General features: G+C 43.5%; 59 protein-coding genes and 1 riboswitch (2 of these 60 only partly in view). Of the genes, 37 read left to right on the plus strand and 22 right to left on the minus strand.

Annotation, left to right across the window (positions count from 1 at the left end; all coding sequences use genetic code 11):
- Nucleotides 1-344, minus strand: the 5' portion of a protein-coding gene (locus AB4298_RS07135) for a 3-deoxy-D-manno-octulosonic acid kinase (protein WP_249000257.1). 388 nt of this gene lie to the left of the window's left edge; 344 of the gene's 732 nt are visible here — the first part of the coding sequence; its start codon is at nt 342-344; its stop codon lies off the left edge, out of view.
- An 85-nt stretch (nt 345-429) separates the two neighbouring features.
- Between AB4298_RS07135 and AB4298_RS07140 the strand changes: the two genes are divergently transcribed.
- From AB4298_RS07140 to gltS, 6 genes are all read left to right on the plus strand, one after another.
- Nucleotides 430-1,509: a glycosyltransferase family 9 protein gene (locus AB4298_RS07140; RefSeq protein WP_371986185.1), complete on the plus strand. Its 1,080-nt coding sequence runs from the start codon at nt 430-432 to the stop codon at nt 1,507-1,509.
- A 105-nt stretch (nt 1,510-1,614) separates the two neighbouring features.
- A complete protein-coding gene (locus tag AB4298_RS07145; RefSeq protein WP_249000259.1) occupies nt 1,615-2,682 on the plus strand; it encodes a glycosyltransferase family 9 protein in 1,068 nt (355 codons plus the stop codon).
- Nucleotides 2,683-3,786: a glycosyltransferase gene (locus AB4298_RS07150; protein WP_249000260.1), complete on the plus strand. Its 1,104-nt coding sequence runs from the start codon at nt 2,683-2,685 to the stop codon at nt 3,784-3,786.
- A 40-nt stretch (nt 3,787-3,826) separates the two neighbouring features.
- On the plus strand, nt 3,827-4,876 hold the full coding sequence (locus tag AB4298_RS07155; protein ID WP_371986186.1) for a hypothetical protein: 1,050 nt from the start codon (nt 3,827-3,829) through the stop codon (nt 4,874-4,876).
- A gap of 57 nt (nt 4,877-4,933) precedes the next feature.
- The gene (locus AB4298_RS07160) at nt 4,934-5,095 is read left to right on the plus strand and encodes a DUF2986 domain-containing protein (protein WP_249000262.1); all 162 of its coding nucleotides are present in this window, start codon (nt 4,934-4,936) and stop codon (nt 5,093-5,095) included.
- 151 nt (nt 5,096-5,246) lie between these two features.
- Complete coding sequence (gltS, locus tag AB4298_RS07165) at nt 5,247-6,470, plus strand: sodium/glutamate symporter (protein WP_249000263.1); 1,224 nt, start codon at nt 5,247-5,249, stop codon at nt 6,468-6,470.
- Nucleotides 6,471-6,530: 60 nt separating this feature from the next.
- On the opposite strand, the gene folM is transcribed toward gltS, so the two are convergent.
- Genes folM through folX form a run of 3 tightly spaced genes read right to left on the minus strand, consistent with a single transcriptional unit; the run spans nt 6,531 to nt 8,294 of the window.
- On the minus strand, nt 6,531-7,241 hold the full coding sequence (gene folM / locus AB4298_RS07170; RefSeq protein WP_249000264.1) for a dihydromonapterin reductase: 711 nt from the start codon (nt 7,239-7,241) through the stop codon (nt 6,531-6,533).
- A 3-nt stretch (nt 7,242-7,244) separates the two neighbouring features.
- Complete coding sequence (gene folE, locus AB4298_RS07175) at nt 7,245-7,892, minus strand: GTP cyclohydrolase I FolE (protein WP_249000265.1); 648 nt, start codon at nt 7,890-7,892, stop codon at nt 7,245-7,247.
- A gap of 36 nt (nt 7,893-7,928) precedes the next feature.
- Complete coding sequence (folX, locus tag AB4298_RS07180) at nt 7,929-8,294, minus strand: dihydroneopterin triphosphate 2'-epimerase (RefSeq protein ID WP_249000266.1); 366 nt, start codon at nt 8,292-8,294, stop codon at nt 7,929-7,931.
- Nucleotides 8,295-8,440: 146 nt separating this feature from the next.
- On the opposite strand from folX, the gene AB4298_RS07185 reads away from it, so the two are divergent.
- The 7 genes from AB4298_RS07185 to AB4298_RS07215 all read left to right on the plus strand — a co-directional run bounded on the left by AB4298_RS07185 (nt 8,441) and on the right by AB4298_RS07215 (nt 12,567).
- Nucleotides 8,441-8,887 carry a DUF3429 domain-containing protein gene (locus tag AB4298_RS07185; protein WP_371986187.1) on the plus strand — a complete coding sequence of 149 codons (447 nt, stop codon included), beginning with the start codon at nt 8,441-8,443 and terminating at the stop codon, nt 8,885-8,887.
- Nucleotides 8,888-8,889: 2 nt separating this feature from the next.
- Entirely contained in the window at nt 8,890-9,276 is a 387-nt protein-coding gene (locus AB4298_RS07190) for a thiol-disulfide oxidoreductase DCC family protein (RefSeq protein WP_371986188.1), read from the plus strand.
- A 101-nt stretch (nt 9,277-9,377) separates the two neighbouring features.
- Nucleotides 9,378-9,662, plus strand: coding sequence for a BufA1 family periplasmic bufferin-type metallophore (gene bufA1, locus AB4298_RS07195; protein ID WP_249000268.1), 285 nt, complete (start codon nt 9,378-9,380; stop codon nt 9,660-9,662).
- On the plus strand, nt 9,662-10,531 hold the full coding sequence (locus AB4298_RS07200) for an MbnB/TglH/ChrH family RiPP precursor modification enzyme (RefSeq protein ID WP_371986189.1): 870 nt from the start codon (nt 9,662-9,664) through the stop codon (nt 10,529-10,531). Before bufA1 ends, AB4298_RS07200 begins: the two co-directional genes overlap by 1 nt.
- Entirely contained in the window at nt 10,522-11,310 is a 789-nt protein-coding gene (locus AB4298_RS07205; protein WP_371986190.1) for an HvfC/BufC family peptide modification chaperone, read from the plus strand. Before AB4298_RS07200 ends, AB4298_RS07205 begins: the two co-directional genes overlap by 10 nt.
- Nucleotide 11,311: 1 nt before the next feature.
- Nucleotides 11,312-11,797, plus strand: a complete 486-nt coding sequence (locus AB4298_RS07210) for an RNA polymerase sigma factor (RefSeq protein ID WP_249000271.1) — start codon at nt 11,312-11,314, stop codon at nt 11,795-11,797.
- On the plus strand, nt 11,794-12,567 hold the full coding sequence (locus tag AB4298_RS07215) for a hypothetical protein (RefSeq protein WP_249000272.1): 774 nt from the start codon (nt 11,794-11,796) through the stop codon (nt 12,565-12,567). The genes AB4298_RS07210 and AB4298_RS07215 overlap by 4 nt, the downstream gene beginning before the upstream one ends.
- A 78-nt stretch (nt 12,568-12,645) precedes the next feature.
- Here AB4298_RS07215 and AB4298_RS07220 read toward each other — a convergent pair whose 3' ends face one another.
- Nucleotides 12,646-13,113: a putative hemolysin gene (locus tag AB4298_RS07220; protein ID WP_371986192.1), complete on the minus strand. Its 468-nt coding sequence runs from the start codon at nt 13,111-13,113 to the stop codon at nt 12,646-12,648.
- A 374-nt stretch (nt 13,114-13,487) separates the two neighbouring features.
- Here AB4298_RS07220 and katE1 point away from each other — a divergent pair, with 374 nt between their 5' ends.
- Both katE1 and AB4298_RS07230 read left to right on the plus strand, forming a co-directional pair.
- Complete coding sequence (gene katE1 / locus AB4298_RS07225; RefSeq protein ID WP_371986194.1) at nt 13,488-15,002, plus strand: catalase KatE1; 1,515 nt, start codon at nt 13,488-13,490, stop codon at nt 15,000-15,002.
- A 264-nt stretch (nt 15,003-15,266) separates the two neighbouring features.
- The gene (locus tag AB4298_RS07230; protein WP_371986195.1) at nt 15,267-15,785 is read left to right on the plus strand and encodes an ankyrin repeat domain-containing protein; all 519 of its coding nucleotides are present in this window, start codon (nt 15,267-15,269) and stop codon (nt 15,783-15,785) included.
- 70 nt (nt 15,786-15,855) lie between these two features.
- Here the strand turns inward: AB4298_RS07230 and moeB are convergent, their stop codons facing one another.
- A complete protein-coding gene (moeB, locus tag AB4298_RS07235) occupies nt 15,856-16,626 on the minus strand; it encodes a molybdopterin-synthase adenylyltransferase MoeB (RefSeq protein ID WP_371986197.1) in 771 nt (256 codons plus the stop codon).
- A 39-nt stretch (nt 16,627-16,665) separates the two neighbouring features.
- Complete coding sequence (moeA, locus tag AB4298_RS07240; protein ID WP_371986198.1) at nt 16,666-17,910, minus strand: molybdopterin molybdotransferase MoeA; 1,245 nt, start codon at nt 17,908-17,910, stop codon at nt 16,666-16,668.
- 347 nt (nt 17,911-18,257) lie between these two features.
- Here moeA and ftnA point away from each other — a divergent pair, with 347 nt between their 5' ends.
- Nucleotides 18,258-18,785, plus strand: a complete 528-nt coding sequence (ftnA, locus tag AB4298_RS07245) for a non-heme ferritin (RefSeq protein WP_249000278.1) — start codon at nt 18,258-18,260, stop codon at nt 18,783-18,785.
- A gap of 62 nt (nt 18,786-18,847) precedes the next feature.
- On the opposite strand, the gene AB4298_RS07250 is transcribed toward ftnA, so the two are convergent.
- A complete protein-coding gene (locus AB4298_RS07250; protein ID WP_371986200.1) occupies nt 18,848-22,072 on the minus strand; it encodes an EAL domain-containing protein in 3,225 nt (1,074 codons plus the stop codon).
- 298 nt (nt 22,073-22,370) lie between these two features.
- Nucleotides 22,371-23,009 carry a 3,4-dihydroxy-2-butanone-4-phosphate synthase gene (gene ribB / locus AB4298_RS07255; RefSeq protein WP_371986201.1) on the minus strand — a complete coding sequence of 213 codons (639 nt, stop codon included), beginning with the start codon at nt 23,007-23,009 and terminating at the stop codon, nt 22,371-22,373.
- Between the two features lie 159 nt (nt 23,010-23,168).
- A riboswitch (FMN riboswitch) is annotated at nt 23,169-23,419 on the minus strand.
- Between the two features lie 188 nt (nt 23,420-23,607).
- On the opposite strand from ribB, the gene AB4298_RS07260 reads away from it, so the two are divergent.
- Entirely contained in the window at nt 23,608-25,698 is a 2,091-nt protein-coding gene (locus AB4298_RS07260; RefSeq protein WP_371986202.1) for a S9 family peptidase, read from the plus strand.
- Nucleotides 25,699-25,790: 92 nt separating this feature from the next.
- Nucleotides 25,791-26,075 (plus strand): GIY-YIG nuclease family protein, encoded by a 285-nt coding sequence (locus AB4298_RS07265; protein ID WP_371986218.1) that lies wholly within the window; start codon nt 25,791-25,793, stop codon nt 26,073-26,075.
- Between the two features lie 93 nt (nt 26,076-26,168).
- On the opposite strand, the gene lepB is transcribed toward AB4298_RS07265, so the two are convergent.
- Together lepB and AB4298_RS07275 are read right to left on the minus strand one after the other, a co-directional pair.
- On the minus strand, nt 26,169-26,828 hold the full coding sequence (gene lepB, locus AB4298_RS07270; RefSeq protein ID WP_249000282.1) for a signal peptidase I: 660 nt from the start codon (nt 26,826-26,828) through the stop codon (nt 26,169-26,171).
- A gap of 122 nt (nt 26,829-26,950) precedes the next feature.
- Nucleotides 26,951-27,706: a DUF4097 family beta strand repeat-containing protein gene (locus tag AB4298_RS07275; protein WP_249000283.1), complete on the minus strand. Its 756-nt coding sequence runs from the start codon at nt 27,704-27,706 to the stop codon at nt 26,951-26,953.
- 279 nt (nt 27,707-27,985) lie between these two features.
- On the opposite strand from AB4298_RS07275, the gene AB4298_RS07280 reads away from it, so the two are divergent.
- Entirely contained in the window at nt 27,986-28,792 is an 807-nt protein-coding gene (locus AB4298_RS07280) for a class I SAM-dependent methyltransferase (RefSeq protein ID WP_249000284.1), read from the plus strand.
- 56 nt (nt 28,793-28,848) lie between these two features.
- Here the strand turns inward: AB4298_RS07280 and AB4298_RS07285 are convergent, their stop codons facing one another.
- The 6 genes from AB4298_RS07285 to hslR form a co-directional block, all read right to left on the minus strand.
- Nucleotides 28,849-30,696, minus strand: coding sequence for a M14 family metallopeptidase (locus AB4298_RS07285; RefSeq protein ID WP_371986203.1), 1,848 nt, complete (start codon nt 30,694-30,696; stop codon nt 28,849-28,851).
- 211 nt (nt 30,697-30,907) lie between these two features.
- Complete coding sequence (locus AB4298_RS07290; RefSeq protein WP_249000286.1) at nt 30,908-31,123, minus strand: helix-turn-helix transcriptional regulator; 216 nt, start codon at nt 31,121-31,123, stop codon at nt 30,908-30,910.
- Nucleotides 31,120-31,539, minus strand: a complete 420-nt coding sequence (locus AB4298_RS07295; RefSeq protein ID WP_249000287.1) for a hypothetical protein — start codon at nt 31,537-31,539, stop codon at nt 31,120-31,122. Before AB4298_RS07295 ends, AB4298_RS07290 begins: the two co-directional genes overlap by 4 nt.
- A 288-nt stretch (nt 31,540-31,827) precedes the next feature.
- On the minus strand, nt 31,828-33,369 hold the full coding sequence (locus AB4298_RS07300; protein ID WP_249000316.1) for a phosphoenolpyruvate carboxykinase: 1,542 nt from the start codon (nt 33,367-33,369) through the stop codon (nt 31,828-31,830).
- 239 nt (nt 33,370-33,608) lie between these two features.
- Nucleotides 33,609-34,469, minus strand: a complete 861-nt coding sequence (gene hslO / locus AB4298_RS07305; RefSeq protein WP_249000317.1) for an Hsp33 family molecular chaperone HslO — start codon at nt 34,467-34,469, stop codon at nt 33,609-33,611.
- 27 nt (nt 34,470-34,496) lie between these two features.
- On the minus strand, nt 34,497-34,895 hold the full coding sequence (hslR, locus tag AB4298_RS07310; protein ID WP_371986204.1) for a ribosome-associated heat shock protein Hsp15: 399 nt from the start codon (nt 34,893-34,895) through the stop codon (nt 34,497-34,499).
- 270 nt (nt 34,896-35,165) lie between these two features.
- Between hslR and gspC the strand changes: the two genes are divergently transcribed.
- The 12 genes from gspC (at nt 35,166) to gspN (ending at nt 46,734) form a co-directional block, all read left to right on the plus strand.
- A complete protein-coding gene (gene gspC / locus AB4298_RS07315; RefSeq protein WP_249000289.1) occupies nt 35,166-36,083 on the plus strand; it encodes a type II secretion system protein GspC in 918 nt (305 codons plus the stop codon).
- Nucleotides 36,084-36,164: 81 nt separating this feature from the next.
- Nucleotides 36,165-38,297: a type II secretion system secretin GspD gene (gspD, locus tag AB4298_RS07320; RefSeq protein ID WP_249000290.1), complete on the plus strand. Its 2,133-nt coding sequence runs from the start codon at nt 36,165-36,167 to the stop codon at nt 38,295-38,297.
- A complete protein-coding gene (gene gspE / locus AB4298_RS07325) occupies nt 38,290-39,861 on the plus strand; it encodes a type II secretion system ATPase GspE (RefSeq protein WP_371986205.1) in 1,572 nt (523 codons plus the stop codon). Before gspD ends, gspE begins: the two co-directional genes overlap by 8 nt.
- Before the next feature lie 3 nt (nt 39,862-39,864).
- Nucleotides 39,865-41,088 carry a type II secretion system inner membrane protein GspF gene (gene gspF, locus AB4298_RS07330; protein WP_371986207.1) on the plus strand — a complete coding sequence of 408 codons (1,224 nt, stop codon included), beginning with the start codon at nt 39,865-39,867 and terminating at the stop codon, nt 41,086-41,088.
- Nucleotides 41,089-41,155: 67 nt separating this feature from the next.
- On the plus strand, nt 41,156-41,590 hold the full coding sequence (gene gspG / locus AB4298_RS07335) for a type II secretion system major pseudopilin GspG (RefSeq protein ID WP_202723570.1): 435 nt from the start codon (nt 41,156-41,158) through the stop codon (nt 41,588-41,590).
- 1 nt (nt 41,591) lies between these two features.
- A complete protein-coding gene (gene gspH / locus AB4298_RS07340; RefSeq protein ID WP_249000293.1) occupies nt 41,592-42,185 on the plus strand; it encodes a type II secretion system minor pseudopilin GspH in 594 nt (197 codons plus the stop codon).
- Between the two features lie 2 nt (nt 42,186-42,187).
- The gene (gspI, locus tag AB4298_RS07345; RefSeq protein ID WP_249000294.1) at nt 42,188-42,559 is read left to right on the plus strand and encodes a type II secretion system minor pseudopilin GspI; all 372 of its coding nucleotides are present in this window, start codon (nt 42,188-42,190) and stop codon (nt 42,557-42,559) included.
- Nucleotides 42,540-43,271, plus strand: a complete 732-nt coding sequence (gene gspJ, locus AB4298_RS07350; protein ID WP_371986208.1) for a type II secretion system minor pseudopilin GspJ — start codon at nt 42,540-42,542, stop codon at nt 43,269-43,271. The genes gspI and gspJ overlap by 20 nt, the downstream gene beginning before the upstream one ends.
- A gap of 2 nt (nt 43,272-43,273) precedes the next feature.
- Complete coding sequence (gspK, locus tag AB4298_RS07355; protein WP_249000296.1) at nt 43,274-44,254, plus strand: type II secretion system minor pseudopilin GspK; 981 nt, start codon at nt 43,274-43,276, stop codon at nt 44,252-44,254.
- Nucleotides 44,255-44,300: 46 nt separating this feature from the next.
- Entirely contained in the window at nt 44,301-45,488 is a 1,188-nt protein-coding gene (gene gspL / locus AB4298_RS07360; RefSeq protein WP_249000297.1) for a type II secretion system protein GspL, read from the plus strand.
- Between the two features lies 1 nt (nt 45,489).
- Nucleotides 45,490-45,966: a type II secretion system protein M gene (locus AB4298_RS07365; RefSeq protein ID WP_371986210.1), complete on the plus strand. Its 477-nt coding sequence runs from the start codon at nt 45,490-45,492 to the stop codon at nt 45,964-45,966.
- A gap of 9 nt (nt 45,967-45,975) precedes the next feature.
- On the plus strand, nt 45,976-46,734 hold the full coding sequence (gene gspN / locus AB4298_RS07370) for a type II secretion system protein N (RefSeq protein ID WP_371986211.1): 759 nt from the start codon (nt 45,976-45,978) through the stop codon (nt 46,732-46,734).
- 64 nt (nt 46,735-46,798) lie between these two features.
- Here the strand turns inward: gspN and yrfG are convergent, their stop codons facing one another.
- Complete coding sequence (yrfG, locus tag AB4298_RS07375) at nt 46,799-47,467, minus strand: GMP/IMP nucleotidase (protein ID WP_249000300.1); 669 nt, start codon at nt 47,465-47,467, stop codon at nt 46,799-46,801.
- A 98-nt stretch (nt 47,468-47,565) separates the two neighbouring features.
- On the opposite strand from yrfG, the gene nudE reads away from it, so the two are divergent.
- The 4 genes from nudE to AB4298_RS07395 are packed head-to-tail and all read left to right on the plus strand — an operon-like array spanning nt 47,566 to nt 51,160.
- Nucleotides 47,566-48,120 (plus strand): ADP compounds hydrolase NudE, encoded by a 555-nt coding sequence (nudE, locus tag AB4298_RS07380; RefSeq protein ID WP_249000301.1) that lies wholly within the window; start codon nt 47,566-47,568, stop codon nt 48,118-48,120.
- Between the two features lie 43 nt (nt 48,121-48,163).
- Nucleotides 48,164-48,973, plus strand: coding sequence for a 3'(2'),5'-bisphosphate nucleotidase CysQ (cysQ, locus tag AB4298_RS07385; RefSeq protein ID WP_249000302.1), 810 nt, complete (start codon nt 48,164-48,166; stop codon nt 48,971-48,973).
- The gene (locus AB4298_RS07390) at nt 48,966-49,427 is read left to right on the plus strand and encodes a GNAT family N-acetyltransferase (protein ID WP_249000303.1); all 462 of its coding nucleotides are present in this window, start codon (nt 48,966-48,968) and stop codon (nt 49,425-49,427) included. The genes cysQ and AB4298_RS07390 overlap by 8 nt, the downstream gene beginning before the upstream one ends.
- Nucleotides 49,428-49,432: 5 nt before the next feature.
- On the plus strand, nt 49,433-51,160 hold the full coding sequence (locus AB4298_RS07395) for an MFS transporter (protein ID WP_371986212.1): 1,728 nt from the start codon (nt 49,433-49,435) through the stop codon (nt 51,158-51,160).
- A 40-nt stretch (nt 51,161-51,200) separates the two neighbouring features.
- On the opposite strand, the gene mnmH is transcribed toward AB4298_RS07395, so the two are convergent.
- The 3 genes from mnmH to AB4298_RS07410 form a co-directional block, all read right to left on the minus strand.
- Nucleotides 51,201-52,298, minus strand: a complete 1,098-nt coding sequence (gene mnmH / locus AB4298_RS07400; RefSeq protein ID WP_249000305.1) for a tRNA 2-selenouridine(34) synthase MnmH — start codon at nt 52,296-52,298, stop codon at nt 51,201-51,203.
- Nucleotides 52,298-53,338 (minus strand): selenide, water dikinase SelD, encoded by a 1,041-nt coding sequence (gene selD / locus AB4298_RS07405; protein WP_371986213.1) that lies wholly within the window; start codon nt 53,336-53,338, stop codon nt 52,298-52,300. The genes mnmH and selD overlap by 1 nt, the downstream gene beginning before the upstream one ends.
- 196 nt (nt 53,339-53,534) lie before the next feature.
- Nucleotides 53,535-54,641 carry an acyl-CoA desaturase gene (locus AB4298_RS07410; protein ID WP_249000307.1) on the minus strand — a complete coding sequence of 369 codons (1,107 nt, stop codon included), beginning with the start codon at nt 54,639-54,641 and terminating at the stop codon, nt 53,535-53,537.
- 138 nt (nt 54,642-54,779) lie between these two features.
- Here AB4298_RS07410 and fabR point away from each other — a divergent pair, with 138 nt between their 5' ends.
- Nucleotides 54,780-55,394 (plus strand): HTH-type transcriptional repressor FabR, encoded by a 615-nt coding sequence (fabR, locus tag AB4298_RS07415; protein WP_249000308.1) that lies wholly within the window; start codon nt 54,780-54,782, stop codon nt 55,392-55,394.
- 61 nt (nt 55,395-55,455) lie between these two features.
- On the opposite strand, the gene trmA is transcribed toward fabR, so the two are convergent.
- Nucleotides 55,456-56,553, minus strand: coding sequence for a tRNA (uridine(54)-C5)-methyltransferase TrmA (gene trmA, locus AB4298_RS07420; RefSeq protein ID WP_249000309.1), 1,098 nt, complete (start codon nt 56,551-56,553; stop codon nt 55,456-55,458).
- Between the two features lie 199 nt (nt 56,554-56,752).
- Here trmA and murI point away from each other — a divergent pair, with 199 nt between their 5' ends.
- Nucleotides 56,753-56,854 carry the beginning of a glutamate racemase gene (gene murI / locus AB4298_RS07425; protein WP_371986215.1) on the plus strand. The gene runs 702 nt beyond the window's last position, so 102 of the gene's 804 nt are visible here — the first part of the coding sequence; its start codon is at nt 56,753-56,755; the stop codon falls past the right edge of the window.

Consider the following 56,854-nt stretch of genomic DNA (forward strand, 5'->3'; position numbering starts at 1 on the left):
TTGGCCGCGATAGGTTTAGGGACTGCAAAACCTTGTTTATATAAAGTTTCCAGTAATGCTAATTCTGCTATCGCACGTGTTTTTTGTAAGTCAGTAAAAAAGTATTGATCACGACTTATTTTTGCAATCAGTCCACCACGGTAGTAATGACGCAGTACCCACTGGTTTTGTTCGGCTTCGATTTTGCTGGCATCTACAAACCAAGTGGTATAACGGCCTTTAGATGAGCCTGTTATCGCTGATTTTTCACGCCAAAACTCGGCACCGAACCAACTTGGCTCGATATCTGATGGCGTGTGCTGGCAATATGCGATGCTGCCTTGAGATGTTTTTTTAAACTTCATAGGTAGAATTGTAAGTTAAACCGTGGAACCTGCAGGCATTCTACATTAAGATCGGTAGATTGCGCCAAATAACCTTCGAGCACTAATGAGCTTATCAACTTCAAGTGACAACCAGAACCCTAAATCAACGAGCATAGACTTAAGTAATGCTGAGTCGCTATGCCTTTTAAGGCTGTCTGCTATTGGTGATGTGTGCCATGCGGTTGCTATGGTGCAGGCAATTCAGCGCCGTTACCCGCAACTCAAAATTACTTGGATTTTAGGCAAAGTTGAGTACCAGCTATTGCAACACCTTGAGGGAGTTGAGTTTGTTATTTTTGATAAGTCTCAAGGCTGGCGTAGTTATTTTAATCTTAAGCGAGCGCTTAAAGGGCGTAAGTTTGATGTATTGCTGCATATGCAAATTGCTTTGCGTGCAACCATCGCCTCTTTAGCTATCCGCGCCAAAATTCGTATTGGTTTTGATCGTTTCAGAGCCAAAGAAGGTCAATGGTTAGTAACTAATCATGCCATTGAACCACAAGCTACACCGCATGTGTTAGAGGGCTTTATGGGGTTTGCCAAGGCGGTGGGAGTGACAGATTTGGCTCCAAGCTGGAATATTCCGGTACCAGCTACAGACACTGAATTTGCCAAAGCACTCATCCCAGATGAAAGCCAAGTATTGGTGATCTGTGCCGCCGCAAGTAAAGCTGAGCGCAATTGGCTATCAGAGCGATATGCTGCAGTGGCTGATTATGCAGTGACTAAAGGCTACCGAGTAATGCTATGTGGTGGGCCGACAGCTCTTGAAAAAGAATTAGCAGAGAAAATCCAAGCTGCCACTAAGTCAGTCCTAGAAAATCAAGTCGGGAAGACATCCTTATTGCAATTGCTCGCCATCCTTAAACAGGCAAGCGTTGTGTTAGCGCCTGATACGGGGCCGGCGCACATGGCGGTAACCCAAGGTACGCCAGTGATAGGTTTATACGCCCACTCAAATCCAGGACGAACGGGCCCATATACCAGCCTTGACTCAGTTGTCAGTGTTTACGACAAAGTGATTCATGAGCAGAAACAAGGTGAAATCCCTTGGGGGACTCGTGCTAAAGGGGAACATTTAATGGCTCGGATTGATGTTAATAGCGTGATTGCTGTATTTGAAAAGAGCCGTACACGTCCATAAATGTGTTGGGATTTTAGTTTTCCGTTACAATAAGCAACGATTGTGCGAGTTTTTATTTGTTGAATGATTACGCCGTTACGGCTGAATTATAAGAGAGTTGATGATATGCCATCTGCGCCAGTTTTTCTTTTTATTCCTGTATCTTCTAAAGAAGGTATTGGCGAATATATGCGATCAATGATAATTGCCAATGGTGTTAAAAAGCATTGGCCGGATGCCGTTATTCATTTTGCGTTAAGCAAACATGCGCCGTATGCGCAGTCATGTCCTTTTAATACTTTTATCTTAGAAAATTCAGCGACTAAACAAGTTAAAGCTGTGAATGATATTGTTTCAGAACTAAAGCCTGACGTTGTTATTTTTGATGCATCGGGTCGTAAAGCACAGTTAAAGCATGCGCATGAATCAGGTGCCAAAGTTATTTTTATTAGCCAACATCAGAAAAAACGTAGCCGCGGGCTTAAGGTTGGTCGTAGCTTAGTGACTGATAGTCACTGGGTCGTGCAGCCGGAGTTTGCAATTGCGCCATTATCAGTATTCGAACGATTCAAGTTATGGCTAATTAACCGACCTCAGCCATTAGTTACGGGCCCTATATTTACTAACCCTGATGAAAGCCAAAGAGGTGCATTGTTAGCAGAATATGATTTGGCTGATAAGGCTTTTGTATTATTTAGTGCTGGATCCGGTGGGCATAAGTGTAACCAAGGTTATGCTGCAGATTTATTCCTAGATGTTGCTCTTTATGTGAGAGATCACCACAAGCTGAAGCCTGTAATTGTATTTGGGGATAATTATCCCAAGGAGTTACCTGAGATAGAAGGTGTGGTGTGTATACGATCACTCGCTAACGCGGACTTTATTAATTTGGTGAGCAGTGCCAAAGCCGCGGTATTAAGTGGTGGTGGCACTTTGTTACAGGCAGTTGCAATGCATGTTCCTACGCTTGGGATTGCCGTAGCAAAAGATCAACCTCCACGAGTAAAGGCCTGCTTGGACCGCGACGTTATCCTATCATCGAATTTAGATTTTTCGGAAATGTGTGGGGGGGTTGATCAATTATTAGCTCCAGCAGAGCTTGCGCGACTAATCAATAAAACGAAAGAAATTGACAGTGTGAATGGCTTAAAAGTCAGTATTGCCGATATTTCTCGTTTGTTAGAGGAAAAATAAATGGCTAATAAACGGATTGCTATCGTTATTGACAGCTTAGCTGGCGGTGGCGCAGAAAAAGTTATGCTTACGCTAGCAAACGAGTTGATAAAACAGGGACACGAGCCACATCTATTAGTGCTATTTGATCACTGTGAACATCATATTGAAAAGAATATTCCAATACACTTTTGTTTTGATAAAAAGCAAGATAAATACCTAGATAGCTTTTGGAACATCAAGAAATCAGCGCAGCGCTTAGATGAATGGATAGGAAAGGTAGAGATTAAAACTGGTAAGTTTGACCTATTTATCTCTAACTTAGATAAAACCAATTTATTGATGTCTCATTCTAAAGTGAGTCCTTTATATTTCGTGGTGCATTCTTCAATTGAAGAGCCGTTAAAGCGTAATAAAAAGCTAGGCCCCTTTGCCTACTTTAAAATGCTACGAGCTAAAAAAGCGCTAACAGGCAAACACCTGATAACGGTATCTGAAGGCATTAAGCAGGAAATTGAAAAGGTTGGTCGTATTGTTCCAGCCTCGATCACTACTATTTACAACCCTTTTGAAATAGAAAAGATTGAGCAACAAGCTCAAGAAGAGGTAACAGGTATACCCGAAGGTGATTTCCTTATCCATGTTGGGCGTTTCGCTAAGCCTAAACGGCATGATGTGCTTTTTGAAGCCATAAAATTAATGAAGCATGATATTCCTTTGGTTCTACTTTGTAATAACCCTAAAAAAGCGACAAGAGTAGCTAAGAAATTGGGCGTGCTCGATAGGGTGATTATCCCGGGGTTTCAGCAAAATCCATATCCTTGGATTAAGGCGGCCAAGTTAATGGTGCTGAGTTCAGATTACGAAGGTTTACCTACTGTTTTAATCGAGTCTTTAGTGTGTAAAACACCCGTCGTCAGTACTAACTGCGACCATGGCCCTAAAGAGATTCTTACAGGAGATTTAGCTCACTACCTTGTTCCTCGTCGCGATCCAGAATCTTTGGCATTAAAGATTGATGAGGCGCTAGAAAGTTATCCGCAAATTAGTAATATTGACCTACTGAAGCAAGTGGATGCACATCAAGTCTGTTTGTCTTATTTAGATTTAATTAACCTGAAATGATGATTCATTTTTGGCTTAGCTGTATTAAAAAGGTGTTTTAATGGATTTGTCTGCGCCTAAATTCTTATTTCTTCCAGTCTCCTCTGCAGAAGGTTGTGGAGAGTATATGCGCTCATTGATTATTGCTGATGGGATTATGGATAAGTGGCCGAATGCGACAATACAGTTTGCGATTAGCCAAGAAGCATCTTATGCGACGGAGTGCCCCTATTTCACTCATATTTTAAAAGATACGCCGACCAAATTGGTTGATGAAGTGAATGCTTTGGTGAGTGATTTTAAACCTGATGTCGTTGTTTTTGACGCCTCAGGGCGTAAAGCACAGATGCAACATGCTAAAACAATCGGTGCCAAGGTTGTTTTTATTAGCCAGCATAAGCGTAAACGAGCGCGAGGCATGAAGATTGGTCGAGCTAAGGTGACAGATAGTCATTGGGTTGCTCAACCTGAGTTTGTAATTGGGCCAATAAGTTGGCTGGATAAGCAAAAGCTACAATGGACTAAGTGCGCAGAGCCTATTGTAATTGGTAGTGTCTTTACTGCTCCTGATCTTATTAGAAAAAATGAATTACTAACAATGTATGGGTTGCAGAACCAAGATTATATTTTATTTAATGCAGGCTCGGGGGGCCACAAGGCTGCAACTGAGTTTGCTGCTGATGTTTTTTGGACTGAAGCAAATAAAGTAGCACAGCAAACCGGAATGAAATGTGTGATGGTATTTGGCTCTAATTACCCATATGCATTGCCGACATCTGATTCGGTTATTACTATCAAGAGTTTGGCTAATCAAGATTTTATTAGTTTACTTGAAGGAGCAAAAATAGCTGTTTTAAGTGGTGGAGATACATTATTACAAGCCATTAGCTTGGTTAAGCCCGTTGTAGCTGTTGCTGTTTCGAAAGACCAGCCTAAGCGGATTAAAATCTGCGTAAAGCACAATTTAGTCGTATCGTCTCAGCTTAATGAAAATATTTCCGAAAAAACGATGACGTTATTGAATGCTGATAACTTGCCTGCTTTACCGGCATTAGCACCGTCAAATGGTCTAGAATTAGCGTTGAAAGAATTATCCCGATTGCTAGCTTAATATTGAAGTTAGCAATTTATTTGAGGCGTTTGTTGATAAAAACAACGTAAGTAAAAAATGAATCGTACTAAAAAAATCACCCTAAAACACATGAGCAAGCTTAAGAAAGCCAATGCTAAACTGCAAAATAGTAATAAGCCTAAATACATTTCTAAGGCAGACAGAGCTAAGTTGGAGGCTTTAGAGGCTGAAAGTCCTGTGCAAATAGACAGCGAATAGGTTGTTTATTGCCCGAAAAGTCATTTTTCATGATCCAGATGCCATAATTCCGACACGGCTAATATTATTTACCCTAATGAATATGCCAGAATAGCCGGCTAATTTTGGTTTTGTAGGTTGTTTACTACAAAACCTAACGGATAGGAGTTTCATGAATACTGTATATTCAATCGGAGAACTAGAATCGTTTTTGGTCGCCATCTTGGTATTGTTTATCGGCCACACAGTCAATCGTCACGTTCCTTTTTTCAAAAAGTACAATATCCCAGAGCCCATTATCGGCGGCCTGGTTGTCGCAGCTGCTATCACAGTGCTTCATTTTCAGAATATTACCTTAGCGTTTTCACTGCCAATGCAAAATACGCTGATGCTGATGTTTTTCAGTACGGTTGGCCTTGCTGCTAGTTATAAACTGCTAGCCCGCGGTGGCAAAAAGGTCTTCATTTTTCTTGGTATTGCGTCAATTTACATCATTTTACAGAACGCGGTAGGTGTGAGCTTGGCAACTATGCTTGGCTTAGATCCCTTAATGGGTCTGGTTGCTGGCTCTATTACACTTTCAGGTGGGCATGGCACTGGCGCTGCGTGGTCGCAAACATTTGCAGACCACTACAATATGAACACCCTAGAGTTTGCTATGGCTGCTGCCACATTTGGACTAGTCATGGGCGGTATTATTGGTGGACCAGTAGCGCAAAAGTTAATTGATAAGAATAAGCTAGAGTCGTCATATGGTATTGGTGGCAACCACCATAAAGACCATCCAGATTTGGTGACCTATGATCAGCTTGAAGAAGATAACGTTACCGCTAAAAGTGTACTAGAAACCCTGTTTATAATTATGTTGTGTGTGGCGGGTGCCAGGTGGGTAGGGACTTTAGTTGCAAGCTTTGATATCAGCTGGTTAAAGATGCCTGATTTTGTCTATGCGTTATTTCTTGGGGTAATAATTACCAATCTAACAGAAATGACTCGTGGCTATAAGATGAATAACGAGTGCGTTGATATCTTAGGTACGGTGGCGTTGTCGTTGTTCTTAGCAATGGCGCTGATGAGCTTAAAGCTGTGGGAAATTTTTGATTTAGCCATTCCGCTATTGATTATTTTGATGGTACAAACTGTTGTTTTAGCTTGCTTTGCTTACTTTGTAACATTTAGAGTTATGGGCTCAAACTACGACGCAGCAGTTATGGCGGGCGGCCATTGTGGCTTTGGTATGGGGGCAACACCTACTGCAGTGATGAACATGGGGGCATTAGTTTCTCGTAATGGTCCGTCACCACAAGCGTTTATGGTTGTGCCTATCGTTGGTGCGTTCTTTATCGATATCGTTAACTTAATTGTGTTGCAGGGCTATATTGGTTTTATTCTATAAACCGTCAGTAGTCCAGAGAGAAGGCACGCTTAGCGTGCCTTTTTTGTTGTTCATTTTGGCTTAAACTAGATGGCGTCCGCCATCAATTTTCAAACTTTGTCCGGTCATATACTGACTATCAAGCAGGTACTTCACCGCTTTTAACGCTTCAGCTTCACCGCCTTCTTGCTGTATAAGCGCTTTTTTAAGTGCCTTTTGCTTATAGTGAACATCGTCATCGAGATTAAACATCAACATAGCAGGGGCTATGCTGTTGACCTTTATCTTAGGCGCCAGTTTGGCAGCAAAAGACAAAGTTAAGCTATGCAATGCTGCCTTACTCGCGGCATAGGCCGCGTGCTTCTTACTCCCTTTATCAACGACGTAATCGGTAATGTGAATGATATCGGCAAAAGGGGAAGCGTTATTGTGCAACAACGGCGTTAGCGCCTGATTAATGGCGTAGGGCGTGCTAGCGTGAATACGCATCATCTGTTCTATTGTGGCTAACGGATTGGCGTGATCAGTATCTGGTAGCCAGTCAGATGCATTATGGATAATGGCTCTGAGACTAGGGTATGACTGTTTGATGTTTGTTATCAGCTGCTCGGTTTGCTCTGGCTGATAAAAATCACAACTGTATAGTTGTACCCCCAGAGCTTCTAGTTGCTGCAACTCAGGGCGCAGGGTGCGATAGGTACCGATGACTTGATAGCCTTCATTAGTCAAATGAGTTGCTAAATAAAGCCCGACACGCTTACCAACACCGGTAATTAAAATTGTTTGCGCCATGTATTACCTATTTTGTCTGAGAAATTCACTACGGGTTGATGGATCGGATTTAAAACTTCCGCCTAGCGCAGTGGTTTGGGTTTGTGATTGGGTATCCATAACACCGCGAGATTTCACGCAGTAGTGAGTAGCATTAATGCTTACAGCCACATCATCAGTCCCAAGCAAAGTTTGCAAGGCCACCATAACCTGCTTAGTTAAGCGTTCTTGCACTTGGGGGCGCTGAGCAAAAAATCGCACGATACGATTGATTTTAGATAAGCCGATGATGTTATTTTTAGGGATATAGGCCACACTCGCTAAACCATCGATGGTAATAAAGTGATGTTCACAGGTGCTGACAACGCTAATATCACTTATTTTGACCATTTCATCGACACCCATCTTATTTTCAATTTGGGCTATTTTCGGAAAGTTAGCGTAATCAAGCCCAGCAAAAATCTCATTTACGTACATTTTGGCTATTCGATGTGGGGTCTCGCAAAGGCTATCGTCTGTAAGATCCAACCCTAGAGTGGATACGACTTCCGTCATTAAGCCTTTAATACGTTCATATTTTTGTTGGTTATCCATATCGGATGGAGTCAATGGTGTTTCCAACCCTTGAGAGATCAGGGCATTTCGTACTTGATCTGCTTGTGATAAATCCATAAGTACCTCCTAGCTTATGCTTGAATTTTTTGTGTGTTAGTCACGGTGATATTCAAGACTGAGCGATACTGAGTCGGCAAAACGTAAGGCGTGTGGCTTATCTACTGTTACGCGAGCAAACTGCACCCACGCATGATCACGGCTAATATCTAAAATGTCTGATACCAGCTTTTCTAGCAGTAGAAAACGACCTTCCTCCACATGTTGAATCACTGCTTTGGTGATTCTCTTATAGTTAAGTGCTTCTTCGACATTATCTTCGCGAATTGCGTTTTGAGCTGGGTAATGAATTTCTATATTTATCACCACATCCTGCATTTTTTGTCTTTCTTCTAAGTTGAATCCAATAAAGGTCCGCAGACGTAAATTGGTTATTTTGATGATCGCATTGCTGGTGGTCATAGGCAGTCCTTTTCATTTAACTATAGGCCAGAGTACGCAATATTCAGTAATTTAGATCATCTGTTACCGTTTATTGCTCAGTAGTAAAGATCTAAATCGCTTGTTGATGCGTACTTATTTTTACTATTTAGGCTGAGATAAATGCAATGAAAAGTGAGAAAACAATTTGGCTAGGTTTAGGATACGCAGGATTGTTGCCCTTTATTATCACCACAGTAATGAGTTGGGCTGGCTGGGTGGCACCTTGGCTGGATCCTAAATTTGCATTTATCAGTTACAGCGCCACCATTTTGAGTTTTTTGGCCGGTACGCTCTGGGGCCGAGTTCTGTCTTTGTACGCCAGCAATAACATCGGCAACTTGCTTATCTTAAGTAATCTTTATGCATTGCTGGCGTGGTTTTCATTATTGTTAGCGGTTCCTGCTGTGGGATTGGTAACTTTGTCTTTCGGTTACTTTAGTTTGCTTAGCATCGAAAAAAACTGTCAAAACTTACCTGTCGATCAAGAGTATCGCCGTATGCGAGTGAGGTTGACTAGCGTGGCACTGTTGACGCATTTTTTGATGTTGATAAATATTCTGTTTGGAGGGTAAAGATGAAATTAAGAATATTCTACGACTCATTGTGTCCGCTTTGTGATGCTGAAATGCAGCAGATAAAAGCACTCGACCATAATGATGATATTGAGCTACAAGATCTCAATCAAGATGACTTTTCTGAGAAATACCCCTATATCGATTTTATCCTCGCTAACCGTATTCTGCATGGTGAACTGGCTGATGGTACCTTAATCAAAGGCTTAGATGTGACTTACGAGGCGTGGGCTGCTGTAGGTAAGGAACGCTACGTAAAATTACTAAGGTGTCCACTGCTTAAGCCCGCAGCTGATCTCGGCTACCGTTTTTTTGCCAAACATAGATACCGCATTTCTTACCTTTTAACCGGAAAGCAGCGTTGTGAAGGGGGGACTTGCCCGCGTTAATTTTAGGTTCGACTAGAATTACTTTTGACTGTGATGCAATCAATAGCCCGGTTCATTCGTTATAGCTATTGAACATCTTACCAATCAAAAGGATTACTAACATGAAATCGACTAATACGGCAGTTGGTGCAACGGTGGCGGGTATTCTGGCGGCGAGTATTTCAATCGGCGCCCAAGCTGTGCCCGATCAGCCTAAAGAGTGGGAAAAGTGTGCAGGCATTGCAAAAGCTGGCGCTAATGATTGTGGTGCGTTAGATGGTAGCCATGGTTGTGCAGGGCAAGCCAAAGAAGACAATATGCCTACAGAGTGGGTTTACGTTCCAGCGGGCACCTGCGACAAAATAACCGGTGGTGAAGTTAAAGCGGTTAAACCGGCTAAAAGCTAGTGCTTAAGTCTGAGATATCGGGTGCAGGCATTGGCCTGCGCTTACCTCATGCGCAACAACTATTGGCCGATGAAAGTATAGAGGTACCGTGGCTTGAAGTGCTTGCTGACAATTGGCTGGTTGCTGGTGGGCTCAATCAACATTTATTACGGGCTGTAAGTGAACGATTCCCTATCGTATTGCACAGTGTGGGTTTATCTCTAGGCGGCCCAAACCCACTCGATGTTAATTACCTGCAACAAATCAAAACGCTTAAACAGCAAACCGGTGCTCACTGGTATTCTGAGCACGCCAGTTTTTCTGGTAACGAAACATATAAAGTGGCAGATCTATTACCATTGCCTTACACCCAAGAAGCTGTGATGCATATTAGCCAAAGGATTAGGCAAACCCAGGATTTTATGGGTGAAAGGATTTTATTAGAAAATGTGTCTACCTATATGAGTTGTCGTTACAACGAGCTTAGTGAAGGGGAGTTTATTGCTGCAATCGCAGCAGAGGCGGATTGTTATTTGTTGCTCGATATCAATAATGCCTTTGTCACTAGCGTTAACTTACAGCAGTCAATGTCGTCATTTTTGCAGACTATCCCAATCGAGCGAGTTAAGCAGATCCATCTTGCAGGATTTCACGATAAAGGGGATTACTTGCTGGACGCTCATAACCACCCTATTGACCCTAAAGTTTGGGCGGTATTTACGTCTTATATTAATCAACATGGGGCCATACCTAGCATGATTGAATGGGATAGTGATTTGCCAACGCTAGCGCGATTACTACAAGAGCAGCAAGTTGCTGCAGGCATCTTGCGAACTGCAATTACGTCCGGTATTAGAGATAACAACGCTGGTGATGAACAATGCGTCTAACAGATTGGCAGTCGGCATTTATCGATGCTCTGGAGTCGAAAGGAAACGCTAACAGGTTAAATCAGTTTATTAATGAGCGGGAGCTAAAGCGGGTAGATATCTATCGCAATAACACCTTCCAAGCGTTAGTGGGAGCCTTACAACTGGTGTTTCCCGTTTGTAAAGAGGTGGTAGGTGACATCTGTTTTACGCAGTTAGTTAAAGGTTATTGTCAACAATATCCGCTCAAGGATAGTAATTTAAATCGTTATGGTCGGGATTTTCCCCGCTGGCTAGCTGATGAAGTTAGCCTGCACTCAGCCTTTGTAGATTTGCCATATTTACCTGAACTGGCCGAGTTGGAGTGGCAAATAAATCAAAGTTATTACGCCATGGATTTGCCCACTTTTTTACAAGCCCCGCACTATCATTTAGATGCGTTGGCTGAGCTTAGCGAAAAAGTGCAGCAGCAAGCGATACTGTTGCTGCGGCCAGATCTGGCACTACTGAGCTGTCAGTACCCAGTGCAACAGGTATGGATTAGGCATAAAGAGTTACAAGGTATAGAAACTCCTGCAGGGGAGCCTTGTCATTATCTACTAGTCCATCGCGACCGATTTAAAGTTAGCTTGAGTGCTACAACTCAAGCAGAGATGCAACTGTTACAAGCAGTACAAGCAGGGCAAAACCTAGCGCAAATTACCCATTTCGAGCACGATATCAGCTTGTTGCCTAAGTTGATTGGGCGTCAGTGGATTTGTGGTTTCTATTTACCTACTCCTCAGAAGTCGGAACGTTAACATGGACAGAGAGTTGCTGCAGGCGCTGTATCGCTATTGTTACTGTCTAACGGCTCACTCCTCTCAAGCTGAAGACTTACTGCAAACCTCTATCGAGCGTTGGATCAAATGTCGAGCTAAACCAGCAAATCCACGAGCTTATATTAGAGCGATTATCCGTAATCAATTTATCGATGACTGCCGTAGGTTAAAGGTGGTGGACTTTGAATCATTAGATGAAAATGCGCCAGCATTGCTGGATGAAAGGTGTTTAGAAGAGATTTTTATTCAACATGACTTAATTGAGCATTTGTTTGACAGGCTAAATGCTGCAGAAAGAGAAGTGCTTTACCTATGGGCCGTTGAGGGGTTTAGCACCGCAGAGATTGCAGAAGATTTGGGACAACCTAGAGGCAGTATATTGTCGCGCTTACATCGTATTAAATTAAAGTCAGTTGCTTTAGAGCTAGATCAATCATCAAAGTTGGTAAGGGGGCAGACGAAATGACTAACAAACCTGATACCCCTGAAATCAATTTTAAAGCCAAGATAAAGCAGCATATAGAAAACCAATCATTAAGTGACAGCGGCATTGCAAGAGTGGAGGCGCTACTGACTGATATTGAGCAAAGTGAGCTTTTATCTGTAGGCATAAAAAACGGCGCTAAAAATTGCGATAATAAGAATACTCAAGCTGATACTGCTGCTGAGTTAGCAAATGAGCCCAGAAATAGAGGTTGGCATAGTTATCGATCAAAGCCGCTGCTGACAGTGGCAGCAAGTATTTTTTTATTGATAGTACTGGGTGCGCAGTTTTATTCGCATATTATTTGGCAATCGAAATTGGGGAATCCGTTTGGTAGCGCTAAGTCATCGTTGATACGGCAGACAATGGATTGGAAGATTGCCGAGGAAGTGGCAAAAAACCATATCAAGATGAAGCCATTAGAGGTGCAAACGCAAAGGCTATCCGATTTACGAGATTATTTTATCCAATTAGATTTTAAATTGGTTAGCTCAAGACTAATAACTAACAATAGTCAGATGTTGGGGGGGCGTTATTGCTCTATTCAAGGTTTGACAGCTGCGCAAATCCGCTTTGTCGAACAAGATAAAGCCATTACCTTATACGAGGTGCAATATGACCAAAGCTTATATGGCAAGCTGCCAATGATTGAAGCGGGTGATAAGCCCATTGAACATATTGTTAGGGGCGTCTTAGTGTCTATTTGGGTTGAAAAGGGCTTATTGATGGCCTCGGCTCGTTCAATTGAGTAACCGCTTTACTAGAACATTTAAACAGGGGCTGAGGCAATAGTGTTAAAGCCCCTGTTAAAATAAGACCTGTTCATTATTCTATTGTTGTGCAGCACCTGTATCTCTGCGGTATAGCTGCCACTGCTCGATTTGCTCTCCACTCGGTAAGGTACAAATGCTAGTGGTTAAGTCCACAGTACCACCTTGTTCGATACAGTTTTTAGTTGCCGGGTTCGGCAAACCGACCTGAGGCTTATGTTCTACGCTCGTTGTTGCTGCTTCTGTTCTTTGTGGATGATCTTTACGATACAAGGTCCACTCCTCTATACGTTCGCCACTTGGTAAGCTGCAATAGCCTACTTCACCCTGAGCTTGCTTCTCAATATCCACAGTTCCGCCTAGCGATACGCAGTAAGTTGAAGCGGGATTGGCAAGCTGAACTTGGCTTTTGACTTCTACTGAGTCTAGTGGTTCTTTAGGGACGGGATTACAGCCAGCTAGCAGTAGGATGGCTGTTGCGATAGCAGTGATTTTTACATATTGAGTTTGTAGTATACGAGTATTCATTAGCGACTCCGTGCGAGTTTTAGCAGGCTTGATATTAGGTTGATAGTGTTACTAACGTAATAACAGCCTAAAAGGGTTATTCCATTGAATATTAATTTACGGAAGCTTTTTCTCGAGTTCAAGTCAGTCGTTGTAACCCATTTGTCTTAACTGTAAGTATAAAAATTGAAGTTTATTATGTTTATTCGCTATAACGACTTCACCGTTCTCTTTGGATAATTATTCTTTTTTATAGCTGGTTAGTAATATTTGGTATTGACGTAATAGGTTTTTGCGATATATCCAATCGATAAAGACCGCTTCTTTTAACTGACAATATCGCTCAAACTGTTTTTGGGCAGAAAGAGCGTACGTTGTTAATTAAGAGAATACTCATGGAAATAGTAAAAAAAGCAGGCTTCGCCCTATCACTGGGTTTAGTTGCTGTTAATGCCCAGGCTGACACCTTAACTCGTGATAATGGTGCTCCAGTTGGAGATAACCAAAATTCAATTACGGCAGGTAGTCATGGCAGCGTATTGCTACAAGACGTCCAATTAATCCAGAAGCTACAAAGATTTGCGCGAGAAAGGATCCCTGAGCGAGTCGTGCATGCTAGAGGAACTGGTGTTCATGGCGAGTTCGTTTCTAGCAGTGACTTGAACGAGTTGACCCAAGCTGCACCATTTGCCAAAGAAGGCAAAATCACACCGGTTTTTGTTCGATTTTCTACAGTTATTCATTCAAAAGGCTCTCCTGAAACACTGCGTGACCCTCGTGGATTTGCTACGCGTTTTTACTCCGAACAAGGTAATTGGGACCTAGTGGGTAATAACCTGCCCGTTTTCTTTATTCGAGATGCGATAAAGTTTCCTGATATGGTGCATTCACTAAAGCCATCGCCAATTACTAACCTTCAAGATCCAAACCGTTTCTTTGACTTTTTTAGTCATGAATCGACGGCTACTAACATGCTAACGTGGGTTTATACCAACTTGGGTACCCCTTCTAGCTACCGAAAAATGGATGGCTGGGGAGTACACGCTTACAAGTTCATTAATGATGAACATCAAGTTAAATACGTTAAGTTTCATTGGAAAAGCCAGCAGGGGGTTGAAGGCTTACGCCCAGATGAAGTGGTTAAAATTCAGGGGCAAAACTTCAATCACCTAACAGAGGATCTGTATAGCGAGATCAATCAAGGCAACTACCCAAAGTGGGATCTTATGGTCAAGGTATTGCGCCCAGAGGATCTCAGCAAGTTTGATTACAACCCGCTTGATGCAACAAAGATGTGGCTAGATGTGCCTGAAACCAAAGTCGGAACTATGACGTTGAACCGCGTACCGACCAACTTCTTTCAAGAAACGGAACAAGCCGCTTTTGCACCTTCTAATTTAATTCCCGGAATTGAACCGTCAGAAGATAAGTTACTTCAGGGACGTATTTTCTCTTACGCCGATACACAGCTTTATCGACTAGGGGCTAATTTGTCTCAGCTACCTATTAACCAGCCTAAAGTGCTGGTGGCTAATCATAACCAAGAAGGGGCGGCTAACTATGGCTACACAAGCTCTGATGTGAATTACCAGCCAAGTAAGCAGTTAGCGTTAGTTGAAGAACCACGATACCGCGCAGTGCAGACACCGATTTCGGGCACTGTGCAGCAAGCTGTGATAGCTAAGCAAGATAACTTTACTCAAGCAGGTGTTTTGTATCGTAGTTTGAGCAAACAAGATAAGCAGGATCTGATCACTAATCTGTCGGGTGACTTAGGTAAGGTGCAAGACACCGATGTTAAGCATCAAATGCTGAGCTACTTCTATCTGGCCGATAAAGATTTTGGTAAACGTTTAACCCAAGCTGTATCGGGTGATTTAGGTGAAGTGAAAAGGCGGGCCAATATTTAACCGTCATTAATAGCTATAGGGCTGGTGTTAACTATTTTTAAAAAAGTCCCGTGAGGCGCGTGTTGCTCTGTTCTGCCCAGTTTAGAGTGCGTCTTGCGGGCAACCATAATACCGATAACTCAGTTGATAATGGTGATTCATCGGCAGTCTATTGGGTTTAGGTCTGGACTATGGAGATCTAGTTTATGTATCAGTATTTTTCAGTGAAACAAAATCTTGCTTTGGTTTGGCTGACGCTTGTAGCCATTTTTTAGCACCAGTGATGTGCTGGCCAAGTCTACAGTTACTGTTCAGCCTAGTTTGGCAGACAAGTATGTTGGCGTAGATAAGGCTGTTACGACAGAAGAACGCAGTGATTTAGAAGAGAAGTATCAACTTGGCTACACTCAGCTTTTAGTGAATTACTTTTTCGCGGCCGCAAGAACGGGCGACGTTGAAGTGCTAGCTCATTTTGTTGGCTCAGGGTTTCCAATTGATCAGCGTAATAGCGAGAGTTATACCGCTCTGATGGTTGCGGCTTATCATGGGCAACAACAAGCTACTGCAGTCTTATTAGAGCAAGGAGCCAATGCATGTTTGCAAGATAAGCGTGGCAATACTGCTATTATGGCAGCAGTTATTAAGGCTGAATTTGAAATTATAACGCAACTATACCGCCAAGAGTGCGAAGCTGGGCTGACCAATAAATCGGGAATGACGTTAGAAGAGTTTGCTAGATACTGGGGGCAAGGAGATAAGCTTAAGGATGCGAGCATCGCAGCAAAAAAACAAACGCAACCTTAAGGCTGCGTTTTTGATTTATCTCGTCGGTGGATATAGGAAGACCCCGACGGGTTAAAATAAAACTAAGTGGTTAGCCGCATACCTTACATTGTGGCATCTTCGGTAGTTTCATTTCGCGAAATTCCATGGTCATGGCATCGATCATTAAAATACGTCCCGCTAAGGTTTTCCCCATATTGGCGATCACTTTAATGGCTTCTACCGCTTGGAGACAACCAATCATACCCACCACAGGTGCCAATATGCCTGATTCAACACAGCTAAGCTGTTGCTCACCAAATAGTTTACTGAAACAATGATAGCAAGGTGTGCTGTCTTGATAGTCAAATACAGTGACCATGCCTTCCATACGAATTGCGGCTGCTGAAATCAACGGTTTTTTATGCTTAAAGCAACTCTGGTTGAGTTGTTCCCGCACTGCAACGTTATCGGTGCAATCCATAATGATGCTGTGCTGCTCTACAAGCGCTTCGATTTCATGATCATCGAGAACTGCGTTGATAGTATTAATTTCGATATGTGGATTTAGCGCCGTTAAGCTCTGTTGCGCTGAATCGACCTTTGCTTGGCCTACATTGGCATCTTGATGTAAAACTTGTCTCTGTAAGTTTGAGATCTCAACGGTGTCAAAATCCACTAAGGTCATTGAACCTGCACCAGCCACAGCTAGATACTGGCTCGCTGCACAACCTAAACCGCCAGCACCAATGATCAATACCTTGGCTTGCTTAAGCTTTTCTTGGCCGTCGAAATCCATCGATTTAATCGATATTTGGCGGCTGTAACGTAAAATCTCAGCGTCAGATAATATTTCATCCGTTGCCGGTTGTTCGGTAGACATCAATTTGGTCTCTTCAACTAAATCAGTACAGTGTTTGCGTTAGCAAAGCACACCATTAAAAGGTTCTACAGTGACTAGAGCACCATTACTTAGGCCATCACAATCTTGCGCTAAGATAATAAAGCAATTTGCCAAGGTCATTGAAGTCAGCATGCCTGAGCCTTGGCCACCGGTAATTGCGACTTCAGCTTCACCTGCTGCGTTATAACTTAAAATGGCACGTTGGTATTCTACACGACCTGCGTGTTTGCGGATCTCGCCTTTTAAGGTTGCCGTTAGAGTTACTGGTTTTGTTTGTGGTAAGCCCTGCATTTTGGTTAATAGTGGCCATACTAGTTTATAGAATGTCACCATTGAAGATACTGGATTCCCCGGCAGTCCGCAGAATACGGCGTTACCTAAGTGACCAAAAGCAAAAGGTTTGCCTGGCTTAATAGCCAGTTTCCAGAAAGTAATTTCACCCTCTTCGTCTAAAATCTGCTTAGTGTAATCAGCATCACCAACTGATACACCGCCAGATGTCAGCACCATATCGGCACACTCTGAGGCAGTCTTAAAGGCTTGGCGAATGGCTTCTTTGTCGTCTTCAATAACGCCCAAATCGATCCATTCAATATTGCCACGGCTCAGCAGACCTTGAATACTATAGCGATTAGAGTCGTAGATCTGGCCTGGGCCCAGTTCGCTGCCAACAGGGCGCAGTTCATCACCGGTTGAGAAAAATGCCACTTTAACAATACGTTTAACACGTAACTGGCTAGCGCCGATAGTTGCCAGTACGCCCATTTCTGCGGCACCAATTAAGGTGCCAGCGGTTAATACTTTGGTGCCACTTGTAAGTTCTTCACCACGGTAGCGTACATTGGCGCCCAGCTCTTTAGGGGCTTCAATACTGATTTGGTCGCCATCAGCACTGACTTTTTCTTGCATCTGCACAGTGTCATAGCCACTTGGTAGTGGTGCGCCAGTCATTATACGAACGCAGCCACCTGCAATGCACTTACCTGTAAAAGGATGACCCGCAAAAGACTGGCCAATAAGTTTTAGCGGAGAACCTGCATTAAGATCGGCAAAATTAAAGGCGTAGCCGTCCATCGCAGAGTTGTTAAATGGCGGGAGATCAATATGTGAGGCAAGATCTTCGGCGAGAACTCGGCCTAACGCTTGCGGTAATGTCACGACTTCAGAGTCTGTGATTGGCTTAACTTGTTCTAATAGTTTAACGATAGCCTGATCGGGATGCATGAGGCTAGGTTGAGAACATGGATCTGCATGAGTCTGCATCTATCTATCCTTGGGACGTTAATCGGAACGTTAAGTAAAAACGAATATAGTGCATTATGCCATGGTGATTACAGATGGCTATGATCTGCGCGGCAGTTTTTAAACACAGTTAAAATAGAATAGTCATTAATGGCAATCATTAAGTTAGGGCTATTTGAAGTCTAACAAGCGCCTTAAGTCTGATTTAACTGACTTTTTTGTTAAAAAAGATCGTAATCAAGGTAACTTGAAATGCTGTAAATGAAAACTATTATTATTTAATTAACAATCACTTAAGTAAATTTTATTGCAATTATTAACTAGCTTGATAACAATGTGCGATAAACCGAAAGCATTAAGGATTTGATATGTTGGCCCAGAAGATGATTGACCAGTTAAATGACCAGATCAATATGGAGTTCTTCTCCTCTAACCTTTACCTGCAAATGAGTGCATGGTGTGAAGATAAAGGGTTTGAAGGTGCAGCTAAGTTCATGCGCGCTCATGCTGACGAAGAGATGGGCCATATGCAGCGTTTATTTACTTACGTGAGTGAAACAGGTGGTATGCCATTACTAGGGACGATTGAAGCTCCGCAAGCTGAGTTTCCGTCATTGCTAGCGCTTTTTGAATACACTTACGAGCATGAACAATTAATCACTAAGAAGATTAATGAGCTTGCTCATGCAGCATTCACTAACCAAGATTACTCAACCTTTAACTTTTTACAGTGGTATGTGTCAGAGCAACACGAAGAAGAAAAGCTATTTAAGTCTATCGTAGATAAAATCCGCCTAGTGGGTGAAGATGGTAAGGCGCTATTCTTTGTTGATAAAGACTTGGCACAAATGGCTGTTGAAGAATCAGCAAGCGTAATGACTAGCGCTGCAGAGTAAGCGTTAGCTTTTGTAAAAAATAGCAGCCACTGGCTGCTATTTTTTTACCTATGGTTGTATTGCTACTGCACTACTGCTAATCCAGTTGGCAAGGTTAAGTAGTCAAACGGTTTTGCTTGTTGTAAGTGCGCTAATAGCTTAATGCTTGGTAATGGCTTGGACATTAAGTAGCCTTGGGCATAGTCACAGCCTAAAGCATTCAAGAATCTCCATTGTTCAATTGTTTCAATCCCTTCTGCGACTAGAGGCAAATCGAGATTTTGCGCCATCATTACAATTGCTCTAATCAGTTTTTCGTCCGACGGATCGATAAGTATTTTATCAATAAAGCTTTTATCTATTTTGATGACGGAAATCGGGCATTTAGTTAGATAGCTTAATGCTGAGTACCCCGTACCAAAATCATCAAGATAGATCTCTATGCCTAGTTCCTTGATCGCTTCTAAGACTTTTAGGCACATAGGTTTATCTTCAATGAGTATGCTCTCGGTAATTTCAATATGTACATATTGCGCGGCAATTGCGTGCTGCATTAATGCATCATTGAGTACATCGTAAAAACTAATACCTTTGGAGTTTATACATTGGCGGCCAGATACATTTATGGCCATATTAATCATTAACCCTTGGCTATGTAGCTGATTCAAGTCGGTTAGGGCTTGATGTAAGATCCATTCGCCCAAGGGCTCAATTAGTCCGGTTTCTTCTGCAATGGGAATAAAGTGTTCTGGTGAAATTAAGCCGTACTCAGGATCTTGCCAGCGAATTAACGCTTCAACACTGGTAACTGCGCCGCTACGCATATCGACGATAGGTTGATATTCAAGGTGAAACTCTGATTGCTTTACTGCTTTGCGGAGTCGTTGCTCAAGTTGCATTCTTGCGAGCATTTCAACGTTCATTTCTGGGGAGAAATACTGGTAATGCGCACGACCATCACGTTTAGCTTGGTACATGGCGGTTTCAGAGTTGTGCAATAGCATCTCAATGTCTTGACCATCCTCTGGGTAGAAGGCAATACCGAAGCTAGATGAAATATTGATTTCTTTGCCATCTAATATGAAGGGGCGAGATAGGGCGTCGCTGAGCTTTTGTGCTAAAGGCTCTGCACCTACACTTGTATTATTAAGTGGTGCGATGACAATGAATTCATCACCGCCAATGCGAGCAATAGAGTCTTGAATACCAAGTACGGCTTCCAGCCTGGTTGCTGATTGTTTTAGTATTTTATTGCCAGCAGTATGACCATGTAACTCGTTGACGTACTTAAATCTGTCTAAATCGATAAAGAAAATAGCGACTTGAGTATTTTGTTGAACAGCTGCATCTATTGCATGTTGTAAGCGCGAAGAAAATAAGTGTCGATTGGGTAACTTTGTGAGTGAATCGTAATTACTCTTATACCAAATATCTTGCTCATACTGCTTGTTATTACTGATATCTAAAAATAATCCAATATGTTGTATCGTTTCATTGTGGCTATTTTTGACCGCCGTTATTTTTAGGTATTCAGGATATATTTGCCCGTCTTTGCGTTGGTTCCAGATCTCACCTTCCCAGCTACTGTTATCTGACAGTGATTGCCATAGTTGTTGATAAAACTCTGGCGTGTGGTGCCCTGAGCTTAAAATACTAGGCTTTTTTCCTTTTACATCTTCAAGGTTGTAACCGGTGATCTTGGTAAAAGCTGGGTTAACTAGTTCAATGCAATTATTGGCATCAGTAACCATAATGCCTTCAGCTGAGTGGCTGAATACGGCTGAAGCTTGGTGCAGTGCGCGTTTGGACTTCATTCGCTCTGACATCATTTGGTTTATGGCCTTTGATATTTGAGTCAGTTCGTCGTTGCCATTTAGTGCGAGGTTGAGTTCCAAATCTGGATCTTTTGCTAGCTTTTCAACATCGTCAACTATGCAGGTCACAGAATCTATAAGGTTGTTAGCAATGCTTCTACCTAATAAAAATACTAAATAGAAAAATAGCATTCCAGTAAATAAGCTGATGTAGAGATAATAAATAATCTGCTGTTTTTCTATCTCATTCTGACGGGCAATTTTTTCAGTCAGTTGTAGGTTGAGCTGATGTAGCTTATCGATGGCCACACTAGCAGATTGCCACCAAACTTGGCTGTTAACGACAGGGACTTGTCGTTGCAGTCGATATAAACTGCTATGTAAGGCCATATCTAAGCCTAGGAACTTGAGAGTCACATCGGCTTTAGGTTGGCCAGTTTCTTCAGCATGAAGCACAAACTCCTGATAATTTTCAGCTGTTTGTCGTAGGGTATTAACTAAGAGCTGTTGGTTGGGGTTGAGTGTTTGATTGTGGCTTAAACTTTCTAAGGCAGCTTGCAGCGTAAAGTAGTTTTTCTTAAAACTTGCCAAATAGTCAGGGTTTAGAGTGGTCAAATAACCGTTTAAATTGTAATTAAGCCCGCCATAGCCAACTAAATCACTGATGAGTTCTGCTTGCTTTACTAAATGAATCTGTTGTTTTAGTTGAGCTCGGTAATCGGAAATTTGTTGTATTTGAGGGCTATTTAATAATTGACTGAAATTATCACGGTTATCGAGTGTCATCATAGTGAAAGCGTTTTCAGCAGCGTTATCGAGCTGAAGGCTGATTTGAGTCACTCGTTCGAAATACTCAGGTTCTAATATAGGTGCAGATAAAAGCTGATTAATTAATCCTCGCTCTTGGCCTGCTAACTCCTGCACCTTTAGCATATTAACTAAGTCAGATTGCACTAGTACTTGATAGGATTTATCGCTTTTAAAGCGCAGCTGCGACACAAAATTAATCAGGTTTAAAGTCTGTAGTGAATAGAAATCAAAAAATTCAGGGGTATTAAGTTTAATGATATCTTGCCGAGCAGCATCTAAATTCCGTCGCTCTGCGCTGGCTTTGCTGATGAGTTCTTGTAGAGCGTTAAACAGGTTTATATCGCTTTTAACGGTATTTATAGTTTCTTCAAGTGACGAGTTTACTAGTAACTGTTGAAATGCTTTATCAGTAGCAAGCCACTGCTGTTGAAGCTCCTGTTTATACAGAGTACCGCTGCTGCTATGGTAGCCCGCTGAGAGTCCACGCTCTTTTTGTAGTTCAAAAATCACCTTTTCTATACCCAAGGTAACTTGAGTTGTTAGCACGTTTGCCGATGCATCCTGATATTGCTTTAGTAAGGTCGCCGCGCTAACAATCGCAAGCAATACCAATATAAATACAGGTAAAGCTGCAGATAGAAGGAGTTTACTCCTTAAGCTTAATCGGCTTAATACGGATTGCATTCAGCGTTGACCCTCCACAGGGTATGGTTATGGCAGGGCTATGCCGTACTGATGAAATGTAAAAGAAAAGCGCGATGAATAATAACCATATAAAACCAAAGCTGTCCTACTTAATTAACTAAAGTCTAATCTAGGTCACGATTTTTAACGAATATATCAATTGTGTTTTTAATCAAGAGTTTGATTGATGTAGTTCTGGATTTTGTATGCAAGATTACCTTAATTAGTTGACGATTAACCTAAAAAAAACGGCAGTGATTACTATTAATCATTGCCGTTATTGCACAGGTGTTACGTATTACTGACTATTACGGTAAGCCACGATATCTTCAATCGTCAGTACTGGCATATCATGCTGCTGACCAAAGTCGATAATTTCTGGCAAGCGCGCCATAGTGCCATCTGGCAATGTCACTTCACATAACACCCCAAAAGGCTTTAATCCGGCAAGCTTCATTAAGTCTACCGTGCCTTCAGTGTGGCCGCGACGTTCTAATACTCCGCCTGGGCGAGCACGTAAAGGGTATACATGGCCTGGACGAGCTAAGTCATCAGGTTTAGCGTTATCTGCAATCGCTGCTTTAATTGTGGTAACACGATCTGCCGCTGAAACACCTGTAGTGACACCTTGTTTTGCTTCGATACTCACTGTAAATGCGGTGCCGTACTGGCTGTTGTTGTCGCTGACCATTGGCGGCAGTTGTAACTGCTCGATTCGTTCGTCAGTTAAACAAAGACACACAATACCGCTGCACTCACGAATAAGCAGCGCCATTTGTTGGTTGGTAAGCGTTTCGGCTGAATAGATAAGATCGCCTTCATTTTCTCGGTCTTCATCATCTACGACTAGTACACCTTTGCCTTGGCGTAGTGCAGTTAGTGCAGCGTTAACACGTTCGATTGGATTGCCATAAGCGGCAAGTAAAGACTGATTCATGGATAACATCCTTAAAATACGACATTGGGTTGACCAGAATCAGGGCGTACAGAAAATGGCACATACCTATAGCCAAAGGTGGCATTAAGGGATGCGCATAATAAGATCAACGCAGAGCCCCATAAAGCCAACCATAGCTTAAGGTTCTCTGGTTTTTTCTTATATTCTCTTTCATCCGGACTCAGTGTACTGACTTACATCAATACTCATTACCGTCGGCTCTGGAGTAGGTACAACCTTAGAAACGACGGGCGTCGTAGTTAAGGTCTGTTTACCAGATCTGCTGACCCTAGTTGATATTCAGCGCTACTTATATAGCGTAAACTAGGCGCTCGCGGGCTTTTATATGGTGATTTATCACTAAATAACTTACCGCCGGTGGGGAATTACACCCCGCCCTGAGAATTATCCCGGTTAATGCTCATTCAAGGGAAGAGTCATTAACCAAGTGGCGCTATGTTGCCCCTTATTGAATAAAATGACAAGCTGACGTGGCAAAATGGCGCGCTAGCGCAATAAACGAACAAAAATATCGATTAAAGTGTACTAACACTTCGCGCGTCAACTCCCCGCGATATGACTATTTGGATGTAATGATATGACCTCGAAACTCCCAGTAACGCCACCTCAAGCGGCTAAAGTACCTCACAGCATGACACTTCATGGCATCACGCGTGTTGACGATTATTACTGGATGCGGGATGACGAGCGTAAAGCTGACAAAGTTATCGCCCATTTAAATGCGGAAAACGCCTATACCCAACAAGAGTTCCAGCCGTTTGCTGTTCTTAAACAGCAGTTGTTTGATGAGCTGGTGGGACGTTTAGATAAAGATGAATCTAGTGTGCCTTATTTTTGGCATAAGCACTGGTATTACCGTTATTACAAACAAGGCCTTGAGTATCCGATTGTTGCCCGTAAAGCAGAGCTTGATAGTGATGACGAACAGATCATGCTTGATGTGAACGAACGCGCCGAAGGAGAAGACTTTTATGGCTTAGGCCAAGTGTCGGTCAGCCCTGATGAAACTAAGCTGATATTCGCTGAAGATCTACTGAGTCGCCGTATCTACACCTTGTATTTTAAAGATCTAACCAGCGGCGAACTATTACAAGATAAGCTCGAAGGCACTGATGGTGGTGTGGTTTGGGCTAACGATAACCAACATGTGTTTTATATCGCTAAAGATCCGCAGACCTTACTTGGCTACCAAGTGTTCCGTCATCAGTTAGGTACACCGCAGTCTGCCGATGTTTTAGTGTATGAAGAGCAAGACGATGCGTTTTACATTGGCTTAGGTAAGTCGCTAGATCAATCTAACATCGAGCTATATGCCGAAAGCACAGTGACCAGTGAAGTCAGTGTGCTTGATGCCAATCAACCTTTAGGTCAATTTGCGGCTATTTTGCCAAGAGAAGAAGACCATGAGTATTCAGTTTCTAAGCTAGGTAACAGTTACTACATACTGACTAACTGGCAAGCGACTAACTTTCGTTTAATGAAAGTGGATATCGCTCAAGCAGCAGACAAGAATGCTTGGCAGGACGTTATTGCCCACGATATCAATTCGCGCATTGAAGATGTGTTGCTGCTAAATGACTATATGGTGGTGCAAACTCGCGAGCGTGGTATTAGCCGCATTCGGGTTTATCCGTTTAATGGCCAAGCATCATTTGAGTTAGCCTTTAATGATCCCGCCTATGTGGTTGGCTTTGATGTTAACCCAAGCCAAAGTAGCGATAAATTACGCCTTTATTATTCGAGCCCAACCACACCAGAGTCGGTATTTGAATATGCTCTAGCGCAGCCTAATGAGCGTAAATTGCTAAAGCAAGAGCAAGTGCTGGGTGAGTTTAATGCCGATGACTATCAAGCGGAGCGACTTTTTATTGAGGCTCGTGATGGTAAACAAGTGCCAGTAACTTTGGTGTACCGCAAAGCCTTATTCAATAAGGATGGTAGCAATCCTTTGTATCAATACGGCTATGGCTCTTATGGTTATACTATAGAGCCTGACTTTAGTTCATCAGTATTGAGCTTACTCGATCGCGGCGTGGTGTATGCCATTTCTCATGTTCGGGGTTCAGAGATGCTTGGCCGCGCTTGGTATGACGACGGCCGCATGTTGAATAAGCAAAATAGCTTTAACGATTTTGTTGATGTAACCAAAGCCTTGGTCGCGCAAGGCTATGGCGCTCGAGATAAGGTCGTTGCTGCTGGTGGCAGTGCAGGTGGTTTGCTAATGGGTGGGGTGATTAATCAGGCACCAGAGTGTTACTTTGCGGTGGCTGCCCATGTACCGTTTGTGGATGTGGTCACCACCATGCTTGATGAGTCGATTCCATTAACCACCAATGAGTATGACGAGTGGGGTAATCCTAACGAAAAAGCTTATTTTGACTACATGCTTAGCTATGCACCTTATGACAATGTCAGCACTCAGGCTTATCCGCATTTGTTGGTGACAACAGGTTTGCATGACTCACAAGTACAGTACTTTGAGCCAGCTAAGTGGGTTGCCAAGCTACGTGAATATAAGACAGACAGCAACATGCTGTTGTTTGATACTGATATGGAATCGGGTCATGGCGGTAAGAGTGGTCGTTATCGCCAATATGATGATACCGCCAAAGAGTACGCTTTCTTTATCGGCTTGTTAGGCTTAGATGCTGAGATAATTAAACAATAGCGCTAAGGGGTAATGTGGCTAAAGTTATCGATGCTGCAGAGCAATGTACAGAGGTGTTAGCAGCTGCCAAGGTACAAGGTAAAGCTAGTGCAGTGAAACAAAGCACGACTAAAGTAAATACAGCATTGTGGTTCCTGTATATGGTGCGCTGCGCTAAAGGCCAGCTATATACCGGGATCACTACGGATGTGGCTCGGCGCTTTAGCGAACATCAAAGTGGTAGTGCTAAATCAGCCAAGTTTTTACGCGGCAAAGGGCCATTAACCTTGGTTTATTCTGAAACCGTAGGCAGCCATTCTGATGCACTAAAACGAGAAATCGCACTTAAGAAATGGCCCAGGGCGCAGAAGCTAGCCCTTATTGCTGCAGTCGAGTGAGCGATAGTTGTTGTATTGGCTTGAATAAGAATGGCGTAACTAGTTTGTTTAACCAAGCGAGCTTACGCCATTTGTTTAAGTGCTGTGATGAAGCTATTCAGCGTATAAACTGGTAAAAAACCGGTCTTTCCTCGGAAGATAGTAGTCATCATAATCTACCGAGAATGCAATGCTGGTTGCTTTGCCTTTTAGTTCGTCTCTAGGCACAAAACCATAAACCCGAGAATCGGCGCTATTACGGCGGTTATCACCCATCACCAGGTAGTGATTATCTGGCACAGTGACAGTATTAAACTGGCTCAGTTTATCGCTAGCCGCTTTTTCAATGCGAATATCGTGGATTAAGCCAAATAGGTTTTCTTTGGCGAGCAACTGCTGAGTGTCGTTCGATATCACGGCATAGTCTAAGGCTTGATCATTAATAAACAGTATTTCATTACGTAAGCTCACCGTATCACCAGGTAGGCCGATAACACGTTTAATTAAGCGTTTGTTGGCCGCAACCGATTCAAATACCACTATTTCGCCGTGATTAGGTTGACCAGTTGCTAGGATGGAAACATCAGTAAACGGCACTCTAAGATCATAAGCCATTTTATTTACGACGATGCGGTCGCCTTCTTTGATAGTCGGTTGCATAGAGCCTGTTGGTACCGAGTACCAATCAGCAACAGCGCTTCTGAAAACCGACATCAATAGAATGAATAGCACTAGCTGACGATTAGTTTTCCAAAGCTGTTTGAGTTTATTCATAAAGGCCTCGACTTAATGGGGTGGGCAGGGCACTACAGCAGGTAAATAGATAAAATGTTAGTTCGATCTGTCTTGCTGCTGTAGTGCTTGCGCCGGGAAGATGTTTGCTGTTATGTCAGTGTTTAATGCATGCTGACAGAGCCGTTGATGTTATCAACACTAAGGTCGCCAGAGCCAGACTCGATAATGCTTAGGCCAAGGGTGTTTTCAACGTCGATATCACCGGAACCATCATCAATTACAACTGTGCCATTTACATTCGCAACGCTTAAGTCACCAGAGCCGTCGTCAATATGGGTGTCGCCACCAATTCCCTGCAGACTAATTGAGCCAGAGCCATCTTCAAGGGTTAGCTTGCCTGTGGTGTTGCTAATATCAACTGAGCCTGAACCATCTTGGATATCGAGATTGTTACCGCCTTTAATCCACACATCACCTGAGCCATCATCGACTTTGATGTTAGCGGCAACGCCTTTGATTTCGATATCACCTGAGCCATCATCAATGTCTAACATCATGCTGCTAGGAACTTGAATGGTAAGGTCAATATAGGGGGAGCGCTTAAAGTTAATACTGCTGTCAAAATCAGCCACTAAGGTTGCGGTTGAACCATTCTGCTTGAGGCTGAGATTAGTGTCGATATCGCCATAGGTATAGATATCAGCAGTTACTTTAATTTGAGTTAAGCCATCAACACCTTGAATATTGAGATCTCCAGCACCAGTTTCGGCGACTAAAGTTTCAATTTGGTTAGCATCGACCTGTAATTGCTTTTTTTGATGATTTAGGGGGCCTGAACTGGTGCCGTTAACATTAATAATGCAGCCAGAAAGTGACATAGCGATAACGCCGGCAAGCAAGGTAGATGTTAGTTTCATCGGGTAACGTCCTTTTATTATTTTTGGTTGGCAGCATGGCAAGCTGCTTAGTTTTGATATTGATGAATAAGCAGAAAGCGTGCCAATAGGTTATCTGATTGTTTTAACTATGTTATCTTTGTTTTTTGTTAGGCAGTGATTGTCGATAGTGGTGAATTAGCTTATTAATTTACGCTGAACGTTTATTTATTAGTGAAATTACTCAATGACTTATATGTGGCTTAATCGTGGGTGCTAAACCGTAAACATATAAGGTAGAAATCTTAGGGACGACCAAATATGGATTATTTATCGGTTAACCAGCAAAGCTGGGATAAGCGGGTGCAAACCCATGTGACTTCTGAGTTTTATGACGTTGCAGGCTTCTTACAAGGTAAAAGCTCGCTGCAAGAGATCGAGATGGCGCAACTTAATGTCGTTGGCAAAAGCTTATTGCATCTGCAGTGTCATTTTGGTCTCGATAGCTTGTCTTGGGCAAGAATGGGAGCAGAGGTCACTGGTGTTGATTTGTCTCCCGCAGCTATCACTCAAGCCAAGTCGTTGGCTGAGCAAGCGGAGCTAACGGCTGACTTTATCTGTAGTGATGTTTATAGCGTGCCCGAGACGGTCAAAGGCGAATTTGATGTGGTTTTCACTTCATACGGCGCCATCGTTTGGTTACCGGACCTTGATAAGTGGGCACAGGTTATCGCCAGCAAGTTAGTGGCTGGTGGTCAGTTTTATATGGTGGAGTTCCACCCTGCTCAAGCCGTATTCGAGGGCTATAACTATTTTCATCAGGATGCGCCAGATGTTGAAGATGAAGCGACCTATACCGAAAATGCCAACGACGACACCCATACTTTTATAAGTTGGCCGCACTCGTTAGCAGACGTGATTAATGCATTGATTAAGGCTGGGCTCGAGATCAATCGTCTCGATGAATACTCTTTTAGCCCATACAAGTGTTTTGCGGACTTAACTGAAGAAACGGTAACAGTCGAGTTAGCTGGTGGACGGCAATCATGTAAGCGCTACTTCGTTGAGCATAAAGGCCAGCGACTACCGTTAACCTACTCAATATCGGCGACGAAGAAAGCTATATAAAGCTTAGAAATAAAAACAGCGCTTAAAGCGCTGTTTTTTTTATGAGTAGCTGAGGGTTATTGATTGCCCCTTAATACAGGGTACTTCAAATATTGATTGTCGTAGTAAGGGCAGCGCTCATAAAACCAACGCAGACGGGCTTTAGGGTCAGCAGCAAATGCTTCGTCACTCAGCGCTTTATCAAACTCGGCCTGTAAGCTTGGATCATTGGCTAACATTTGCTGGGCCAAAGGCTCTACCGCATAATTTTCAATGTACTCGGTGCGAGTAAAGATAGGATTGAAAAAGCCCCATTGAAATAGCGAGTCTGGCGATTGTGGCTCTAATAATAAGATGGCGAGATCGCCTAATGGCTGCTTGGTATCAATGCGCACAGTGCCAGCTGGCAAAGTCATATTGATCGATTCTTTTTGCACTGTTGCGTTGACGCGCTGACGACCTTCGTAATCTTTGGTGGCAAACTTCGGCTCGCTAAACTGATATTGCTGCAAAGTTTGTTGCTGCGGTTTAGTCAGTGTCGTCATGCGTACTCCATGTACGCTTAAGCGTTCTATCACCTCTTGCCATTGCGGTGGTATGTAATAAGCCGCTGGGCGGTTGATGGTTACATCCGCTTTAGTGCCACCAATAACCGGCAGGTTAGGGTAGAGTTTAGGCTCGCCATTCCAACGCACAATCTCATTCCCACTGATGGCACTTTGTTCTAGCGTATAACCTATGCCTTTAAAGTCCCAGCCTTGTGCTTGCTGCTCTTGTTGCCATGACAAAGTCACTCGAGGCGAATAGCGATATTTATCTTGTTGAATAGCTGAGGTGAGCTTTGTACTGTCATCTGCAATTGCTTTCAGACTCGACTCGAGCATTACATAGGTGCCAAGTACACGTTGCTTATAAGGCTTAAGGCTATGATTTTCAATTAAGATAGTCGGCAGGTGGCGGGCATCGCCGTAACCGTTAGAGAACCTAGGACTGGCATTCCACAATAACATACCTTTAGTCATATCAGTGTTATCAATGGCAAAAACTAATGGCCCCGGAACATGGCCTTGCTCAGTAAGCGCAGACTCGATGCTTGGGCGATAGCGATTTTCTAACCATTGGTAGATAGCGGGGCTTTGTCCCTCGGCAAGGTTATAGCCAAAGGTAACGTCATATTGATAGTCGATACCGTCGGTGACATGCACATCGATATACAGGTCTGGCTGCCAAATATTGATGGCGCGCAGCATATGCTGCATCTCAGGTGCATCGGCTTTGGCGTAGTCACGGTTTAAATTGAGGTTTTGCGCAGTGGTGCGCCAGCCCATTTTCACTGGCCCACGTTGATTAACACGGTTATATTCAGTTGAGCGTTCATGACCATCAACACTGAAAATCGGTACAAAAAGCAGGTTGGCGTTATCAAGTAACGAGGCTTTGCCGTTAAATACTATGTCACGCAGTAACATCATCCCGGCATCTTTGCCGTCGATTTCGCCAGAGTGAATACCGGCTTGTACTAACAAGGTAGGCTTGTCATTGCGGGATAAACTTGCTGCATCATCAGCGCCTTCTTTGGAGGCGACAATCATCCAAATATCTCTTCCTTGCGGGCTTTTGCCTATGCTCACTTTTTTAAGCATATCGCTCTGGGCAATCAACTTATCTAGCCAGATAAAGGTTTCCTCATAACTAGGGCTAGTTTTAAGGCCATTTTGCTCAAAAGGCGTTGCCCATTGTGCGTCTGCTGCAACGACAAGCGATTCGCTTTCACCTTGCCAAGGTTTGGTCAGCGGCAAAATTGCATCGTTCACAAAGGTGGTTGCTCGCTGAGGTGTGCTAGCGGGCATTGGTTCTGCGGCTAGGCTGAAGTTGCTTGTGCTGGCAGCCACTAAAGCAATAGCTGATAAGGGGATTAAGCGCATTGTAAGGTACCCAATTTAGAGATCAGATTTGAATTATTATGAGTCAGTTATATTTAATTAAAGCTGGGTCAAGTGCAATAGAGGAACTGTTTCTAAATATGCGCAAAATATCAGACTTGATGAGGTTACACAGAGGGTTTTAGTGACAGGTCTTGGTTGGTGCTTTTAAGTTTTAAATAGAATTGACGCGCACTGCACGCCAATTTATCACTTAGATTGGGCTCACTTCTACTTCTGTTTCATCTTCAAAAATCGCTTCAATGGGTATCGCAAATAATCGAGCGATTTTAAAAGCTAAAGGCAGGCTTGGGTCGTACTTGCCTTTTTCAATGGCATTGATGGTTTGGCGTGATACTTCTAGCTTTTCTGCTAAGTCTGCCTGGGTCCAGTCGCGCTCGGCTCTAAGCACTTTCAGACGGTTTTTCATCGGTAGTTAATCCTTCCTTTAATAATACCTACCATGTAGGTCAATGCCATCAATGCAATGAGATAAGCGGCATTGAGAGGAGGCACAATAGCGCCATTTTCTAAAATTGAATAGCTGGAAAAACTAATAATTGTTACACCTACGGATAAAGCCAAAGCATCTAACTGCACTTTTCGCTCCATTTCATCTAGTTGGATTAAAAAGTGACGATAACTAACCAACATGGCGATACCAATTAGTGTATGTAGGCTAAATGTGCCGATAATGAAGATACTATTAGGCTGTTCACCTTTAGTTAGATAAGTGCTGAGCATTAAAGTGCCCGCCCACAACAGAGCGAGTAAGTTTACGCGGTTAGCATTTTTTAAATCGCGCTTGGGTAATCCTTTAGCACATATCGCATCGAGTATCTTCATGTTGCTGTTCCTTGTATTTTGATTAGGTGTTTCATTCAATGTAAAGCAAGCTTGACTTAAAACTTAGTTTAGTATTTGAGCGGAGTCAAGCTTGCTTTACTTTAAGTTTATGAGACTTTACATGATGTGGGCAAGGAGTAGGGCTGGATAAATATCTAATTTTTATTATTTTCTCAGAGCATTTCTAGCCTCGAACTAAACAAAAAATCCCAGCCTAAGCTGGGATTTTTATGGGCAAAACGAGTCTCGTTCAATACAACAGGTTGGCTGTTGCCTGAGAATTATTGACTATGCGTTTGGGCCGGCGTCTTTAATTGAATCTGGTACCTGATACTTTTCAAAGTTTGCTTGGAAGCTTTCAGCAAGGTGCTGTGCAAACTCAGCATATTTAGCTTTATCTTCCCAAGTGTTAATCGGGTTAAGTAGTTGGCTATCTACGCCAGCTACGGCAACGGGTACGTGTAAGTTAAGTTTTTCTAGGTACTCAGTTTCAACATCTTTTAGCTCACCCGACACAATAGCATCGACAATGGCACGAGTGGTTGGGATATCGAAACGCTTACCAATACCGTGTGGGCCGCCAGTCCAGCCTGTATTAACTAGGTAAACTTGGCTACCGAAAGACTCGATACGTTTCATCAGTAGCTCAGCGTAAACACCTGCTGGGCGAGGGAAGAAAGGTGCGCCAAAGCAAGTCGAGAAGGTTGACTGAATTGCTGCTGTTGAGCCCATTTCAGTTGAACCCACTTTAGCTGTGTATCCCGACAAGAAATGATAAGCCGCTTGCTCTTTGGTTAGCTTAGATACTGGTGGTAAAACGCCAGACACGTCACAGGTTAAGAACACCACTGCATGCGGCTCTGCACCGCAGTTATCGAGTTTACGTTGGGCGATATGCTCAAGCGGATAAGCTGCACGAGTGTTTTCAGTCAAGCTAGAGTTGGTATAGTCAGGTACGCGATTGTCATCGGTAACTACGTTTTCAAGCACGGTACCAAAGCGAATTGCATCCCAGATAACAGGCTCGTTCTTCTGGCTTAGGTCGATACATTTGGCGTAGCAACCGCCTTCAATATTAAACACGCCGCCTGGTGCCCAGCCGTGTTCATCATCACCGATAAGGAAACGTTTAGGGTCAGCTGAAAGGGTTGTTTTACCTGTACCTGAAAGACCGAAGAACAATGTAGTGTCACCATCAGCACCGACGTTTGCCGAGCAATGCATCGGCAGTACGCCTTTAGCTGGCAGTAAGAAATTCTGTACAGAGAACATCGATTTTTTCATTTCACCAGCGTATTTAAGGCCTGCAAGTAGTACCTTACGTTCAGCAAAATTGATAATAACCGTAGCGTCAGAGTGAGTGCCATCACGCTCAGGTACACATTCAAAGCCTGGAGCGTTCATGATCTGCCAAACAGGCTTGTCTGCTTCATTAAACTCTTGTGGCACGATGAATAAGTTACGTGCAAACAGTTGGTGCCAAGCATATTGAGTGGTGACTTTAACTGGTTGGTAATGCTCTTGGCTTGCACCTACTTCGAGTTCAGATACGAAAGTATCCTTGTCGGCTAGGTAAGCTTCAACTCGCTCCCAAAGAGCGTTAAAAGCAGCGGCTTCAAAAGGCTTGTTAACCGGTCCCCATTCAATATCGGCTTCTGAGCTTGGCTCTTTGACGATAAAGCGGTCATTAGGAGAGCGACCAGAGCGTTCCCCTGTTTTAGCGACTAAAGCTCCGTTTGCAGTTAGCTCGCCTTCACCACGAGCTAATGCAAGCTCGACAAGTTGGCCAGTTGAAAGGTTTAGGTACTCGCGGTTTGATCCATCCGCCATAGGTAAGGTCTCCATCTTTGAGGTCATAGTCAGTTGCTGATCTTTAATGCCAGCTTAATTTATTAGCGATTGTAACTTATGCAGCCACGAATATGTGTTCTTGATCAAAAAAAACGCGAAAAAGTGATTTTTAGCCACAACTGCAGACATGATATTTTGTTAGATGCAGAGGAAAAACTGAAATTTGGTTATAAAAAAAGCGCCAACTAAGGCGCCTTTAAATTAACTAAGCGGTAAGCTTACTGAGTCACATCGTTGCTTGGTGCGTTCGCGTAGATAGCTTCGATATCGATAGAATCAAAAATATACTTACTATTGCAGTATTCACAGCCCATTTCGACTTTGCCTAGTTCAGCAATAATTGCGTCGACTTCTTCTTTTGAAACGGTACGGATAGCTTTAGCACTGCGTTCTTTCGAACAGGTACATTTGAAAGTAACGGCAACAGGTTCGTATAGACGCACTTCTTCTTCGTGATACAAGCGGTGCAATACTTCTTCAGCTTCAAGGGTAAATAGCTCTTCTTGTTTAACGGTTTCAGTCAGAATTGATAAGTGATCAAACTCTTCGTTGTGATTACCGTCAGTTGGCAATACTTGTAAGAACATACCTGCTGCTTGTTTAGTATCGGCAAATAGCTTGATCTTAGTGGGTAACTGCTCTGACTGATGGAAGTAATCTTCTAAACATTCGGCTAAGGTATCTTTTTCTAAACCGACTACACCTTGGTAACGCTCACCGTCATTTGGAGTTAGCGTGATAACCATGTAGCCCTTACCAAACATTTGCTGCAGGCTTGCATCGTCAGCGATTTCTCCTTCCCAGCGTGATACGCCGCGAAGTTGCTGCAGGTTATTACCGTTAATAACTGCAAGCGATACAGGACCATCACCTTGTAGCTGGATGCTAATGTCACCGCTAAACTTTAACGTTGCAGTTAATAGTGATGTTGATGCCATTAGCTCGCCCAATACTTTTTGAATAGCTAATGGGTATTCGTGAGCAGCAATCACTTCTTGGTAGCTACTTTCTAGTTGTACTAATTCGCCGCGAACGCTGGCATTTTCAAATAAGTAGCGGTATAGGTTGTCTTTATTCATGGTTTCGGTCATTACATTTTCCAATTTTTAGCTCGCTTTAAAGCGCATAATTTGACGACGTTGCTTCTTATCTGGCTTCTGTTCCGGAGCCGGATTATTAAGAATATTCAAACGTCGTTGCTCGGCATAGGTTGCTCGCTTCGCTATGCTTTGCGGTGTCTCTTCATAAAGGGTTTGTGCTATAGACCCTTTTTGGCGATATTCTGATAATTGTTTTATGACGATCTCTTTTTCGTCATGTCCTTGCCTTAGTCTAATAGTGGCACCGACTTCAGCAAATTTACTCGATTTGGTTCGTTGGCCGTTGTAGTGTACTTTACCACCATTAATCATCTCTTTTGAGATGGCACGGGTTTTATAAAAACGTGCGGCCCAGAGCCATTTATCAAGCCTTACTTTAATAGCTTGTTGCTCGTTGTCGTTCATGAGCGACTCCAATGGTAAATTAACTATTAGTAAAGTAGGGGTAACTTCACAAGCTCAGCAAGAATATACAAAACTTTACGCTCTAGCTGGCAAAATAGTGGCAAGCTTCACACCCTTTTTAGGCGCGTAAAGTTAGCATATTTGACCAAATATCGCCAACATTGCTGCTGTTATGGGCTTGTTGCAATAAGCTGTGTGGGTTAGCATGAACCAGGTTTTGCAAAATTACTATAATCAGAACAGAGACCTGTACAGAGGGTCCACATAAATATGGATTTATTAGATAAATTTTTAACTAAAGCGGCCGGAGTGCCTCAAAAGCCAGTGAGTACGGCTGCGTTCAGTATTGGGCTGCTTATCGCTCTGTATTTGCTCGCGCAGATCACCTGGAAACTTGTGCCCGATAACTCAGCTTCTACGCGCTGGGCACCTACCCCTGTCACCACTAATTCTAGCGGTCAAGTTAATGTGCTTGGTTTGCAGCAACTCTCTTTATTCGGTAAACCAGATGCTGAAGGTGCTAAACCTAAAGCGGCGCCGGTTGAAGAGATTATTACTGATGCGCCTAAAACCTCACTGTCGATTCAATTGACTGGTGTCGTAGCATCGACAACGGAAAAGAAAGGTTTAGCGGTCATTGCTTCAAGTGGCAGTCAAGACACCTATAGCTTGGGCGACAAAATAAAAGGGACTTCAGCTTCATTAAAAGAAGTCTATGCCGATCGCATTATTATCACTAATAGTGGCCGTTACGAGACCTTGATGCTTGATGGCCTTGAATACAACACTAATGGCGCGGCTAATCAACACCTGCAAAAAGCCAAGAGTGCATCGAAAGGTAAAACTATCGATAACCGCCAAAACCGTGCGGTGGCAGCTGAGCTGAGTCAGTCGCGGGAACAAATCTTGGCTGATCCAAGCAAAATTACTGATTACTTATCGATCTCACCAGTTAAAAGTGGCGGTGAACTTGCGGGTTATCGTCTCAATCCAGGGAAAGATCGTGAACTGTTCAAGCAAGCTGGGTTCAAAGCAAACGATTTAGCTAAATCAATTAATGGTTATGACCTAACGGACATGGGTCAAGCATTAGAAGTGATGGCTCAATTACCAGAGATGACAGAAGTTGCCTTAATGGTAGAGCGTGATGGCCAGCTAATAGAAATAATGTTTAGTCTGCCAGAGTAATTTGAGCAGAAATAACAATAAAATTTGCAGTGATACCCATTGGTATTTGCAGCAACGAAAGGGTTTAGGGGAAGTATAATAATGAATAATAAGCGAATTAGACGCAGACTAATCGCCGGTATGGTTATGGGGGCTTCTCTGTTAGCGCCTCAACTTGCTTGGTCTGAACAATATGCGGCTAACTTTAAGGGCACCGATATTCAAGAGTTTATCAATATTGTTGGTAAAAACCTGAATCGGACTATTATTGTCGACCCGACGGTTCGCGGTAAAATCAATGTACGTAGTTACGATCTACTTAACGACGAACAATATTACCAATTCTTCCTAAACGTACTGCAAGTTTATGGTTATGCCGTTGTCGAAATGGACAACAACATCATTAAAGTTATCAAGGATAAAGATGCTAAAACTGCTTCTATCCGTGTAGCGGATGATAACGCGCCAGGGCTTGGTGATGAGATGGTCACCCGTATTGTCGCACTTTATAACACTGAAGCTAAACAACTTGCGCCTTTATTACGTCAGTTAAATGATAATGCCGGTGGTGGTAATGTGGTTAACTACGATCCATCTAACGTATTGATGATTTCTGGCCGTGCCGCTGTGGTTAACAAGTTAGTTGAAATTGTTCGTCGTGTTGATAAACAAGGTGATACAGCGGTTGAAGTGGTTAAGCTTGAGTTTGCCTCTGCGGGCGAAATCGTGCGTATCGTTGATACTCTTTACCGCTCTACTGCTAATCAAGCACAAATGCCGGGTCAAGCACCTAAAGTGGTTGCCGATGAGCGTACCAATGCCGTTGTTGTTAGTGGTGATGAGAAAAGTCGCGAGCGCGTAGTTAAGCTGATTAAAAAGCTTGATGCTGAGCAAGCAAATACGGGTAACACCAAAGTTCGTTATTTACGTTACGCCAAAGCGGAAGATCTGGTTGAAGTATTAACCGGTTTTGCTGAGCAACTTGTTGATGATAAAGGCACCCCACAAGCGGGTAGTGGCAGCAAGCGTCGTAATGAAATTAATATTATGGCGCACACAGATACCAATGCCTTGGTGATCAGCGCTGAGCCAGATCAAATGCGCACAATCGAAAGTGTCATTAATCAATTAGATATCCGTCGTGCACAGGTGCTTGTTGAAGCGATTATCGTTGAAGTGTCTGAAGGAGATGACGTTGGTTTTGGTGTGCAGTGGGCAACTGAAGGTGGCGCCGGTACTCAGTTTAATAACTTAGGCCCAACCATTGGAGAAATTGGTGCCGGTATTTGGCAAGCACAGGGTGAAGAAGGTTCTACTGTTTGTAATGACGGTACCTGTACCGAAAACCCAGATACTCGTGGCGATATCACCTTGCTAGCGCAGGCCCTTGGTAAAGTTAATGGTATGGCTTGGGGCGTGGCAATGGGTGACTTTGGCGCGCTGATCCAAGCTGTTTCGAGCGACACTAAGTCAAACGTACTTGCTACACCATCTATCACTACCTTAGATAACCAAGAAGCGTCTTTTATTGTTGGTGACGAAGTTCCAATTCTTACCGGTAGTCAAAACTCAAGTAACGGTAATAGCAACCCTTTCCAAACCGTTGAGCGTAAAGAGGTGGGTGTTAAGTTAAAAGTAGTCCCTCAAGTGAATGAAGGTAATGCGGTTAAGTTAACCATTGAACAAGAAGTGTCAGGTATTAACGGTAAAACAGGCGTTGACGTAACCTTTGCAACTCGCCGTTTAACCACCACTGTAATGGCGGATTCAGGTCAAATCGTTGTGCTTGGTGGTTTGATTAATGAAGAAGTACAAGAGTCAGTACAGAAAGTGCCTTTCTTAGGCGATATTCCAATTATTGGTCACCTGTTTAAGTCTTCTTCAAGTGGTAAAAAGAAGAAAAACTTGATGGTATTTATTAAGCCAACGATTATCCGTGACGGTATCACTATGGAAGGCATTGCTGGTCGTAAGTACAACTACTTCCGAGCATTGCAGCTTGAGCAGCAAGATCGTGGCGTTAACTTGATGCCAAACACTGATGTACCAGTATTAGAAGAGTGGGATCAAGAAGCGTATCTGCCTGATGATGTTAACGAAGTACTTAATCGTTACAAAGATGGTAAAGGCTTAGATACTAAGATGCGTCAAACAGATCCAACGTTGAAGAGCATCTCAAATAGCAAAGATAGCGATGCTGAAGCAGCGACAGATAAAGATTCTGCCGATGAGTGAAAATCAAATACCAGCCGATGAAGAGCTAGCTAAAGTTTCAAATGAACTTGGGTTAGTATCTGAAGAAGAGGCCGATCAGGTCTTTCATTCAAGCAGCAAAGAACGTTTGCCGTTTGCTTTTGCTCATCGTTTTAAGGTGGCATTAGCACCTGATGAAAATGAAGAACTATCGTTATACCATGCGCAAAGTACGCCGCTAAGCGCGCTACTTGAAGTTCGTCGTTACTGCGGCAAAGAGCTGCCACTGATTAAGCTAGAAGACGCGGCATTTGAGTCTCGCTTAACTCAAGCTTATCAGGCTAATTCGTCAGAAGCGCAGCAGATGATGGAAGATATCGGTAACGAGATGGACTTGTTCACGCTTGCCGAAGAGCTGCCGCAGACAGAAGATCTGCTTGAAGGTGATGATGATGCACCGATTATTAAGTTAATCAACGCCTTGTTATCTGAAGCTATTAAAGAAGAAGCCTCTGATATCCATATTGAAACTTACGAAAAGCAATTAGTCGTACGTTTCCGTGTGGACGGTATTTTGAAAGAAGTACTGAAACCGAATCGTAAGTTATCATCGTTATTGGTATCACGTATTAAAGTGATGGCGCGCCTAGATATTGCTGAGAAGCGTGTGCCACAAGATGGCCGTATTTCACTGCGTATCGCGGGTCGTGCAGTTGATGTACGTGTATCAACTATGCCATCGAGTCATGGCGAGCGTGTAGTGCTGCGTCTATTAGACAAAAATGCCGGCAACTTGGATTTAGAACAGCTTGGTATGACCGAGTCAGTGCGCCATAAGTTCGATGAGCTTATCCGCCGCCCGCACGGTATTATTTTGGTGACCGGCCCAACAGGTTCGGGTAAGAGTACGACCTTGTATGCTGGCCTGACAGAGCTAAATTCAAAAGACACTAACATTCTAACGGTTGAAGACCCGATAGAGTATGAACTCGAAGGTATTGGTCAAACCCAAGTAAACACTAAGGTTGATATGACGTTTGCCCGTGGTCTGCGTGCAATTTTACGTCAAGATCCAGATGTAGTGATGATTGGTGAAATTCGAGATCTCGAAACCGCACAAATAGCGGTACAGGCATCGTTAACCGGTCATATGGTTATCTCAACCTTACACACCAATACTGCTTCGGGTGCGATTACTCGTTTGCAAGATATGGGTGTTGAACCTTTCCTTGTGTCTTCAAGTTTGCTTGGTGTACTCGCACAGCGACTTATTCGTACCTTATGTCCAAGCTGTAAAGAGGAGCACACGCCCGATGATCGTGAACGTGAGTTACTCGGCATTTCAGCTGACGACCCACGGGTGATTTTCCGTGCAAAAGGTTGTCAGGCTTGTGGCCACAATGGCTACCGTGGTCGTACTGGTATTCATGAATTATTGGTTGTTGACGATAACGTGCGCGAGCTGATCCACACTGGTCGCGGTGAGCTTGCGATTGAAAAGTATATTCGCCAGTCTGTGCCGAGTATTCGTCATGACGGTATGAGTAAAGTGCTTGCGGGTAAAACCACCCTTGAAGAAGTGCTGCGTGTCACTCGAGAGGAGTAAGCCATGCCAGCATTTGAATATAAAGCGTTAGATAAAACCGGTAAACAGCAAAAAGGTGTGGTTGAGGCTGATACTGCCCGTCACGCTCGAACTCAGCTCAGAGAGCAACGTTTAATGCCATTGGAAATTACACCAGTGGTAGAAAAAGAAAGTAAGGCCAAATCTTCGGGGTTGAGTTTTCTTAAGCGTGGAATTTCTACCGCTGAGTTAGCACTGATCACTCGTCAAATCGCTACCTTAGTCGCAGCAGGCTTACCTGTCGAAGAGGCACTAAAAGCGGTTGGACAACAGTGCGAGAAAGATCGTCTCGCCAGTATGGTTATGGCTGTACGTTCGCGTGTTGTTGAAGGTTATAGCCTTGCTGACTCTATGGCAGAATTTCCGCATATTTTTGATGAGTTGTACCGCGCGATGGTGGCATCGGGTGAAAAGTCAGGCCATTTAGAAGTTGTGCTTAATCGCCTTGCCGATTACACCGAGCGCCGTCAGCAACTTAAAAGCAAAATGACCCAAGCAATGATTTACCCAATCGTGCTTACCGTTGTAGCCATCGGTGTGATTGCTATCTTGCTTGCCGCAGTAGTGCCACAGGTAGTTGGTCAGTTTGAGCATATGGGACAAGAACTGCCTTGGACTACCGAGCTACTAATTGCATCGTCAGATTTTATCCGTGATTACGGTCTAATTGTATTAGGTGTGATTGTTGGATTGTTCTTTATTGCTAAGCGCTTGCTGGTTTCGCCGAAAAATCGCATGAAATACGACAGTATGTTGTTGCGTTTGCCTGTGATCAGCAAGGTCAGTAAAAGCCTTAATACCGCCCGTTTTGCTCGTACGTTAAGTATCCTAACTGCCAGCTCTGTGCCACTGCTTGATGCTATGCGTATTGCTAGCGACGTACTGGTCAATGTAAGAGTGAAAGCGGCTGTAGAAGATGCAACATTGCGAGTGCGCGAGGGCACAAGTTTGGGCGCTGCTTTGGCCAATACCAAACTTTTTCCGCCAATGATGCTCTATATGATTACCTCTGGTGAAAAAAGTGGTCAACTTGAGCAAATGCTTGAGCGCGCCGCCGATAACCAAGACCGGGAGTTTGAGTCTAATGTGACGATTGCTCTTGGGGTGTTTGAACCTATGCTGGTTGTTAGTATGGCCGCAGTGGTTCTATTTATTGTTCTAGCTATTCTTCAGCCAATTTTGGCGCTGAATAATATGATTAGTGGTTAATACTCACCGCTAGCGGCAACGCAGTTGTCACTTGGGGTATGAGATTTTTAGTTTAAGGAATTTGTTAATGCAAACACGTAATAAGCAAAAAGGTTTTACCCTTTTAGAAGTCATGGTGGTTATTGTTATTTTGGGGATCTTAGCTTCTATGGTGGTACCTAACTTAATGGGTAACAAAGATAAAGCTGACCAACAAAAAGCAGTTTCAGATATCGTTGCATTAGAAAATGCGTTGGACATGTATAAGCTAGATAACAGTGTATATCCAACAACAGAGCAGGGTCTTGAAGCATTAGTGCAAAAGCCAACTATCTCTCCTGAGCCACGTAACTACCGCGCTGACGGTTATGTTAAGCGTTTACCACAAGACCCATGGCGCAATGACTACCTGCTACTGAGCCCAGGTGAAAACGGTAAGTTAGACATCTTCAGTTCAGGCCCAGATGGTCAACCTGGTACTGAAGACGATATTGGTAACTGGAACCTCCAGAACTTCCAATAAGATGATCTTGCCGCGAACTAACTTAGCGCGCCAAACCGGCTTCACCTTAATGGAGGTGTTGCTGGTTGTTTTGCTTATGGGGCTAGCGGCAACGGCTGTCACCCTAGGTATGGGCGGTGCAGGTAAAGAAAAAGCACTTGAGCGCACTGCACAGCAGTTTATGCTCGCTACTGAAATGGTGCTCGACGAAACTGTTCTTAGTGGCCATTTTGTCGGTATTGTGGTTGAAGACACTAGCTACAAGTATGTGTATTACGACGAAGGTAAGTGGAAACCGCTAGAACAAGACCGTTTGCTGGTTGAGCGTGAAATGGAGCCAGGTGTTGAGCTTGTTCTAGTTCTTGACGGTTTACCTTTGGTGCAAGAAGACGAAGAGCAGGACTCTTGGTTCGATGAGCCTCTGATTGAAAAGTCAGCTGAAGATAAGAAGAAGTTTCCTGAACCACAGATTTTACTTTTCCCAAGTGGTGAAATGAGCGCATTTGAATTGTCATTTGTAAGCGAAGACGAGTTACAAAAAGATATCGAAGTGATGGTCGTTGGTGACGCACTTGGGCGCTTGCGCATGGGTTTTGAAGATGAAGAAGTCTTATAACCATGTCGATTAAGCAAAAAGGCATGACCTTGCTAGAGGTGATCGTGGCATTAGCTGTGTTCTCTATTGCAGCTGTGTCGATCACCAAAAGTCTCGGTGAGCAGATTGCCAATATGCCGATTTTAGAAGAGCGCACTATGGCGCAATGGGTGGCACATAACCAAATGGTTGATGCCCGTTTAGATCCTAAATTCCCTGAGATTGGTCGTAAAGACGGCCAAGTAGAACTGGCCAATCAAGAATGGTATTGGCGTAAAGAGGTCATTAAAACGACCGATGATAATTTTAGAATGATCCGCATTAGTATTAGCGACGATGAACGGTTTTCGCGAACTATTGCTGAAGTGAGTAGTTATGTACTTAAAGCGGATTAAGTCGGTGCGCGGCTTTACGCTGCTTGAAATGCTTATTGCGATAGCGATTTTTGCCATGTTAGGGCTAGCCGCAAATACAGTACTTAGCACTGTGATGAAAAACGATACCGCCACCCGAGAGTTTGCCGTTAAATTAAAAGCGATGCAGCAAGGTTTTGGGATTATTGAGCGTGATTTAAATCAGATGGTAGCGCGTACACCTAGATTGCTTGAGGGCGGTCGTGGCACCACCGTATTTCAAACTGGCAGTAATATGCTCGACTCGGAATCAGAGTCATTAGTGTTTTTTCGCTTAGGTTGGTTAAACCCAGACGGTTTATTGCCGCGAGGCAGTTTGCAGTCGGTGGCTTATGTGGTGATGGACGGCAAATTACAGCGTTGGTATTACCCATATCCTGAGTCTGAGTTTGGCGCAGAACCAATTAAAACTATGATTATGGATAAAGTCATTTCAGTTGAGTACGCGTTCTTTGCCGATGATAAATGGGAGCGTAAAACTGACGCGACTAAGCTACCTAAGGCCATCGCAATCGAAATTGAGTTTGAAGACATTGGTAAAGTACAACGTAAGTTTTTAGTACCACAAGGTGCGCTGGCTGGTAGCAATGATGACAGCAACAATGGCGGTAATAATAACGGCGGCAATAACAAGGATAATGACGACTCTAAGCCCGATGACGGCAATGCTAACGAACAAGGCGGAGGAAAGTAATTATGCCTTCTAAGCAGCGTGGTGTTGCCCTTATCGTAGTTTTGTTGATTGTGGCTATGGTGGCAATTATAGCCACTAACATTACCTCCCGTAATCAGTTATCAGTTAGACGTACTTTGAACATGGCTCAGTACGACCAAGCGTTTTGGTACGCCATTTCAGCTGAAGAGATCGCCAAGAAAGTACTGAAACAAGATTTAGAAGATTCGGATACCGTGCATTTGCAGCAATACTGGGCTCTTGCTGATGTTATTTTTCCAGCTGAGAAAGGGGAAATAGCCGGCAAAATTAGTGATATGCGTTCATGTTTTAATGTGAATTCATTGTCGGCACCGAGTGAGAAAGTTGAAAATGGTCAACCTAAAATGCCATTGCCGGCGGTGCAATTTAAAGGTTTGTTAGTTGCGCTGGGGATGGATGAGTTTGCTGCTGAGAGACTTGCACAAACCGCTAAAGACTATATCGATGAAGATACAACTGCTGGACCTTATGGCGCGGAAGATGCTGAGTACGAGTCGCGTAATGTACCGTATCGTGCGGCAAATACTTTGATGAGTCATAAGAGTGAGCTGCGTGCAGTAATGGGCTTTACCCAGGATATTTATTTAAAACTGGCGCCTTACGTGTGTGCAATCCCGGGTAATACGACTCAGGTATTAAACGTTAATACAGTGCCAGTAGAACACGCTGCGATTATCGCAGGAATGTTCGATAACAAGATTTCTGTCGGTGAAGCTGAGAGCATCATCAATCAAAGGCCGATCGACGGTTATGAAGACATCAATGAGTTTTGGGAAAACTCATCGGTGGCATCACTTGCCGGCGACGCTAAGCTTAAGTCTAGCTTTGGCGTGACCAGTAAGTACTTCCTCCTCGATGCCGGCGCGAAAGTTGATACCGCGGTATTTAGATTAGAAAGCGTGCTTTACGGCGATAGTAAAAAATTAGAAGTGTTATCTCGCCAGTTTGGTGGGCAAAAATAACAACAGTCCTTTAATTGAAATTAGAGAGACTCGTGGAGATAAATCAGTGAGTGAAAGACTATTTATCCGATTAGGGCAAACCGCTGAGCAATCATGCTCTTGGCTCGTTTGGTCTGAGCAGGAACAAGAAATTATAGGTTCTGGCGAACTTAGTAACGCCAGTGCACTATCGACTCTTACTGAAAGAGCGGGTAATCGCGGTGTAGACGTATTAGTACCAGCATCAAGCATTACGCTAACCGAAGTCGATCTACCAGAAAAAAGCCAACGCCAAGCAATTAAAGCGCTGCCATTTATGCTGGAAGAAAATTTAGCGCAAAATGTTGATGAGCTGCATTTTGTGACTGGCCCCCGTAATGGCGATGCCTTAAGTATTGCAGTGGTTGCACATGAGCAGATGCAAATGTGGATCGAGTGGCTTAGCGATGCAGGGCTTAAAGCTAAGTGTATTGTTCCTGATTGTTTAGCGCTGCCGCTTGCTGATTGCGACTGGGCGGCAATGACGCTGGGTAAAGAAGTATTGCTGCGCACTGGCGCAGGCAGTGGTGTTAGCCTGAGTCAAAACTGGCTCAACATGGCATTACCTCAGTTATTAACCGCTGACGCACAAACTACAGTAGCTGGCTATACAGAGCTGCAACTTGCTGGTACCGAGGTAAAGACTCAGCCGCTAGATTTACCTATGTTGGTGCTGGCTAAGGGCTTACTCAATGCGCCAATGAACTTACTATCAGGCGTTTATAAGCCAAAGAAAGAATACGGTAAGCACTTATTATTATGGCGCAATGCCGCTATCGCATTTGCTGTTGTGGTGGTATTGGCATTGGTCAATAAAGGCTTAAATATCCACCAAATGAATACCGCAGCTGATGAATTACAAGCGCAAAGCGAGCAAATTTATAAGCAGGTTGTACCGGGTAGCTCACGGGTGGTTAACCTACGCTCACAAATGGGCAGTTATGTGCGCACCTTACAAGGTGGCGGCAGTGGTAGTGAGTTCTTTGTCATGCTTAGCGGCATGCAAGAAGCGTTTGCACAAGTACCTGCACTTAAGCCAACGACGCTGCGTTTTGACAGTAATCGTAGTGAGATTCGCATGCAGGTGACGGCTAAAAACTACGAGCAAATTGAGAAATTTAAAGAGATCATTGCGGGCTCTTATACCCTTACCGGTGGTGCCATGAATAGTGGTGAGTCAGAAGTCACCAGCACCTTAACCATAAGGAGCAAATAAGATGGAAAACTTTAAAGCTTGGTGGAATGGCTTAGTTTTGCGTGAAAAGCAGATGGTTTCTGCCTGTGGTGTGGTGTTAGTTATTGGTATTTTGTACTGGGGTGTTTGGACCCCGATAGCCAATGCTGAAGACGAGGCGCAGCGTAATCTAGAAGGTCAGCAAAGCACGCTGAACTACGTTAAGCAAACCGCCAACCGTATTGCAGGCCTAAAGCAAAGCGGCAGCAGTAATGCGTTCAGAGGCAGTTTAAGTGCTGCAGTTAACCAAACCGCAGGTGCATTTGGGTTAGAGATCACCCGTATGCAGCCTCAAGGCAATAAAATTCAAGTATGGATGGACGAAGTGCCATTCGATACGTTGCTGAACTATCTTAACGAGCTGGTGCAAAATAAAGGCTTGTCTTTAGAGAGTTTAGACTTAGCTGAATCAGATACTCCTGGTTACGTTAATGTGCGTCGTATTCAGCTGTCGAAATAAGGTGTTGTGGTGAAATTAGCAAAGAAGATAGCGTTAGGCTTTTTAATCTACTTAGTATTTTTAGTGGTGTTGTTTCCGGCCAGTATGGCGGTAAAGCTGGCTCCATTGCCAAGTAATGTCACAATTAGTGGTGTATCCGGTACTATTTGGGCGGGTAGCATCGATATGCTTAACGTGCAAAAGCGCCAAGTTGAGATGATTACCTGGGATCTAAATGTACTATCGCTGTTTACTGGCACGGTTAAAGCTGATGTAGTGATTGGCAGCCGTGCTAGCGCGGTTAATGGTAAAGGCACTATCGCCTATTCAATGTCGGGGCTCGATGCCTCAGGCTTAAGATTTGAAGCGCCGAGTAGCTTTTTATTAGGACGTACTAACTTACCTTTTAGAACCAAAATTAATGGTGACCTAAGTGTGCTAGTTGATACGTTTGAGCAAGGTTTGCCTTGGTGTGAGCAGTTATCTGGTAAGTTGTTTTTAAACCAAGTGAATGTCACTAACCAGTTTGGTAAATACCCTCTGGGGGATATTGCGCTAGGCCTAGCATGTCTTGATGGCAAAGTAGAATTGACCACAGATGAGAAGCTAAATGGTTTAGGTTTGGATGGCACAATTGTTCTGGCGGATCAAAAAATGGTGCAAGTTAACGCCAAAATCCACGAAGTGAATACTCAGCCTGATGACTTGAAAAAGGCCTTATCTTTCTTAGGTAAAAAGGATAGCCAAGGTTATTACCCCATTACTTATCAAGGCCGATTACCTATCTAGTTAGCTTAGCTTTGATAGACTTTTAAAAAGGCGCTGTATCAGCGCCTTTTTTGTCGTTGATGGTCTACTTTTGCTGCAGTAACTCATCAAACAAGTGGTGATAATCTTCAATCGCAGGGAAATCATCAAACACCTTATTCGGCTTTTGGCTGTCTGGATTAGCAATACCAAGCTGATAACCGACACCAGCGAGCTTTGCCGCCGCTAAAATGGCTTCGTTATCATCAATAAACAAACAACGGCTAGGCTCAAGATTGAAACGCTTAAATAACTGTACCCAAAACTCGGGGTGCTCTTTTGGATAACCGGTTTCATGGCTGGATATCATCGCGTCGAGGCCTAGGGCTAAATCGGTATGCTCTAGTTTTAATCCTAGATTTTTAGGGTGGGCATTGGTAACCAAAATGCGAGATTTGCCCGTACGCTGTAAAGCCTCAAGAAAAGGCATGCTGTCTTGGCGCATCTGAATGCGTTCAACCAGCGTGCGGTGCAGCGCCATAATATCTAGCCCCATTTGCTGCTCCCAATACTCTAGGCAATACCAATTAAGGGTGCCTGCCACATTGTTATAGCATGCTTCAACCCAATCACTAGCCTCTTGCAGTGAGATATTGCGTTGTTCGCTGAGTACTTTAGGGATCAACTGCACCCAAAAATGATTATCGAAATGCAGGTCTAAAAGCGTACCATCCATATCGAGCAAAACGGTGTCAATTTCTGTCCATGGAAACATAGTTAGCTGATCCTAGAAAATTCATGTTGTAGATTGGGTGAACAATAGTAAGATTATACTGAATTAAATGACAAGTCGGCAGCGGCACTGGGATGTGTATGACTAAAAAAAATCAGAAACCGGAAATTTTGCACGCTGAAGTCGTTGCACAAAGCCGACTGTTTCAAATCGAACAAGTGCATCTAAGATTTTCTAACCAGGTAGAACGCCAATATGAGCGTATGAAAGGTAATAATCGTGGTGCGGTGATGGTGGTTCCTGTGCTTAATGGCAATCAACTCTTGCTTGGGCGAGAATATGCTGCAGGTACTCATAGCTATGAGCTGGGCTTTCCTAAGGGGTTAATTGATCCGGGTGAAGAAGCCCATGAAGCGGCTAATCGAGAGCTTCAAGAAGAGATTGGCTACGGCGCTAAAAAGTTAACTCATTTAATGGAGTTAAGCCTAGCACCGGGTTATTTTGCCAGTAAAATGCAGATTTTTATTGCTGAAGATCTTTATGAAAGTCGTTTAGAAGGCGACGAGCCAGAGCCGATTGATATGGTGGCTTGGCCGCTAGCAAATTGGCAAGATTTGTTGAATGAAGAAGATTTTTCCGAATCACGTAGTGTAAGTGCTTTATTTTTAGCACAAAAACATCTACAACTAAGTTAGTCAAATCGACGTAGGTCATGGGTATTAGGCTGTTGGAGTAGTTATGAAGCCAGAGAATTATGTAGATCAAGTCATTGAAATTGCCACGCTTGCAGGTAAAAAGATCCGCGATATTTACCAAAAAGGTGAATTTGAGCGTGAGATAAAATCTGACAATACACCTGTGACCTCTGCAGATCTCGCTGCCCATGAAATTATTACCCGCGCGCTAACAGAATTGACGCCAGACATTCCTGTTCTTTCAGAAGAAGATGCAGACATTCCCTTTGCGGACCGCTGTGACTGGCAACGCTATTGGTTAGTGGATCCACTAGATGGTACCGGTGAGTTTATCGCTGGCAGCGGTGACTTCTCAGTGATTATCGCGTTAGTAGAACATAATCGCCCGATTATGGGCGTGGTATATGCACCGATGACTGAAGTTTGTTATTACGGCATTGCAGGATTAGGTTCTTACAAGCGTAAAGACGGCATAGAAGTGCGTATTAGTAGTAAACAGCTAACCAATGACTCTGATTCACTGCGCTTAGCAGTCAGTCGCCGTCAAGATCCGCAATCTGTGATTAAGCTATTTAATCAAGATAAACACTGCGAATTAGTAGTATTGGGTGGCGCAGCATTAAAGAGTTGCCTAATTGCTGAAGGTCGCGCTGATTGCTACGTACGTATTGGTCCTACGGGGGAGTGGGATACAGGCGCTGCGCAAATTATTGTTGAAGAGGCGGGCGGTCAAATTATGGATCTTAACCTGCAGCCATTAACTTATAATGAGCGTGAATCTTTAGAAAACCCTAACTTTATCGTGGTGGGATCTCCTGCTTTAGAATGGGATCAAATCTTAATCAATGAATGATGCGGTTGATTTTTTCCTTGCGACTAAATCAGACCTAATCGCAATCGATGCCCTCGAACAGCAATGTTTTGCTGGGCATAGCTACCCTGATTTTTTCTTTAGACAGGCATTAGATTGCTGGCCTAACGGCTTTTTGATCGCTAAAGATAGCCAAGGCTCTGTGCTCGGCTATCTGTTAGCATCGACGAGTGCAGAAGTTGATACTCACTGGGTTCTATCCGTTGCTGTCGCCGATACTGCTCGTGGTCAGGGCATTGGCGGCCAGCTAATCTCAAGACTGATCAGCACCTTACCGGCCGAGGTTAACTATTTGCAGTTAACCGTTGCACCAGACAATCCAGCTAAAGCGCTATATGCTCGCCATGGTTTTATTGAACATGGCTTTGAGGCTGACTATTTTGGTAAAGGTGAGCCGCGGTTATTGATGCGCTTTGCGAAAGCGGAGAACACCTAACCCTGATGTTATTGAGCCGGCGCTTCTTACCTTATTTTGTTACTCAATGCCTTGGCGCATTGAACGATAATGTATTTAAGAATGTGCTGCTGCTCTTAGTCGCTTATTCCCAAGTTGATGAACTTCCCATCGACGTTAATTTATTCGTCAATTTGGCCGCAGGTCTATTCATTTTACCTTTCTTACTGTTTTCCGCCCATGCAGGTCAAGTTGCTGACTATGTTGATAAATCCGCACTGATCCGCAGATTAAAATTACTAGAGTTAGTGATCATGTCGTTCGCGGTATTTGCGATTGTTAGTCACAGCTACATGGTGATGTTGTTACTGTTATTTTTAATGGGTGTACAGTCGGCATACTTTGGGCCGGTAAAGTATTCTTTGTTGCCAAGAGTACTTGATAACAGTGAGCTCGTGTCGGGTAATGCATGGGTTGAGATGGGAACCTTTCTGGCTATCTTAGCGGGAACGATTTCTGCAGGATTGATAGTTGCTAGTGACAATGCGACTTATTGGGCGGCAGCCAGTGTATTTATCTTGGCTTTGATAGGAGCGTTAACAAGCTGGTTTATTCCAAGCATTCCTGCCCATTCACTGCAAAAACCGCACTTTTCTATTGTTAGGGCAACATTTGCCAATATTAAAAAGGCACGTCGCACACCGGGTATTTGGGTCGCGATTTTAGCCATTAGTTGGTTTTGGTTTGTCGGTGCAACTTATCTGACGCAATTCCCTAATTTTGCACGTATTACCTTCGCTGCTGACCCTACAGTGGTGTCCTTGCTGTTATTACTGTTTTCGGTGGGTATCGCTGCCGGCTCTTTTGTTTGTGAACGGCTGTCTTGTCATCAAGTTGAATTGGGTATTATGCCGCTAGGTTTAGCCTTGTTGGCAGGCTTTGGTATTGACCTGTACTTTGCGATCCCTGCTAAACCTGAGCTAGCAGCACTTTATAATCTACAAAGCTTTATTGCCGAAGCTGACCATTATCGACTGATGCTTGATCTGTTTATGATAGGGGGAGGCGGTGGTTTATTTATAGTGCCCTTGTATACCTACATTCAGGCACGGGCAAAAGGTGGCGAGTGTGCCCAAGCGATTGCCAGCAATAATATTATCAATGCGTTGTTTATGGTGACATCAGCAGTATTTGCCATGGTTATTTTGAATGTTTTTCAGTGGCAAATTGAGCAACTATTTTTACTCTTAGCTGTGGGTAATGTGCTGGTTTTATGTTGGCTGTTGTTGGGGTGGCCTGAGTTACTGTTGAGCATGAGCAGTTATTACTACCGTAGGTTTAAACATAAAGTGAGCTTAGACGACCCTAACGCTTTGCATAAGCAAGCTAAGTTGATTGTGGTGACTGATAACCTAAGTTGGAGTGACATGATGTTACTTTACGGCAGTTTTACTCACCCAGTACATTTTGCCGAGGGCATGATTCAACGGCTGAGTCTCAATCGTTTTTATCGTCGCGCAGTATTGTGCATTAGCTATTTGGCGAGCAGCGTAGACGATGCTACAGATAATAATGCTACAACGAAGGATGCTAGTACTGAAAGTTATGAGGCTGCAGAGCTTGATATCGACAGTGTCATTTGCGTCAGTGCTGTGCAGTTAAAGCAGGTTCAAGCAGAGCTAAAAGACTACACTTGTGTCACAACCAAGCTGTCAGTTAAAGCTGATGGAGCAAAGCGATTAGTTTTAGAAATACGCCCACTAACAGCAGGCTAATTAGTAAAAATTGCCAGCTGTTAATGAGGTAATAAATGCTTTATTGGTTATCTAGCCATTGGTGCATAGCCTGATGATCACCTTTAAAGATAATTCGTTCGGCCTTTTTATCGATTTGGTATTGATACATTGGGTCGTAGTATTTGACCAATAGCAATTCAATCCATTCTAAGTGTGCGCTGGTATCATTTTGGCTTTGCTGGATAGCTAAGGCGTTAGTGATAATAGCTTGAAACTCATCATGCTGCTTATTGCCAAGGCGCTTTTTAATTCCTGTAATGCTTTGGGCTAGGTATTCTGCAAAAGCGGTAAACCCTTGCTCTTCGCCTAATCTCTGAATATAACCACTATGCATTTTGTGTACATATTCGTTTAACAGGCGCGCTAAGCGAGCGTCTAAAGATTCTTCTAATACCAATACATTGGCAGTCTGCATACCAGCATAAAATGCTTGAGGCAGGGCTGAGCGGCCAATTAGGTAGCTTTCATCTTCTAGTAGCAAGTGTTTAGCTTCACTGTCTTGATGCTTTAATAGCGCAACAGCGAGTGCATTTTCAAAGTTGATTTGGCTTGGTTGCCCTTCATGGTAGCGACCAAAGCTAGAGCCTCGATGATGCGCAAGTCCTTCAAGGTCAACCGCCTCTTTGCGTTTGAGAAGAAAGTCGGTTTTACCACTACCAGTAATGCCGCTTAAGATCAGCATAGGCTTTACACTCGGTGCAGCGTCAATAGTTTCAATTAGAAACTGACGCATTGCCTTGTAGCCACCTTCGATAAAAGGGATATCTAAGCCGGCTTCTTTAATCCATTGCTGGGTTAGCTGAGAGCGCAAACCGCCACGAAAACAATAAATGTAACCGTCAGGGTTTTCGCTAAAAAACTTAACCCAAGCAGCGATTCTTTGCTGTTTTACATCGCCATGAACAAGGGAGTGCCCCAGTTCGATAGCGGCTTGTTGGCCTTGTTCTTTATAGCAGGTGCCAACTAAACGGCGCTCTTCATCTTCCATAAGGGGATGATTAACGCTGGCTGGGAAGGCTCCTTTGTCAAACTCGACAGGCGCGCGGGCATCCATAATGGGATGATCGCTAACGAGAATGCGGCGATATTCGCTTGCGCGCACTTTATTGAGTGACATTAAATCAGCTCCACGGTTTTACCCGCATTGTTTTCAATTAGCTGACCAATACAGATAGGTTCAATACCATTTTCAGTTAGCAGAGTGGTAAGTGTAGCTTCGCCTTCTTCAGCTACCGCAATGAGTAGACCACCGCTGGTTTGTGGATCACAAATAATCGCTTTTTGCTCTTCTGTTAATGTTGGTAAGTGCTCACCGTAACTGTCGAAGTTTCTATGGGTGCCACCAGGGATACAGCCTAATTCTAGGTAGTGACGTGCGTTTGGCAGCAATGGCAGTAAGCTCACATCAATTTTAGCACTAAGGTCGGCACCGTGGCACATTTCAAGTAAATGACCCGCTAGGCCGAATCCCGTTACGTCAGTTAATGCGTTAACTTGGGGGATCTTAGCGATTTTAGGGCCGAGAATGTTCAATTGGCACATGGCTTCAGCTGCTGTGTTTAGATCTGCATCGGCAAGCTTTTTCTGTTTTTGTGCTGTGGTTAAAATGCCAATCCCCAGCGGCTTAGTTAGGTAAAGTTTGTCGCCAGCTTTAGCGGTATCGTTTTGCTTGAGCTCTTCTAATGGAATTTGTCCAGTAACGGCCAAACCAAAGATTGGCTCTGGCGAATCAATACTGTGGCCACCGGCTAGCATAATACCTGCATCGGCACAGGCTTTACGACCGCCATCAACCACTTGCTGTGCCACTTCTGCTGGCAGTTTATTTACCGGCCAGCCTAAAATCGCAATCGCCATCATAGGTGTACCACCCATGGCGTAGATATCGCTAATCGCGTTAGTGGCTGCAATGCGACCAAAGGTAAATGGATCATCTACTATCGGCATGAAAAAGTCAGTGGTGCTGATAATACCTGTGGTTTCGTTTAGCTTATAAACCGCAGCATCATCGCGAGTCTGGTTACCTACTAGCAGATTCGGATCATCAAAAACGGGTAACTGGGTGGCAAGAATCGTGCCCAGCACTTTTGGTGAAATTTTGCAGCCGCAGCCCGCACCGTGACTATATTCGGTAAGTTTGATTTCTGAATCTGACATGAGCTTAAATCGCCCTAAAAAGGTAAGTAGCCGATCATAATAGACCCATACCCCAGTGACTTCAATCAACCGCAAGTACAAGTTGAGACTTGAGGCTTATCCTGCAGAGAATAATTAACCTAATCGGGCTTTTTTGGCCCGCAAATAAAAAGCCGCTCTAGTGAGCGGCTGTTTTGATAGGTATTAATGCTGGTTATTAACCAAAGCTTGCAGTAAGACTGTGCCAGCTTTTTTGTTGTTGCTTAAAGCGCTGTTTTAACTCTTTAACTTGGCTAAGTAGATGCTTATCAGCAAGTTGTTGTCGCTTAGCTTCGATCAAGGCTTTTTTAGCGGCGTAATAGTCAGCAAGATGCGTTTTAAGCATCTCATACTCAGCTTGAAGCTTGTCGATTATCTCTTCGCTATTAGGTAAGTGTGCCACTTTATTTTGTGTGCGCTTAAGTTGCATTTGCAGGCGCGCATGTTCAATACGTTCTTGTGGCACTATGCGGCGGTTATCAGCTAGCCCCGCTAATGCTAAACCATCAATTAGCCACTTAGTTGGGTCGTATTGCCACCAGTGAATACCATTGCGGTAGTCATTTTCAAAAATATGATGGTAATTATGATAGCCCTCGCCATAGGTTAACAGTGCTAAGAAGCCATTATCGCGAGCGGTATTTTTATCTGTATAAGGCTGTGAGCCCCAGATATGCGCTAAAGAATTGATAAAGAAGGTGCAGTGATGCACGACAACTAAGCGTAACAATCCGGCTAACAGTAGCATGCCGAGAATGTCGCCATTTAACCAGCCCAATAGTATTGGTAGGCCAAAGTTCATAAGCAGCAATAGTGGAAGGTAATACTTGTGTTGCCACATGACGATTTTATCGTTCTGTAGATCACGCACGTTTTTATAATCATGGTAACGCTGGGATTGATATTCGCGCAGCATCCAGCCTATATGGCTGTACCAAAATCCCATCTTGGCTGAGTAAGGATCTTTGTCGTTATTATCAACATGTTTATGGTGAACTCGATGATCAGAAGACCAGTGTAGCGCACTGTTTTGCAGGGCTAGGGCGCCGCCAAGAGCGTATAGGAATCTGATTGAAGCGTGGGCTTTATAGGTACGGTGAGACCACAATCTGTGGTAACCACCGGTAATAGATAGGCCGCTAGCAAAAGCGAGCACAACAAAGGCTAGCCATTCGATAGCTTCAAATCCATAGGCTATTCCGTACCAAGGCACTAATATGACGGCAGAGGCAAATGTGATGGTGAACAGACTCACATTCATCCAGATGATTGGAGGTTTTTTCATTATAGTTCTATCTCTCGCTGAGCGTACATCTGTACGCTAATTTAACTTGGATAGTGATCTTGGTCAAGTTTGTTGATGCTGCGTTTTGTGTTAAAAAGCGGTATTATTCAAGGAATAATTTTTGTAAGTAGGTTCAAGATGGGCATTAGAGCACAACAAAAAGAGAAAACGCGGCGGGCACTTGTCGATGCGGCATTTAGTCAATTAAGCGCTGAACGTAGCTTTTCTAGCCTGAGTTTGCGTGAAGTTGCACGTGAAGCCAATATTGCTCCCACTTCTTTCTATCGCCATTTTAAAGATATGAATGAGCTGGGCTTAACCATGGTGGATGAAGGTGGTTTAACGCTTAGACAAATGATGCGTAAAGGGCGTCAACGTGCTGAAGCGGGCGGTAGTGTTATTCGTATTTCTGTTGAAACCTTTATGGAAGTTCTTGAATCGAACCCAAACGTTTTCCGTATTTTATTACATGAGCGTTCAGGAACATCTGCACCTTTTAGGGGCGCAGTAGCTCGTGAAATCGAGCACTTTATTTCTGAATTAGCACATTATACCGAAGCGACGGCTAATCGTGCTCCCGAGTTAGCTCACGCACAAGCTGAGGCGTTAGTGACATTGGTGTTTAACGCAGGTGCTGCAGCACTGGATATGAAACGCGCGGATCGTAAAATTCTGGCGGATCGTTTAGTTATCCAGCTGCATATGATTGCTAAAGGCGCTGAGGCCTTACAGCATAAAAAAGAGCAGAAGTAATCGAATGATTAAACGAAAAACGGCATCCTAAAGGATGCCGTTTTTTTGTGGGACTGGAAGCTTATTTCTTTTCAAGAAATACACCAGACTCCATATGGTCGGTATATGGGAACTGATCAAATAATGCAAAACGAGTGATGTTATGAGTTTTGCTTAGTTCGGCTAAATTGTCGATCAAGGTATGCGGGTTACAAGAGATGTAAACGATACGCTCATAACCTTGTACCAACTTTACTGTGTCTGCGTCTAATCCAGCGCGAGGTGGATCGACGAAAATGGTATTACAGTTATAGCTATCTAAATCGATACCTTCTAAACGTCTAAAGCTACGTTTTTTCGCCATCGCTTCAGTGAAATCTTCAGCTGACATGCGAATGATCTGCAAGTTGTCTACTTGGTTAACTTTAATGTTGTACTGGGCAGACTCAACAGAAGGTTTAGCAAGTTCAGTTGCTAATACACGGTCAAAGTTTTGTGCCAATGCAATAGAGAAGTTACCGTTACCGCAGTAAAGCTCTAGTAAATCACCAGTGCTATTTTTGGTGACATCAATAGCCCATTCAAGCATCTTAACTGACACTTTACCGTTAGGTTGAGTAAAGCTATTTTCAATCTGGTGGTATTGCAACTGCTTGCCGGCAACATTAAGTGACTCAACCACAAAGTCTTTATCTAAAATGATTTTTTGCTTACGAGCACGGCCAATCAAATTCATATTAAACTGAGTGCTTAATGTTTGCTTGAGGATTTTAGCTTGTTGCTCCCACTCGCTATCAAGTTGTTTATGGTAAAGCAGTGATACTAAGATCTCGCCACTTAGGGTTGATAAGAAATCAATCTGGAATAAACGATGGCGTAAAATGGTGTTTGGCTTTAATAGTTCAACTAAAGCAGGCATCATTTTATTGATCAGTTCACTGGCAGGCAGAAACTGATCGCAGCGAACTTTGCTATTTAGCTCTTTATCGAACATATAGTAGTAAAGATCTTCGCCTTCATGCCAAACACGAAATTCAGCACGCATACGGTAATTAGCAGGCTCTGAGCTAAATGCTTCAAGCTCTGGAGTGTCAAAATCAGCAAATAACTGAGTTAACTTGACGCGCTTTGCTTCGAGCTGCACATCATAGGTTGTAGGATCCATTGCTGCTAAATTCATATCTTGATCACCGTAGGCATTAAATTAGGGGCGGAATATTATACTAGATAGCTGGGATGTCCAGTTTCTCGCTTCCGATTTTACCTAGCTTGTGGGAAAATTCTAAAGCAATATAGTTAATCCTGCTGCTCGATCGTATATTTGAGCGCGCACCTTATATACAAACTGATGTCATTTTATCTTATCGCGGAGAATACTTTTGTCGGGACCTATTCTAATTTTTGATTCGGGTATTGGTGGTCTATCTATATTCGATGAAATCAGAAAAGCACTACCAGGCCAAAGTTACTGCTATCTATTT

This window comes from Shewanella sp. 10N.261.52.F9 (genome assembly GCF_041471165.1).
Taxonomy (GTDB): Bacteria; Pseudomonadota; Gammaproteobacteria; order Enterobacterales; family Shewanellaceae; genus Shewanella; species Shewanella marinintestina.

What these genes read in the sequence shown, in the direction of transcription:
- AB4298_RS07140 (WP_371986185.1), top strand. Translation starts at nt 430, where the DNA reads ATGAGCTTATCAACTTCAAGTGACAACCAGAACCCTAAATCAACGAGC.
- AB4298_RS07145 (WP_249000259.1), top strand. Translation starts at nt 1,615, where the DNA reads ATGCCATCTGCGCCAGTTTTTCTTTTTATTCCTGTATCTTCTAAAGAA.
- AB4298_RS07150 (WP_249000260.1), top strand. Translation starts at nt 2,683, where the DNA reads ATGGCTAATAAACGGATTGCTATCGTTATTGACAGCTTAGCTGGCGGT.
- AB4298_RS07155 (WP_371986186.1), top strand. Translation starts at nt 3,827, where the DNA reads ATGGATTTGTCTGCGCCTAAATTCTTATTTCTTCCAGTCTCCTCTGCA.
- AB4298_RS07160 (WP_249000262.1), top strand. Translation starts at nt 4,934, where the DNA reads ATGAATCGTACTAAAAAAATCACCCTAAAACACATGAGCAAGCTTAAG.
- gltS (WP_249000263.1), top strand. Translation starts at nt 5,247, where the DNA reads ATGAATACTGTATATTCAATCGGAGAACTAGAATCGTTTTTGGTCGCC.
- folM (WP_249000264.1), bottom strand. Translation starts at nt 7,241, where the DNA reads ATGGCGCAAACAATTTTAATTACCGGTGTTGGTAAGCGTGTCGGGCTT.
- folE (WP_249000265.1), bottom strand. Translation starts at nt 7,892, where the DNA reads ATGGATTTATCACAAGCAGATCAAGTACGAAATGCCCTGATCTCTCAA.
- folX (WP_249000266.1), bottom strand. Translation starts at nt 8,294, where the DNA reads ATGACCACCAGCAATGCGATCATCAAAATAACCAATTTACGTCTGCGG.
- AB4298_RS07185 (WP_371986187.1), top strand. Translation starts at nt 8,441, where the DNA reads ATGAAAAGTGAGAAAACAATTTGGCTAGGTTTAGGATACGCAGGATTG.
- AB4298_RS07190 (WP_371986188.1), top strand. Translation starts at nt 8,890, where the DNA reads ATGAAATTAAGAATATTCTACGACTCATTGTGTCCGCTTTGTGATGCT.
- bufA1 (WP_249000268.1), top strand. Translation starts at nt 9,378, where the DNA reads ATGAAATCGACTAATACGGCAGTTGGTGCAACGGTGGCGGGTATTCTG.
- AB4298_RS07205 (WP_371986190.1), top strand. Translation starts at nt 10,522, where the DNA reads ATGCGTCTAACAGATTGGCAGTCGGCATTTATCGATGCTCTGGAGTCG.
- AB4298_RS07210 (WP_249000271.1), top strand. Translation starts at nt 11,312, where the DNA reads ATGGACAGAGAGTTGCTGCAGGCGCTGTATCGCTATTGTTACTGTCTA.
- AB4298_RS07215 (WP_249000272.1), top strand. Translation starts at nt 11,794, where the DNA reads ATGACTAACAAACCTGATACCCCTGAAATCAATTTTAAAGCCAAGATA.
- AB4298_RS07220 (WP_371986192.1), bottom strand. Translation starts at nt 13,113, where the DNA reads ATGAATACTCGTATACTACAAACTCAATATGTAAAAATCACTGCTATC.
- katE1 (WP_371986194.1), top strand. Translation starts at nt 13,488, where the DNA reads ATGGAAATAGTAAAAAAAGCAGGCTTCGCCCTATCACTGGGTTTAGTT.
- moeB (WP_371986197.1), bottom strand. Translation starts at nt 16,626, where the DNA reads ATGTCTACCGAACAACCGGCAACGGATGAAATATTATCTGACGCTGAG.
- moeA (WP_371986198.1), bottom strand. Translation starts at nt 17,910, where the DNA reads ATGCAGACTCATGCAGATCCATGTTCTCAACCTAGCCTCATGCATCCC.
- ftnA (WP_249000278.1), top strand. Translation starts at nt 18,258, where the DNA reads ATGTTGGCCCAGAAGATGATTGACCAGTTAAATGACCAGATCAATATG.
- AB4298_RS07250 (WP_371986200.1), bottom strand. Translation starts at nt 22,072, where the DNA reads ATGCAATCCGTATTAAGCCGATTAAGCTTAAGGAGTAAACTCCTTCTA.
- ribB (WP_371986201.1), bottom strand. Translation starts at nt 23,009, where the DNA reads ATGAATCAGTCTTTACTTGCCGCTTATGGCAATCCAATCGAACGTGTT.
- AB4298_RS07260 (WP_371986202.1), top strand. Translation starts at nt 23,608, where the DNA reads ATGACCTCGAAACTCCCAGTAACGCCACCTCAAGCGGCTAAAGTACCT.
- lepB (WP_249000282.1), bottom strand. Translation starts at nt 26,828, where the DNA reads ATGAATAAACTCAAACAGCTTTGGAAAACTAATCGTCAGCTAGTGCTA.
- AB4298_RS07275 (WP_249000283.1), bottom strand. Translation starts at nt 27,706, where the DNA reads ATGAAACTAACATCTACCTTGCTTGCCGGCGTTATCGCTATGTCACTT.
- AB4298_RS07280 (WP_249000284.1), top strand. Translation starts at nt 27,986, where the DNA reads ATGGATTATTTATCGGTTAACCAGCAAAGCTGGGATAAGCGGGTGCAA.
- AB4298_RS07285 (WP_371986203.1), bottom strand. Translation starts at nt 30,696, where the DNA reads ATGCGCTTAATCCCCTTATCAGCTATTGCTTTAGTGGCTGCCAGCACA.
- AB4298_RS07290 (WP_249000286.1), bottom strand. Translation starts at nt 31,123, where the DNA reads ATGAAAAACCGTCTGAAAGTGCTTAGAGCCGAGCGCGACTGGACCCAG.
- AB4298_RS07295 (WP_249000287.1), bottom strand. Translation starts at nt 31,539, where the DNA reads ATGAAGATACTCGATGCGATATGTGCTAAAGGATTACCCAAGCGCGAT.
- AB4298_RS07300 (WP_249000316.1), bottom strand. Translation starts at nt 33,369, where the DNA reads ATGGCGGATGGATCAAACCGCGAGTACCTAAACCTTTCAACTGGCCAA.
- hslO (WP_249000317.1), bottom strand. Translation starts at nt 34,469, where the DNA reads ATGAATAAAGACAACCTATACCGCTACTTATTTGAAAATGCCAGCGTT.
- hslR (WP_371986204.1), bottom strand. Translation starts at nt 34,895, where the DNA reads ATGAACGACAACGAGCAACAAGCTATTAAAGTAAGGCTTGATAAATGG.
- gspC (WP_249000289.1), top strand. Translation starts at nt 35,166, where the DNA reads ATGGATTTATTAGATAAATTTTTAACTAAAGCGGCCGGAGTGCCTCAA.
- gspD (WP_249000290.1), top strand. Translation starts at nt 36,165, where the DNA reads ATGAATAATAAGCGAATTAGACGCAGACTAATCGCCGGTATGGTTATG.
- gspE (WP_371986205.1), top strand. Translation starts at nt 38,290, where the DNA reads ATGAGTGAAAATCAAATACCAGCCGATGAAGAGCTAGCTAAAGTTTCA.
- gspF (WP_371986207.1), top strand. Translation starts at nt 39,865, where the DNA reads ATGCCAGCATTTGAATATAAAGCGTTAGATAAAACCGGTAAACAGCAA.
- gspG (WP_202723570.1), top strand. Translation starts at nt 41,156, where the DNA reads ATGCAAACACGTAATAAGCAAAAAGGTTTTACCCTTTTAGAAGTCATG.
- gspH (WP_249000293.1), top strand. Translation starts at nt 41,592, where the DNA reads ATGATCTTGCCGCGAACTAACTTAGCGCGCCAAACCGGCTTCACCTTA.
- gspI (WP_249000294.1), top strand. Translation starts at nt 42,188, where the DNA reads ATGTCGATTAAGCAAAAAGGCATGACCTTGCTAGAGGTGATCGTGGCA.
- gspJ (WP_371986208.1), top strand. Translation starts at nt 42,540, where the DNA reads ATGTACTTAAAGCGGATTAAGTCGGTGCGCGGCTTTACGCTGCTTGAA.
- gspK (WP_249000296.1), top strand. Translation starts at nt 43,274, where the DNA reads ATGCCTTCTAAGCAGCGTGGTGTTGCCCTTATCGTAGTTTTGTTGATT.
- AB4298_RS07365 (WP_371986210.1), top strand. Translation starts at nt 45,490, where the DNA reads ATGGAAAACTTTAAAGCTTGGTGGAATGGCTTAGTTTTGCGTGAAAAG.
- yrfG (WP_249000300.1), bottom strand. Translation starts at nt 47,467, where the DNA reads ATGTTTCCATGGACAGAAATTGACACCGTTTTGCTCGATATGGATGGT.
- nudE (WP_249000301.1), top strand. Translation starts at nt 47,566, where the DNA reads ATGACTAAAAAAAATCAGAAACCGGAAATTTTGCACGCTGAAGTCGTT.
- cysQ (WP_249000302.1), top strand. Translation starts at nt 48,164, where the DNA reads ATGAAGCCAGAGAATTATGTAGATCAAGTCATTGAAATTGCCACGCTT.
- AB4298_RS07390 (WP_249000303.1), top strand. Translation starts at nt 48,966, where the DNA reads ATGAATGATGCGGTTGATTTTTTCCTTGCGACTAAATCAGACCTAATC.
- AB4298_RS07395 (WP_371986212.1), top strand. Translation starts at nt 49,433, where the DNA reads ATGTTATTGAGCCGGCGCTTCTTACCTTATTTTGTTACTCAATGCCTT.
- mnmH (WP_249000305.1), bottom strand. Translation starts at nt 52,298, where the DNA reads ATGTCACTCAATAAAGTGCGCGCAAGCGAATATCGCCGCATTCTCGTT.
- selD (WP_371986213.1), bottom strand. Translation starts at nt 53,338, where the DNA reads ATGTCAGATTCAGAAATCAAACTTACCGAATATAGTCACGGTGCGGGC.
- AB4298_RS07410 (WP_249000307.1), bottom strand. Translation starts at nt 54,641, where the DNA reads ATGAAAAAACCTCCAATCATCTGGATGAATGTGAGTCTGTTCACCATC.
- fabR (WP_249000308.1), top strand. Translation starts at nt 54,780, where the DNA reads ATGGGCATTAGAGCACAACAAAAAGAGAAAACGCGGCGGGCACTTGTC.
- trmA (WP_249000309.1), bottom strand. Translation starts at nt 56,553, where the DNA reads ATGAATTTAGCAGCAATGGATCCTACAACCTATGATGTGCAGCTCGAA.